The 57,671-nt window shown below is 60.4% G+C and carries 43 protein-coding genes (2 of these 43 running past the window's edge); 12 read left to right on the top strand and 31 right to left on the bottom strand.

Features of this window, described 5'->3' with window-relative positions:
- Positions 1-808 carry the 3' portion of an amidophosphoribosyltransferase gene (locus tag DMP06_RS00475; protein WP_123207786.1) on the top strand. The gene continues 617 nt to the left of window position 1, outside the view, so only the last 808 of its 1,425 coding nucleotides appear in the window; its start codon lies beyond the left edge, outside the window; it ends in the stop codon at positions 806-808.
- A 42-nt stretch (positions 809-850) separates the two neighbouring features.
- On the opposite strand, the gene asnS is transcribed toward DMP06_RS00475, so the two are convergent.
- Positions 851-2,254, bottom strand: coding sequence for an asparagine--tRNA ligase (asnS, locus tag DMP06_RS00480; protein WP_123207787.1), 1,404 nt, complete (start codon positions 2,252-2,254; stop codon positions 851-853).
- A gap of 175 nt (positions 2,255-2,429) precedes the next feature.
- Between asnS and DMP06_RS00485 the strand changes: the two genes are divergently transcribed.
- Positions 2,430-2,909, top strand: coding sequence for a YbaK/EbsC family protein (locus DMP06_RS00485; RefSeq protein ID WP_123207788.1), 480 nt, complete (start codon positions 2,430-2,432; stop codon positions 2,907-2,909).
- Here the strand turns inward: DMP06_RS00485 and DMP06_RS00490 are convergent.
- The 3 genes from DMP06_RS00490 to DMP06_RS00500 all read right to left on the bottom strand — a co-directional run bounded on the left by DMP06_RS00490 (position 2,906) and on the right by DMP06_RS00500 (position 5,820).
- Entirely contained in the window at positions 2,906-3,796 is an 891-nt protein-coding gene (locus DMP06_RS00490; protein ID WP_123207789.1) for a metallophosphoesterase, read from the bottom strand. The two genes, DMP06_RS00485 and DMP06_RS00490, sit on opposite strands and share 4 nt — an antisense overlap.
- Positions 3,797-4,095: 299 nt before the next feature.
- A complete protein-coding gene (locus tag DMP06_RS00495; RefSeq protein ID WP_220092509.1) occupies positions 4,096-4,698 on the bottom strand; it encodes a pyridoxamine 5'-phosphate oxidase family protein in 603 nt (200 codons plus the stop codon).
- Positions 4,699-4,803: 105 nt separating this feature from the next.
- On the bottom strand, positions 4,804-5,820 hold the full coding sequence (locus tag DMP06_RS00500) for a VanZ family protein (protein ID WP_123207790.1): 1,017 nt from the start codon (positions 5,818-5,820) through the stop codon (positions 4,804-4,806).
- A 261-nt stretch (positions 5,821-6,081) separates the two neighbouring features.
- Between DMP06_RS00500 and DMP06_RS00505 the strand changes: the two genes are divergently transcribed.
- Positions 6,082-7,182, top strand: coding sequence for a putative NPN-dependent ornithine cyclodeaminase (locus tag DMP06_RS00505; protein WP_123207791.1), 1,101 nt, complete (start codon positions 6,082-6,084; stop codon positions 7,180-7,182).
- 15 nt (positions 7,183-7,197) lie between these two features.
- Positions 7,198-9,744: a hybrid sensor histidine kinase/response regulator gene (locus DMP06_RS00510; protein ID WP_123207792.1), complete on the top strand. Its 2,547-nt coding sequence runs from the start codon at positions 7,198-7,200 to the stop codon at positions 9,742-9,744.
- Between the two features lie 123 nt (positions 9,745-9,867).
- Here the strand turns inward: DMP06_RS00510 and DMP06_RS11650 are convergent, their stop codons facing one another.
- The 6 genes from DMP06_RS11650 to DMP06_RS00535 all read right to left on the bottom strand — a co-directional run bounded on the left by DMP06_RS11650 (position 9,868) and on the right by DMP06_RS00535 (position 15,206).
- The gene (locus DMP06_RS11650; protein WP_245962303.1) at positions 9,868-10,230 is read right to left on the bottom strand and encodes a hypothetical protein; all 363 of its coding nucleotides are present in this window, start codon (positions 10,228-10,230) and stop codon (positions 9,868-9,870) included.
- Positions 10,203-11,132 carry an ABC transporter permease subunit gene (locus DMP06_RS00515; protein WP_245962304.1) on the bottom strand — a complete coding sequence of 310 codons (930 nt, stop codon included), beginning with the start codon at positions 11,130-11,132 and terminating at the stop codon, positions 10,203-10,205. Before DMP06_RS00515 ends, DMP06_RS11650 begins: the two co-directional genes overlap by 28 nt.
- Positions 11,133-11,139: 7 nt before the next feature.
- On the bottom strand, positions 11,140-12,108 hold the full coding sequence (locus tag DMP06_RS00520) for an ABC transporter ATP-binding protein (RefSeq protein WP_123207793.1): 969 nt from the start codon (positions 12,106-12,108) through the stop codon (positions 11,140-11,142).
- The gene (locus DMP06_RS00525; protein WP_123207794.1) at positions 12,099-13,118 is read right to left on the bottom strand and encodes a hypothetical protein; all 1,020 of its coding nucleotides are present in this window, start codon (positions 13,116-13,118) and stop codon (positions 12,099-12,101) included. The genes DMP06_RS00520 and DMP06_RS00525 overlap by 10 nt, the downstream gene beginning before the upstream one ends.
- On the bottom strand, positions 13,115-13,741 hold the full coding sequence (locus DMP06_RS00530) for an RNA polymerase sigma factor (RefSeq protein WP_245962305.1): 627 nt from the start codon (positions 13,739-13,741) through the stop codon (positions 13,115-13,117). Before DMP06_RS00530 ends, DMP06_RS00525 begins: the two co-directional genes overlap by 4 nt.
- A 502-nt stretch (positions 13,742-14,243) precedes the next feature.
- Positions 14,244-15,206, bottom strand: coding sequence for a hypothetical protein (locus DMP06_RS00535; protein WP_123207796.1), 963 nt, complete (start codon positions 15,204-15,206; stop codon positions 14,244-14,246).
- 103 nt (positions 15,207-15,309) lie between these two features.
- On the opposite strand from DMP06_RS00535, the gene DMP06_RS00540 reads away from it, so the two are divergent.
- Positions 15,310-15,852, top strand: a complete 543-nt coding sequence (locus DMP06_RS00540; RefSeq protein ID WP_123207797.1) for a hypothetical protein — start codon at positions 15,310-15,312, stop codon at positions 15,850-15,852.
- Between the two features lie 268 nt (positions 15,853-16,120).
- Positions 16,121-18,190: an elongator complex protein 3 gene (locus DMP06_RS00545; RefSeq protein ID WP_123207798.1), complete on the top strand. Its 2,070-nt coding sequence runs from the start codon at positions 16,121-16,123 to the stop codon at positions 18,188-18,190.
- Here DMP06_RS00545 and DMP06_RS00550 read toward each other — a convergent pair.
- From DMP06_RS00550 to DMP06_RS00565, 4 genes are all read right to left on the bottom strand, one after another.
- Entirely contained in the window at positions 18,124-18,744 is a 621-nt protein-coding gene (locus DMP06_RS00550; protein ID WP_161957764.1) for a TorD/DmsD family molecular chaperone, read from the bottom strand. The genes DMP06_RS00545 and DMP06_RS00550 overlap by 67 nt on opposite strands.
- 131 nt (positions 18,745-18,875) lie before the next feature.
- Positions 18,876-19,748 carry an NrfD/PsrC family molybdoenzyme membrane anchor subunit gene (gene nrfD / locus DMP06_RS00555; RefSeq protein WP_123207800.1) on the bottom strand — a complete coding sequence of 291 codons (873 nt, stop codon included), beginning with the start codon at positions 19,746-19,748 and terminating at the stop codon, positions 18,876-18,878.
- A 4-nt stretch (positions 19,749-19,752) separates the two neighbouring features.
- The gene (locus DMP06_RS00560; protein ID WP_123207801.1) at positions 19,753-20,385 is read right to left on the bottom strand and encodes a 4Fe-4S dicluster domain-containing protein; all 633 of its coding nucleotides are present in this window, start codon (positions 20,383-20,385) and stop codon (positions 19,753-19,755) included.
- A gap of 11 nt (positions 20,386-20,396) precedes the next feature.
- Positions 20,397-23,495 carry a molybdopterin dinucleotide binding domain-containing protein gene (locus DMP06_RS00565; RefSeq protein ID WP_123207802.1) on the bottom strand — a complete coding sequence of 1,033 codons (3,099 nt, stop codon included), beginning with the start codon at positions 23,493-23,495 and terminating at the stop codon, positions 20,397-20,399.
- Between the two features lie 320 nt (positions 23,496-23,815).
- Here DMP06_RS00565 and DMP06_RS00570 point away from each other — a divergent pair, with 320 nt between their 5' ends.
- Together DMP06_RS00570 and DMP06_RS00575 are read left to right on the top strand one after the other, a co-directional pair.
- Entirely contained in the window at positions 23,816-25,549 is a 1,734-nt protein-coding gene (locus DMP06_RS00570) for a helix-turn-helix transcriptional regulator (protein ID WP_123207803.1), read from the top strand.
- A gap of 5 nt (positions 25,550-25,554) precedes the next feature.
- Positions 25,555-26,529, top strand: a complete 975-nt coding sequence (locus tag DMP06_RS00575; RefSeq protein ID WP_220092510.1) for a spermidine synthase — start codon at positions 25,555-25,557, stop codon at positions 26,527-26,529.
- 116 nt (positions 26,530-26,645) lie between these two features.
- Here DMP06_RS00575 and DMP06_RS00580 read toward each other — a convergent pair whose 3' ends face one another.
- Complete coding sequence (locus DMP06_RS00580) at positions 26,646-27,152, bottom strand: hypothetical protein (RefSeq protein WP_148042467.1); 507 nt, start codon at positions 27,150-27,152, stop codon at positions 26,646-26,648.
- A gap of 838 nt (positions 27,153-27,990) precedes the next feature.
- On the opposite strand from DMP06_RS00580, the gene ettA reads away from it, so the two are divergent.
- Complete coding sequence (ettA, locus tag DMP06_RS00585; protein ID WP_123207805.1) at positions 27,991-29,670, top strand: energy-dependent translational throttle protein EttA; 1,680 nt, start codon at positions 27,991-27,993, stop codon at positions 29,668-29,670.
- Between the two features lie 60 nt (positions 29,671-29,730).
- Here the strand turns inward: ettA and DMP06_RS00590 are convergent, their stop codons facing one another.
- From DMP06_RS00590 to DMP06_RS00610, 5 genes are all read right to left on the bottom strand, one after another.
- The gene (locus DMP06_RS00590; RefSeq protein WP_123207806.1) at positions 29,731-32,322 is read right to left on the bottom strand and encodes a DEAD/DEAH box helicase; all 2,592 of its coding nucleotides are present in this window, start codon (positions 32,320-32,322) and stop codon (positions 29,731-29,733) included.
- Between the two features lie 110 nt (positions 32,323-32,432).
- Complete coding sequence (locus DMP06_RS00595) at positions 32,433-33,842, bottom strand: ATP-binding protein (RefSeq protein WP_220092511.1); 1,410 nt, start codon at positions 33,840-33,842, stop codon at positions 32,433-32,435.
- Positions 33,839-35,410 (bottom strand): TerB N-terminal domain-containing protein, encoded by a 1,572-nt coding sequence (locus DMP06_RS00600; RefSeq protein WP_123207807.1) that lies wholly within the window; start codon positions 35,408-35,410, stop codon positions 33,839-33,841. The genes DMP06_RS00595 and DMP06_RS00600 overlap by 4 nt, the downstream gene beginning before the upstream one ends.
- Before the next feature lie 879 nt (positions 35,411-36,289).
- Complete coding sequence (locus DMP06_RS00605) at positions 36,290-36,958, bottom strand: N-acetyltransferase (RefSeq protein ID WP_123207808.1); 669 nt, start codon at positions 36,956-36,958, stop codon at positions 36,290-36,292.
- A 420-nt stretch (positions 36,959-37,378) separates the two neighbouring features.
- Complete coding sequence (locus DMP06_RS00610) at positions 37,379-41,122, bottom strand: phosphoribosylformylglycinamidine synthase (RefSeq protein ID WP_123207809.1); 3,744 nt, start codon at positions 41,120-41,122, stop codon at positions 37,379-37,381.
- 397 nt (positions 41,123-41,519) lie between these two features.
- Here DMP06_RS00610 and DMP06_RS00615 point away from each other — a divergent pair, with 397 nt between their 5' ends.
- On the top strand, positions 41,520-42,404 hold the full coding sequence (locus DMP06_RS00615) for a TrmH family RNA methyltransferase (RefSeq protein ID WP_123207810.1): 885 nt from the start codon (positions 41,520-41,522) through the stop codon (positions 42,402-42,404).
- Between the two features lie 36 nt (positions 42,405-42,440).
- Complete coding sequence (locus DMP06_RS00620; protein WP_123207811.1) at positions 42,441-42,890, top strand: C-GCAxxG-C-C family protein; 450 nt, start codon at positions 42,441-42,443, stop codon at positions 42,888-42,890.
- A gap of 192 nt (positions 42,891-43,082) precedes the next feature.
- On the opposite strand, the gene DMP06_RS00625 is transcribed toward DMP06_RS00620, so the two are convergent.
- The 9 genes from DMP06_RS00625 to DMP06_RS00670 form a co-directional block, all read right to left on the bottom strand.
- Positions 43,083-43,607: a nitroreductase gene (locus DMP06_RS00625; protein ID WP_123207812.1), complete on the bottom strand. Its 525-nt coding sequence runs from the start codon at positions 43,605-43,607 to the stop codon at positions 43,083-43,085.
- Between the two features lie 496 nt (positions 43,608-44,103).
- Positions 44,104-44,931 (bottom strand): TatD family hydrolase, encoded by an 828-nt coding sequence (locus tag DMP06_RS00635; RefSeq protein ID WP_220092512.1) that lies wholly within the window; start codon positions 44,929-44,931, stop codon positions 44,104-44,106.
- Positions 44,932-45,125: 194 nt separating this feature from the next.
- The gene (locus DMP06_RS00640) at positions 45,126-46,055 is read right to left on the bottom strand and encodes a tRNA threonylcarbamoyladenosine dehydratase (protein ID WP_245962306.1); all 930 of its coding nucleotides are present in this window, start codon (positions 46,053-46,055) and stop codon (positions 45,126-45,128) included.
- Entirely contained in the window at positions 46,039-48,114 is a 2,076-nt protein-coding gene (locus DMP06_RS11500; protein WP_181442998.1) for a lipopolysaccharide biosynthesis protein, read from the bottom strand. Before DMP06_RS11500 ends, DMP06_RS00640 begins: the two co-directional genes overlap by 17 nt.
- A 141-nt stretch (positions 48,115-48,255) precedes the next feature.
- Positions 48,256-49,473 carry a hypothetical protein gene (locus DMP06_RS00650; protein ID WP_148042468.1) on the bottom strand — a complete coding sequence of 406 codons (1,218 nt, stop codon included), beginning with the start codon at positions 49,471-49,473 and terminating at the stop codon, positions 48,256-48,258.
- A 233-nt stretch (positions 49,474-49,706) separates the two neighbouring features.
- On the bottom strand, positions 49,707-50,612 hold the full coding sequence (locus tag DMP06_RS00655; protein WP_123208044.1) for a patatin-like phospholipase family protein: 906 nt from the start codon (positions 50,610-50,612) through the stop codon (positions 49,707-49,709).
- A gap of 139 nt (positions 50,613-50,751) precedes the next feature.
- Positions 50,752-51,693, bottom strand: a complete 942-nt coding sequence (locus DMP06_RS00660) for a serine O-acetyltransferase (RefSeq protein WP_123207816.1) — start codon at positions 51,691-51,693, stop codon at positions 50,752-50,754.
- 173 nt (positions 51,694-51,866) lie between these two features.
- Entirely contained in the window at positions 51,867-52,463 is a 597-nt protein-coding gene (locus tag DMP06_RS00665) for a substrate-binding domain-containing protein (RefSeq protein WP_161957765.1), read from the bottom strand.
- Complete coding sequence (locus DMP06_RS00670) at positions 52,408-52,650, bottom strand: helix-turn-helix domain-containing protein (RefSeq protein ID WP_123207818.1); 243 nt, start codon at positions 52,648-52,650, stop codon at positions 52,408-52,410. The genes DMP06_RS00665 and DMP06_RS00670 overlap by 56 nt, the downstream gene beginning before the upstream one ends.
- Positions 52,651-53,642: 992 nt before the next feature.
- Here DMP06_RS00670 and DMP06_RS00675 point away from each other — a divergent pair.
- A complete protein-coding gene (locus DMP06_RS00675; RefSeq protein ID WP_123207819.1) occupies positions 53,643-54,380 on the top strand; it encodes an acyl-[acyl-carrier-protein] thioesterase in 738 nt (245 codons plus the stop codon).
- Between the two features lie 443 nt (positions 54,381-54,823).
- On the opposite strand, the gene nrdG is transcribed toward DMP06_RS00675, so the two are convergent.
- The gene (nrdG, locus tag DMP06_RS00680) at positions 54,824-55,396 is read right to left on the bottom strand and encodes an anaerobic ribonucleoside-triphosphate reductase activating protein (protein ID WP_123207820.1); all 573 of its coding nucleotides are present in this window, start codon (positions 55,394-55,396) and stop codon (positions 54,824-54,826) included.
- A gap of 252 nt (positions 55,397-55,648) precedes the next feature.
- Positions 55,649-57,671, bottom strand: the 3' portion of a protein-coding gene (gene nrdD / locus DMP06_RS00685; RefSeq protein ID WP_123207821.1) for an anaerobic ribonucleoside-triphosphate reductase. The gene runs 200 nt beyond the window's last position; the window shows 2,023 of its 2,223 coding nt (coding positions 201-2,223); its start codon lies off the right edge, out of view — the gene reads right to left on this strand; it ends in the stop codon at positions 55,649-55,651.

The raw sequence follows: 57,671 nt of genomic DNA on the forward strand, positions 1-57,671 counted from the left end.
ATATGAACTCGGCCCCGCTGAAATTGTGCGCGTAACGCCTGAGGGCCACGAGACCATCGCCCCCGCCGGCGACGATATGAAGATCTGTGCGTTTCTGTGGGTGTATTACGGCTATCCCAACTCCAACTACGAAGGCGTGAACGTTGAGGTCATGCGCTACCGCAACGGCGCCATCATGGCGCGCGACGAGGCCGCCGCAGGCACGCTCCCCCAAGTCGACTACGTTGCCGGCGTGCCCGATTCCGGCCTTCCGCACGGCATAGGCTATGCCACCGAAAGCGGACAGCCCTTCGGCCGCCCGTTCATCAAATACACGCCCACCTGGCCGCGCTCCTTCATGCCCGCTAACCAGGAAGTGCGCAACCGCGTGGCCAAGATGAAGCAGATTCCCGTGCCCGAGCTCATCGACGGAAAGAAGCTGCTGCTGGTCGACGACTCCATCGTACGCGGCACGCAGCTGCGCGAAACGGTGGATTTCCTCTATGACGCCGGCGCCAAAGAGGTGCACATGCGCTCGGCCTGCCCGCCCATCATGTTCAGCTGCAAGTACCTGAGCTTCTCGCGCGGCAAATCGGACATGGACCTCATTGCCCGTCGCGTGATCGATGAGCTTGAAGGCGAAGAAGGCGTGAACCATATCGACGAATACGCCGACAGCTCCACCGAGCGCGGCAAATGCTTGCTCAAAAGCATCTGCGAGCAAATGGGCTTCGATTCGCTTGGCTACCAAAGCCTGCCCGGCCTGCTCGAGGCCATAGGCATCGATCCCACGAAGGTGTGCACCTACTGCTGGGACGGCAGGGAATAAGAGATTCGCAAAAAGAAAGGCCCCTCGGGGCCTTTCTCTCATTTAGAATTCGGCGTTGCCCACCGTACGGGGGTGAGGAATCACGTCGCGAATGTTGCTCACGCCGGTCAGGTACATCACCAAACGCTCGAAGCCCAGACCGAATCCTGCATGCTTGCAGGTGCCGAAACGGCGCAGGTCGCAGTAGTATTTATACTGCTCGGGATCCATCCCCAGCTCAGAGATGCGGCGCTCGAGCACGTCCAAGCGCTCCTCGCGCTGGCTGCCGCCCACAATCTCGCCGATGCCGGGCACCAGGCAGTCGGCCGCAGCCACCGTCTTACCGTCATCGTTCAAGCGCATATAGAATGCCTTGATCTCAACCGGATAGTCGGTCACGAACGTGGGCTTCTTGAAGTATTGCTCGGTCAGGAAGCGCTCGTGCTCGGTCTGCAGGTCGATTCCCCAGCTCACGGGGAACTCGAACTTCTGCCCCTTGGCAACCGCCGCCTCCAGGATCTCGATTGCCTCGGTGTAGGTGACGCGCGCGAAGTCGGAGTTGGCCACATGCGTGAGACGCTCGATCAGGCCTTTGTCCACGAACTTGTTGAGCATGTTCAGCTCGTCGGGGCACTTCTCCATCACGTAGCTGATAACGAATTTGAGCATATCCTCAGCGAGGTTCATGTCGTCCTCAAGGTCGGCGAAGGCGATCTCGGGCTCAATCATCCAGAACTCGGCAGCGTGGCGCGCCGTGTTGGAGTTCTCCGCGCGAAACGTGGGACCGAACGTGTACACGTCGCCGAACGCCATGGCGAAATTCTCGGCGTTGAGCTGGCCCGACACGGTAAGACTCGCCGGCTTGCCGAAGAAATCCTGCGTGTAGTCCACGGTTCCGTCATCGTTCTTGGGCACGTTCGCAAGGTCGAGCGTGGTCACATGGAACATCTCGCCCGCGCCTTCGCAGTCGGACGTGGTAATGATGGGCGTGTTCACATACACGAATCCGCGGTCCTGGAAGAATGTATGAATGGCGTTTGCGGCCACCGAGCGAATGCGGAACACCGCGCGGAAGAGGTTCGTACGCGGGCGCAGGTGCTGCTGCGTGCGCAGGAACTCGGGCGTGGTACGCTTCTTCTGCAACGGATAGTCGCCCGCGGAAGCACCCGCCACCTCGATGGTGGCGGCGGCAAGCTCAAAGGGCTGCGGGGCGTCGGGCGTAAGCTTCACCTCGCCCGCGCAGATGACGGCGGCGCCGGCAACCTGATGCGCGATCTCATCGTAATTGGCCAACGTATCGCGGCTCATAACCACCTGCAGGTCTTTAAAGCAGCTGCCGTCGTTCACGGTGACGAAGCCGAAGTTTTTCATGTCGCGCACCGAACGCACCCAGCCGGCAACGGTGACAGTGGTGCCGCCCAGCGATTCGGCATCGGCAAAAAGCTGTGCGATCCTGGTCCTTTCCACAGAACGCCCCTTTCCTCAGCACGGTTCGAAAGAACCGTCCGCTATCCTCAAATGTGCGCATGTCATGATACAGCATGCACGGCCGTGCGAACTTGGCGAATCCCCGCCGCGTCAGCCGCCGACGCGGCGTATCATACACACCACGCAAACGATGCGACAGAAGGACTTGAGATATATGGCAATCGAAAAAGTGAGGGAATTCTTTCGCTCCCGGGGAATTGAAGACCGTGTTTTAGAGTTCGAGACGTCCAGCGCTACGGTCGAGCTGGCGGCACAGGCCGTTGGATGCGAGCCGGAGCGTATCGCCAAAACGCTCTCGTTCCACGTAGGCGATCGCGTGGCGCTCATCGTGGCAGCCGGCGATGCACGCATTGACAACCCCAAGTTCAAGGTCCAGTTCGCCACAAAGGCGAAGATGCTCAAAGCCGATGAGGCCGAGAAGCTTATCGGGCATGCCGTGGGCGGCGTATGCCCCTTTGCCGTCAACGATTGCTGCGACGTGTATCTGGACGAGAGTCTACGCCGCTTTGACATGGTATATCCCGCATGCGGCAGCGCCAACAGTGCCATCGGCCTTACGCCGGAGGAGCTGGAGCGATACGCCGCGCCTGCGGCATGGATCGACGTGTGCAAGTTGCCTGCAACACAAGCCTAGCGCGTCATGTAGTACACGTAAGCGTCATCGCGCCACGTGCCCTCGCCGAGCGTCGCATAATCCACAGCCTCCACCGCCCCGGCATCATCCACCAGCAGCATGCTGCCGTCGCCGATGGGCGCAAGCATGCTCGTGAGCGAAAACGTGTCGCATGCCCATACGATAGGCGTTACGGAATCGTCGCCCGCGCGCACGCCCTCGCGGCCGTTCGAAGCGTGCCACATGCGCATGCCCGACGAATGCCTCGGCCACAGCTTCAACCGCTCGCACGTGAACACCGGCGTATGCCCCACGATCTGATTGACGCCCGGCAGGAAATCCATCGCGAGCTCGCGTTTATCGGCCCACAAAGGCCCCGCCACCTCGAATCCGCCGCGCGCCGCCCCACATGTATCCAGATCACGCCATCGCGCAGGATCGGCGAACATCTCATTGAGCAAGCGCGCCGCATTGGCGGCAGAGGCGCGCGCCGCGTCCCATGCTGCCAGGTCGAAGTTGTCGTCCGCCCATGAGGAAGTCACACCCGCATGTGTAAGCAGGTAGCCGTTCGCCTCGGCGGCCATGACGATGCCCAAACCGTCCAGAATCTCATGGACCTTCTCCATGATGCCCCATTGCGTACCGGGGCCGTCTTCCTCCATGAGGTAGCGCATATCATGGTTGCCTAGCACTACGTCCACCGCAAGGCCTTGACCGCGACGCTCCGCGACCCAATCGGCAAACGCATGGAGCGATTCCAGCGCGAATGAATCGGACGCTCCCCAATCGTCGCAGTAGTCGCCCAAGAATACGACGCGCTGGGCGTTGTATGCTGCGATAGCCGCATCGACGCGCGGAAGAATCTGCTTCTGCTTAAGATGGGTATCGCCTATGACCAGGGTTTTCATAGCGTATCTCCTCTTTGCTCCCAACGCCCACTCGTCGGGCTCGCCGAAGTCTTTTTCTTGGCTCGCCGAAGTCTTTTTCTTATCACAATACGCTCAAGGGGTTGCCGGCGCACGATTGAGCCCGTTTTGCGCGAAAAGCCGACTCCGTCACGAATCCGTAACGTAGAAAATGAAGGCAATGGATCACGGCGGCAATCGCCTGGGTTAGCGGCTCTGCCGCATCTGCCCCCACAGCGCCGATGTCATCATGCGCGCACATTGGGCCATCGCCATCTTCCCCGCCGAAGCGCGATGGCGCATCATCGAGGGCGGCGCTCCTTTCCCGTGAAGTCGTCCACATCGATGCGAAAAATCGCCACGCGATTCACGGCCTCCTTTGCGAACTTACACGGCGCACCCGGGGCGGCATGCTCCATGATAAGCGCAAGGGCGCGCACCTTCTCCTCCGTATTCTCAACGGGGGAAATGCGGCCTGTGCCCATAACGCTTCGATACGCCCGCGAATACGCGCACGAATAATCGCCCTTGATGGACCCACCGTCGCAGTCCATCTCGATAGCCACATCGCATCCGCGCAGGAATGCCTCGGCCTTGCGGCCTTCCGCGGCAGAGTGAACGTACAGCGTGAGCTTGGGGCGAGCCGCTTTCCCCGTCTCGTGGCCCCAGTCAACCGAGGCGCCCCTCTCCCCCGCGGCTTCCAAAGCGCCACTCGGCTCCAGCTCATCGGCCCCCATGTCGCATCCGCACGAACAATCCTGCCACTCGTAGCCAAAATTTACCGGCACGATGAACATGCCCTCGGAATCCACTGCGCCGATGCGCACCACCTGACATGCCTCGACAATCGCGCGCAAAGCCGCGGCATCCTTCACCTCGCGCTTCGCCAGCCTCATCTGTCGCATACGCCCTCCATTACGAGCAAATATCCGAATATTCCACGCACGTAACCGAGCGTTCCTTAGGTTCGCCGAACGCCCCGGAATCTCGAGTCGAAACCAACACGCACGCTATAGTAAATCATACGGCATGCGACGTTTGACGGCGTAGAAGATGAGCAGGACGGGTGCCGCAAGCGGGAAGAACAGCAGCATGCACCCGAGCACGAACAGGCGCAGCAGGAAAAACGCCACACGACGCCAACCCATGCGTTCACGCGTCTCGCAGGTCATGCGCACGAATGATCCTCCCGGCGTTTGCCCTTTGCGCATGAACGGAATCGCACCTTCCACCGCAACGAACATGACCGCCGGAATCAAAAGCATAGCCGTGCCCCCTGCTGCCGCGAGAGCGTCGTTTTGCACACCCGCCGCCATCACGCCCCACGCCACGAACAGTCCCGCCGCCCACACGATGGTCGAAGCCACGCCCACCAAGGTCATATCCAGCCAGAATGCCACAAAGCGCCGTACGATACCGGGCCGATCGGTCACTTCGCCTTCCTCGGCAAGCGCGCCCGGTGGCAAGATGCGAGCGAGCCGCGAAGCCACGAGCCACCCGACAGCGGCGCCCGAGGCATTCCAAATCAGGTCGTCCACATCGGCCGTGCGATAGGAATAGGGATATACACCGAACAGCCCCGTGCCTTGCGCCGCTTCGATGGCGAACGACACAGCCAGCCCCAGAAGCGTCGATTTCGCAAAGTCCAAGCGCAGAAACCGCCCCGCAATGAACCCCAGCGGCATGAAAAACACTATGTTGAACAGGATTTGCGGCACTGCATGAATGCCGTCTTTGGCGATATCGCCCAAAAACGCGAACGGGTTCAGCTGCCAGGGGATGCCGTACGTGATGCCCAGTCCTTCTTCACCCGACGGCAGCGGATAGAGCGTGAAGCAGCCCAGGCCCAATACGTAGAGCACCGCGAGATACACCGTTACGACCGAAGCGAGCTTGAGACGACCGTCGCGATGATAGAGATACGCAAGAATGGGCAGGGTGAGCGCGAACGAGAAGAACGGCCACGCAGCCACCGCCACGGCAAAATTCTCGCTGTATCCGCCGAGAAACCTCTCGATGATCTCCATGTTCGCTCCTTCTCTACTCGCCAAGAACGTCATTATGGAGCTGGATCATTCAAGGAGGATTCTTATCCGCGAATCGTCACCTCAGAGTGACGCCAATGAAAGGTTCCCGTCAGGTTGGATTCGCGATACGTACAGCAGAGCCCCGCGGCACACATGGCAATGCTATTTGTTAGAATCTCATCCGGTATCCAGCAATGGCAGAATGCGCCCCACGAACCCACCGACATGGCGCGCATGCAGGATGAGATTAGGTGACCGTACATGACATTTAGACTCAAACACTACCACGCGCCAAACTTCAACGAGGCGCGTTTCCAAGCAGCGCCCGAAGCGACGCTCGTCCCGTGCCCCAAAGACGCCGTGGCGCCCGAGGGCTACCACGCCACGAGCATCTTCCCGGAGTATTTCAAAATCGGCGGAACATGGCTGCTCGCCGCGGAAAGCCGCATGGACAGCGTGCCCGTATACGAGGACGGCTCGGTGAGCATCCGCGAATTTCGTCGCCTTAAACAAGGCGATTTGGTGGTATGCGGCCGCACCGAAGACGCAAGCGAAGGCATCTATGTCCACACCAACGGCTTCGACGAGCCCGGTGCGGCGTCCGACGCCGATTCATTCGCCTTTCGCACGGGCCGCTCACGCGAAACGGCATTCTCGCGCGACTACGACGAACTCTACGAGCTTTTGCGGCACGAACGCGAGCACGGCTATGTGGTATGGGTGATGGGCCCCGCCTTCACGTTCAACGGCTTCTCGCGCCGAGCGTTCGCGCGTCTGATCCATAACGGCTACGTAGACGCCGTGCTGGCCGGCAACGCGCTCGCCACGCATGACCTGGAGGGAGCGCTGTTCCACACCGCGCTCGGCCAGGACATCGACACGCAAGAGAACCGCCCCATGGGCCACTATCACCACATGGACACCATCAACAAAGCGCGCTACTACGGAAGCATCAGAAAGCTCATCGAGGCGGAGCATATCGACAACGGCATCATGCATGCGCTGGAAACGAACCATGTGCCCTACGTGCTTGCCGGCTCCATCCGCGACGACGGGCCGCTGCCCGGCGTGTACCGCAACGCCTACGAGGCGCAGGATGCAATGCGCGCCCACGTAAGCCGCGCGACCACGGTGATCTGCATGGCCACTACGCTGCACTCTATCGCCACGGGCAACATGACCCCCTCATTTCGCGTGATGCCCGACGGCACCGTGCGCCAGGTATACTTCTACTGCGTTGACATCGCCGAATTCGCCGTGAACAAACTGGCAGATCGCGGCTCTTTAGCCTCGCGCGGCATCGTGACCAACGTGCAGGATTTTATTGCACATGTGGCTCGCGGTCTTGACCTGGACGTTTAATCAAGGAGACAGCGCATGAACGAAACGGCTCCCAAGCAACGCAGCTTTTTGACCTCGAGCCTCGCCATCAAAATCGGGGCGGTGCTCGCCATCGCCTTGAGCCTGCTCATCGCCTGGAGCATCTACCTCGTGCGCGACAAACTGCTGATGAACGCCGACGACATGGGCAGTTCGCTAGCGGCAAGCTATGCAGCCGAGGAAGAAAACCGCACCTCCATGTACAGCCTGCTCATGAGCATGGTCGCAAGCTCCCTTAACCACGCGCTCGACAACGGCGAGGGAACCCGGGCCTACGCAAGCCTTCTGGAACGTTACGATACCACCATCGAAGACTCACTGGGTGCCAACATCATCGACCCCTATGCCGTAATCGACGGCCACATAATCGCCGCCAATCCCTGGGAAGGCGACGAAAGCTACGATTACGCGTCCACTCCCTGGTACACCGCGGCGCTCGAGGCGGATGGGTGCGTGACGTTTACCGATGCCTACACCGATGCCATCACGGGCAAAGAGCTTGTGACCATGTCAGTCAAGCTCAACGGCGAGGGCAACGTACTCGCCTTCGACATCTTCCTGGAAAACTTCCACGTGCATCGCAACAAGGCCTCGCTGCCGCAGGAAAGCTCGTATTATCTCTTCGACGAATCCGGCGCGCTCATTTACACCACCTCCGATGCCGGGGTCGAAGACGAGCAGACCGTCGCCTGGGCGAACAGCCTGCGCACGGCAGTACTAGACGGCCAGATGGAAGACCACCTCTCCTCTATCACGGACTTCGACGGCGTCGTGAACGGCGTGTACTACTCGCAGATGAGCAACGGATGGCTCTCGGTCATCACCATCCCCGTCAAAGACATCCTCCAAGACGGCTGGGACACGGCGATCGTCACGCTGGCGGTCATCTGCCTTGCGCTGTTCATCCTGGTGATTGCCATCATAATCCGCGGCTACCTGGACAGCCGAAAGATGCAGCACACCGAAGACACGCTCAAGATCCTGGGCGACACGTTCTATGCCATCTATCGCATCGACTACAACACGGGAACGTACGAAACTATCAAATCGTCTCCCGACGTGAGCGAAGGACTCGGAAAATCTGGCACGTACAGTCACATGCTCAGCATGATAGGCAACGTGGTTGAGAAACGCACCTTCGACGCCTTCGAGCAGAGCTTTTCGCTGGAGAACATCCGCAAGCTGGCGGCGGAGGGTGTCGAGGAATTCGGCGGCGACTACCGTAGGCATTTCCCCGACGGGTACAAATGGGTCAGTATTCGTCTCATCTACAACCGAGACCTTGGCCTCAACGAGGTTGTCATGTGTTTCCGCGAAGTAGACGCCGAAAAGCGCCTACAGCTCCAGCAGCAGGCGCTCCTAGAAAGCGCGCTGGACTCGGCGCGGCAGACCGTGGACAAGAAGAGCGCGTTTTTCAGCAACGTGTCCCACGATATGCGCACGCCGCTCAACGCGGTCATCGGCCTGTCGTCGCTCGCGCGCACGAACCTCGACGATCGCGAGAAAACGGGAGACTGCCTGACCAAGATTGAGCAAGCGGGAAGCCAGCTGCTCACGCTGGTGAACGACGTGCTCGACATGTCACGCATCGAGCACGGCAAGGAGACCGAGCTCGCATATGTCCCCACCGACCTCGCTCAATGCGTGAAAGACGGCACGTCGCTGTTCGAGGAGGCGGCGGAGCGCGACGGCAAGACCCTTCGCGTCTATGTCGATGAAGACATGCCCTTCGTCATGTGCGACCCAGCCCGTATCGGCCAAATTCTGAACAACCTGGTATCGAATGCCGTGAAGTACAGCCTACCGGGCGGCACGATCGATGTGGCCCTCGACGTAGTGTCTCGCCGCCCCAAGATGTGCAAATGCCGAATCGTCGTGTCCGACACGGGCATCGGCATGTCGCAGGATTTCCTGGAGCGCATTTTCGAGCCGTTTGCGCGCGAGACCACGTTCTCGCCGTCGAAAGTGTCAGGCACGGGACTGGGCATGCCCATCGTCAAGAGCCTCGTGCAGCAGATGAGCGGCGAGATCAGCGTGAACAGCGAGCTCGGAAAAGGAAGCACGTTCACGGTGGTGCTGCCGCTGCGCATCGCCGAGGAAGAAGAGCTTGCCGACGCGCAAGCCGACGCTCCCGGCCATGCCGCGCCTGACTTTAGCCTAGAGGGTAAACGCCTCCTGGTTGCCGAGGACAACGAGATCAACATGGAAATCATGCAGGAAATACTGGGCGCGATGGGTGCCGAGATTATTCCCGCGATGAACGGGCGCGAGGCGGTGAGCGCGTTCGAGGCAACCGATCCCGGCTACATCGACGCCATCCTCATGGACATGCAGATGCCCGAGATGGACGGCTGCGAGGCCTGTCGCGCCATTCGCGCGCTTGAGCGCCCCGATGCCAAAACGGTGCCCGTGATCGCCGTAACCGCGAACGCCTTCGCCGAAGACATCGCTCGCACCACCGAAGCCGGCATGAACGCCCACGTGTCCAAGCCCATTGATTTCAACGCGCTGCTCAGCGTGCTGGCGAAAGTGTGCGACAAATAGCGGCAGCATTCGGCATACGGTAGACACACCTGAGCTCGCCTCGGCCGCTCACGCGGGCATGCGGCTCTCGCGCCAGAACAACCCAGCCGCTCACTCGAATCGGCGCGGGTCGCCCGCTTACGACTACGCCACCTGATGGCGCCGGAACGATATGACGGCAACGATTGCGCCGATAAGCATGACGACGCCATAGAGCACCCAAAGCATGGTCTGCAGATCGAACACCGCCGTCCCTAGCGGATACGACATGCAGTCGGTGAGAAGCGGCTGCGGCACAAGCGCATTCAGCGGAGCGAGATACATGATATGCATGAGGACTCCGTTTCCCGCCGTAGGCATTATGCCCGTGACCAGGATGAGCGCAGCTGCGGCGGCAAACACCGCGAGCGCCGACTTCGTGCGCGAGGAGAGCGCCAGTGTAAGCCCCGCAAACCCCAGCATCATCGCATACGCTATCCCTACCGAGATGCCTGCAGCCTGCGCCATGGTGAGGCCATACGGAATGGAGGTGGACATAACCTGTACGGGAAGGTTGGCCCCTCCGTACCGAATGCGATCAGGGCAACGCCGCAAATCACGGCAGCATGCAAAGCGAAATACGCCGTAGCAAAAACGAATCCGGCAATCACCTCGGCGACAACCAGGCGCGACCTTCCGAAGCGCGACGCCAATAGCACGGCATCGGTTCGCTCTTGATACTCCGCCGCAAACATCGGCGCCAGCGCCACGCATACCCCCAGCATGGCGAATGTCAAAAACGCCACGCAGTTAAGAATGTCCTCCCAACCGCCCGCATAGCCGTACGCGAGCGGCTCCTCGACCCGCTGCTGCATAGCGGTCCAGTAGGAACGTTCTGCATCCGTATACGTCCACGAGCCGCCCATGCCGTCATCGAGAGTCTCTTGGAACCCCTGCGCCACCGTCTCATAAAACTGCCCCATCTGCTCGTCGGTGAGCTGCGCCGCCGTCTGATAGGGCTCTTGACCGGCAACGCGCCAAGGACTGAGCAGATAACTGTAGTAGCCATCTGTGAGCATCGCCTGCTCTTCGGGCGTGAAGACCTGCTTCATAAGGCTGTATGCAGCCGCATCGCTCATGGTGGAAAGCTCCTGGGCATCCATCTTGGAAAGCGCCAAATCGCGATACGCCGTCAAATCCGCCACGATGCGCTCCGTCGAAAGCTCGCCCGCATGGGCGTTCGCCGCCTCGCGGTTATAGGAGATGGCGTCTAAGCCGGAAAGCACCTCACCTGTATCGGATTCCGTCTTGGTTTGCAGCACGTTGAGCGTCATAATCCCGCAGATGAGCACGAAGAGCACGCTGCAGGTGACAAGCGTGGTACGGCGACTGACGACTTTCTTGAGCTCAAAAGCGACAAGATCGAGCATGATACGCCTACCTTTCCTCCCCGCCGCGACCGACGCCTCTGGCGCGCCCGACAAAGCCCCTAAGCTCAGCCGCATTGCGGCTCGCATGATCGCCCTCATCGGTGATGCCCTTCGCGTCGCGGAACACATACAGATATAAATCCTCGAGCGTAGGCGCTACGGCCCTCGCGCCTGGCGCCGGCTGCGCATCGCTCACCACGCGCACCACGGCCTGACCGTCAGAGGCGTAATGGACGTTGCTCACCGTGAATCGTTCGGCAAGCGCATCGGCCATGGCGGCCGGCACGCTGCATTCCCACACTCTGCCCTCTACCTGAGCGGTTATCGCACCCGGCGCCCCCTGCATCACAAACGCTCCGGCTCGCATCACCAGTATTTCGTCGGCGATGTATTCCACGTCCGACACGATGTGCGTGGACAGAACCACGATCTTGTCCTGCGAAAAGCTCGAGATCAGATTGCGAAAACGCACGCGCTCTTTGGGGTCAAGCCCCGCCGTTGGCTCATCGAGAACCAGCACATCGGGATCGTTGAGCACCGCCTGCGCAATACCCAGCCGTTGCTTCATGCCGCCTGAAAACGTGCGAACTTTCGACCGCGCAGCGCCTCCTAGCCCCACCAGATCCAAAAGCTCCAACGCGGCGGTTTTTGCCCGCTTGCGATCGATCCCCTTAAGCGCCGCCATATACAGCATGAAATCGAGAGCCGAAAAGTCGGGGTAGTAGCCGAAGTCCTGCGGAAGATAGCCCAGGCGGGCGCGGTAGTGATCGCCTAGCGCCTGAATGTCCCGACCATCAAGCAGAATCGATCCCGACGTAGGGCGAAGCACTCCACACACCATGCGCATGAGCGTGGTTTTGCCGGCTCCATTCGCGCCAAGCAACCCGTACACTCCCGGCGTAAGTCGCGCCGATACGCGATCGACGGCGATATGCGACCCGAATTGCCTGCTCAGTCTGTCGATAGTTAGCTCCATGAGACATCACACCCTTTCTCGTTATACGCGAAGCGCCCCAAGCACCCGAATGCGTCAATCCCCTCGGCTGCCGTGCAGAGAAACATATGAGCTTCGCGCGCCAGCCAAACTCCGGCAACAGCCGCGGCAATTGCCCACGCACCCACCGCCGCCGGCCCGTACACCCAAGGAAATACCCGTTGGAGAAGCACGCATACCCCTATAGCGACCAGGGACAACATCACAGAAACCGCCATCGCGGAGAAGCCGCGCGCTCGACGAGAGACGGCAAAGCTTCCCGCGCACACCGCAAAATACGGTACGCATGCATACATGGCGAACGCGAGCGCATACGCATTCGTCAAAGAAGGCACGATGCACGCCGCGGCACCCAGAACCAACACATCCACGCTCCCGATTACGACCATGCGCGCTGCCGCGACCGACCGGCAATTGAAGCGACACGCGCTCTCAAGCTCCGCCATGCGATAGAGCCTGCTCGCCATGACAATGGGCACGCCCAGACCGGCAACGATTGCTCCAAGCGCTGCCGCCACGCAATTGACGAATCCTTCTGCAGGCTCCAACGCGCATACCCAAAGCACGAACGCAATGAGCGCCGCCTGCGCTATCCAGATGCGTGCGGGAATGGCGCGCGCCTGGAACGCCACGAACGAAAAGAACGAAGGCGATGCAGAACGCGTTTTCGCAGAACACGTCCTCGAAAACCCCGACGCGGAACCGAGCGAACCCCCATATCGTCCACGCGAGCTTTCTAGCTCATATCCTGTCGCCTCGTTGGCATGCCGTTCGGATGCAGCACGTTCCGCGCCCGCTCGTCCGACCGACCCGACCGCCTCGCTGCCGACGTCATTGCAAGTCAGCGCGTATTCGACCGCGTCAACACATTCCGCGATAGCCACCGCGCGCTCCGACGGGGATAGTACACCGGCACGCTCGGCCACGTAATGTTCTCGGAGCAACTTCTCCGCACGCACGGCGTTGCGTCTGCCAGAAACCAGTCGTCTCATCGAAACCCCCCCTCTTCAAGCGTCTTACGCACTTCGGCGAGCGCTCGTCTGATGCGTCGTGAAACGGAAAAGCGGGAGATGCCCAGCACCTGTGCTATTTCGCCCACTCCCAGCCCTTGGTCGTAACGCAGTTCAAGCACCTCGCGCTCGCTCGCATCTAGCCTTTCGAGTGCCTGGGTCACGGCTCCTGAAGACTCGGAAGCGGCAGACAATGGAATATCATGCAGCTCTTCCTCAAACGGCACGTGGTCAAACCGCCTTTTGCGCGCGGCATCGATGCACACGTTGCGTGCGATAGTGAGCAGAAGCGCAAGAGGTTTTCCCTCGTCGCGATATCGAGAGGAGGCGCGAAAGAACCGCAGAAACACGTCTTGCGTGAGGTCCTGGGCATCCTGGAGAGATGCGGCGCGGCGGCGGCAATACGCATACACATCCTCGTAATGCGCCTCAATCACGCGATGCGTCGCCCCATGCAGCCCAGCCTTGCAGCGCGCTCCATCCGGCACTTCAATCCCAGAGCATGAATTGCCAAGCGCCTCTGCCTCGTGGTGCGTTACGTCATGCGCATCCGCCGCGCCAGGCGTTCCCAGCATAGTGCGCCCTTTGTCATCTCCGAAAACCATGTTCGCATTCCCACCTCCTCACCCCATATAACGGGCGAAGCAGGAAAGATGAGCGGCCGAACCGTAAATGTTTGAAAAAACGAAAACGCAATGTTGCTGAGACGTCACGAAACACTCGTCTGAAACGCCTCGGCAACACGCCAAAATATCTCGCCGGCACACCCGAAGCGCCTCGGCAACACGTCCGAAGCTCCTCGCCAATTTCCATGCGCTTGTATACTGCTTACTCGATTGGCACCAAACGCCAGAAAAGATGCCGCGAAATGGCCAGCATTCCAAGTTAGCCGACATCTGCGCATCAATTTGACAAAATATTAGTAATGAACAGGCATTTCAATGATTGCCACTGCGAAAACCGTACACGACCGCCGCTCCCGGCGCACAGAACCGTCGACACTCGCTACAAAACCTTGGCCAACCTGCTTTTTATTCAAAAATCGTGCCGCAATCCGGAATTTGCCTCGACTGCATTTACCTCAGAGGCAAATCCAGGGCGCGGTACTTACGCCCATTCCCTGCCGAACACAAGATATTCGTTGAGGTTGCCGGTTTTGCCGTCAGCAGTGAAGCGGTCGATGAGCGTCGCCGCATTACTCACCGAGTCGATGAGACGCGCTATCTCGGCATCATTGAAGCTATGGCAATAGCGAAACGCCGCGACATCGTTCTGCCACCCCAGCAGGTAATCCCCCGCTTCAAACTGAGTGAAATCGATGGCGAATAACGAAGAGCGCGCCATTTCCTCATCGAGGGGCGCACGGCCCGAAACGGCATCCGCTACATACGAACGTACCCGCACGGTGGCCTCATGGGCCTTTTTGGCCAGTCGCTCGTCATCCATGAAACGCCAGAGCGACACCGCGACGATACCTCCGAGACGCACCGTCTCAATCAAAGCTTTGAGGAAAACTATCCGGTTCTCGCCACCGGGGATGTGATGCATGAACCCGAAGGCCACGGTCGCATCGGCGCTCTTTGTGCCAAGCGAAAATGCGAGCCCTTTCGTACCGCTATCGAGTAGCTGCTCTATAACGTCGATGTGCGTATAGCTCACTTCGCTCCGATCGAAATCGCATGTCTTGAGCGCGTCGAGCGCCAAACGATCGCACGAATCGACCGCAAGCGCCAAAAACTCGTGGGGGTATTCCTCATTAAGAAACCGCTCGAATCGCATGTTTCCGCAGGCAACGTCCACCAGGAAAAGGCTATCGTCCGCATCGTTATCGCACTCGGAGCAAGACGACGCCCCAGCAGGATGGGCAGACTCGCACTTTTCATCCGAAACACGCGATGAGAAAAGCGCTCGCGAACTCGAATCCAGCTCCAGTTGCGCCGCCGCAATCGCCCCAAGCACGCGCCGCCATCCGGGCCACGGGACCTCACGCGTCGCAGAGAACGACATGGCTTCCCTCGCATAGAACTCGTCATTGAGCGCACAGAGCGCTCGCGCGGTCGCGTTGTCCATTCTTCTCCTCACGGCATTTGCCTGTACCACGATTGGAACACGTATGAAATCTTTACGTGCTACCATCCCATTATAGAGGTACACCACTTGAGAGAGGGCGCACATGGGCACAGACACTTGCCGTGAATGCAATCTACTTGCCTGGGTTGAATCTGATGAGGATATCCTCGCTTTCGCCGACGGACTCGCGAGCGACATCCTTGAAACCGAAAAAGATTCCAGCGTTGCCGAAAGTGCCCGCTGCCTGCTTATCGCGTGCACCGCGCTCCTGAGAGACTGGTTCCCCCGCAAAGATTTCACGCCGTGCGGCATGATTACCACGCTGGCAATGGCTCTTATGCAGGGTAAATATGACACCTCCGTCAATTTCTCCAGCAGGGAATCGCCGCTTGATCTCATGTTTCTGCAGATTGAACAGGGCGTGAAGTACACCCAGGACCTCGAAGGCCAATGGGGCTGGCGCAAGAGCAAATTCGTACGCAACTTCGATGGCACCCGCCCAGCGGATTCGGGCGGGCTCCCCTTAGGCAAAGACATCGCTTCGGCCTTCTATGCCCGATGGCGCCAGTCGGCAGAGCCTAAAGTACTCGAGAGGTCGATTTACTCCTGCATCAGCAGTGTGGCCCGACTGGGATTGCAGCAATAGCGCAGGGGTCGTTCGTGCCATCCAATACCGTCGTGGGGATGGATTAATCGCTTGTACCATTCGACGCCGCCGTAACGCCGGGCTGATTCCTTGGCATCCGACCCGTCGCAGTGTAAGGGCGACCCCTTGCTATTCCGTCAGCCGTAGCGCGGAGCGAATCGCCATGGCCCCATACGAGAATTAAGCCGCCGAGTCTCGAGAGCGCATCGGATACCCGCTCCCGCTCGATTTCGTCGCACCCCGCATACACCATGGTATCCTTGCACCCATGGAAGAATTGTTTCTCGACATACTCGATGCCTTGCGCCACGGAAGTGCGGGCTCCCATGATAGTGATGCTCCCGCCCATAACGACCCATCGAACACGCCGCTCGCACCCGACGAGCTGGAGCGCATCATTCGCTTCCATAACCGCAGCATTCGCGATAACGCGCAGCACTTCTCTAAGAAGAAGGTGCTCGATTACTATTTCACGGTCAAAGAAAGCGAACCCGAACGCTGGCGCAGCTGGAGCATCGATAATGCCCTTGAGCGGCGGCTGCTTGCGACGCTCCGCGTGAAGCCGCGCCGCACATCATCGGGCGTAGCCACTATCACCGTGATCACGAAACCGCACGCCTGCACGAGCGCATGCCTGTACTGCCCCAACGACGTGCGCATGCCCAAAAGCTACCTGGCCGACGAGCCTGCCTGCCAGCGGGCCGAGCGCACGTGGTTTGACCCATATCTGCAGGTGGCAGCGCGTTTGCGCTCGCTTGCGCGCATGGGGCACGTGACCGACAAAGTGGAGCTCATCGTGCTAGGCGGCACCTGGGACGATTACCCCGAGCAATATCGCATCTGGTTCATCGCCGAGCTGTTCCGCGCGCTCAACGAGGGCGACTCCGCACAGACGCAGGCGTCGATCGACGAGCGACGCGCGTTCTATGAGGAATGCGGCATCTCGAACGATCCCGACACACTGGCGGCAGAGGTCGCGGACGTGCAGGAACGCGTGACAGCAGGCGCACTTGCCTTCAACCGAGCGATGGATGCGCTCTACGAGAACAATGTCGGATGGCAAGCCGCCGCGCACATGCAGACGGCCGACCTCGCGCACGTCAAGGAGCTCCACGCACGCAACGTGACCGCAGCGCACCGTTGCGTCGGCCTGGTCATCGAAACGCGCCCCGACATGGTCACTTGCGCGAGCCTTTTGCTCATGCGTCAGCTTGGCTGCACGAAAATCCAGATGGGCGTGCAAAGCTTGGACGACGAGGTACTGCGCACGAACCGTCGCGGCATCACCGTGGAACGCATCGCGCAGGCGTTCGCCCTCGCCCGCCTGTTCGGATTCAAGACGCACGCGCACTTCATGGCGAACCTCTACCGCGCCACGCCCGAGGGCGACGTGCGCGGCTATGAACGCCTGGTGGGCGACGCACGCTTCATGCCTGACGAGGTGAAGATGTACCCCTGCGCGCTCATCGGCAGCGCCGCGCTCATGGACCGCTATCGCGATGGCAGCTGGCGCCCGTATGACGAGCAAACGTTGGTTGACGTACTGGCGCGCAACGTGATGGCCACGCCAGCCTGGACGCGCATCTCACGCATGATTCGCGATTTCTCGTCGGACGACATCGTGGACGGCAACAAGAAGGTCAATCTGCGCGAAGTCGTGGAAGCAGAGGCGGCTCGACGCGCCTCTGCGGCCGGGTACCCACTTCGCGAGATTCGTCACCGCGAAATCAACGCACGTCGAACCGAGGAACACGAGTTGACGATGGAGGAGCTGCCTTATCGCACTTCCACAGGGCAAGAGGTGTTCCTGCAATGGGTGACCCCTGACGGCTCCATCGCCGGATTCTTGCGTCTGTCGCTGCCCGATGCAGCGGTATGGAACCGCACAAGCAATCACGCGGCACCCGATGCCACCGCGCAACCCGCCACCCATGCGGATGAAACGCAGTGCCCGCCCGTGGATGCCACCATGCCCTTTGCCGACGGGCCTACGCAGCTTCCCGTGGCTCCCGGCGAGGCCATGATTCGCGAGGTCCACGTGTATGGCGCCGTGGCCGGCATCCACCAGGAGGGACAGGCAGCGCAGCATCGCGGCCTGGGCAAACAGCTTGTGGAGCGCGCCTGCGAGATTGCTCGCGACGCCGGATATGAACGCATCAACGTAATCAGCGCCATAGGCACACGCGAGTACTACCGCAAGCTGGGCTTCACGGTAGCGCACGACGGACTGTACCAGCAAAAAACGCTCTCAGTCGCCGCCCGAGTTTGTCACTACGCCGACATCGCCGACACATCCGCCCGAACGAACGACGCGCATAACCGCACGATGAATGCATAGTAGTCATTGCCCGTCTGTTCGCTCATATCCGCTGCGCGACCCACCCACGAAGAAAGATGCTCGCGCAGGAACGCGTCGGCAAACTGCTCGTCACTTTCCGCGGACTGCGAGCAACAGGCAGCTCGGTTCAAAAGATAAGCCATGAACGCACACTCCGCCGCCAAAGAGTCGGGACGCAAGCTGCGCACCACCGGTTCAAACCCCTGGATGCCCTTAAAGCCGAACCCCGCCTTTCGATAGCAGGCAAGCACATGGCTGCTACGCGAACCCGTTACCGGGCCGTACGTCCATGATTCGCCCTTGGTACACTCGGCACGATACACGCACTGTTCGGAAAGCGGGACAAATCGCGCGGAACACGTCACCGAAGTGCGATCGTGAAACACCTGTATCGCATCGCCAACGTCGCTGAAATCACATACGCAACCGTCGCCGCAGACCGCACACGCCAATCGGCGCAGGTCATCCATCATTTCTTTGGTGGGAAGCGTAACCAAAAATGCCGCCAGAGAAGCATACGCCCCTGCTCGAGACACCGCCAATGATTGGTTCATAAAAGGTCCTTTCGCCCAACTGCGCATCTGAAAGCAACCGAAATCCGTTCAATACCTGCCTCACTCCCCTGACTGCGGCTGCGCACGCCGAACCAATCGACGTGCGCAGCACAAACAAGAGAAGGGAGGGACTAGGAAATGGGAAGTGCTGCCATAACCACAAGGTAGCGCAGGATAAAGCCGCCGACAATCACGCCCGCCTCGGCACAGGCGCACATGGCCACGCTCGAATGGCGACCCTCGACCGCAGCCGTTCCGCCCGCACGAGATGCGCGCATCTCCACGAAGGAGACGACCAGGGGGAGCACCAACCCGACTGCCACCAGTCCAATCCAGAACAGCGGAGCCCACGAGCCCGCGACGATTCCCACCACGGTGTCGATGCCCGCCTGCACGCCCTGCGTAGTCAGAAGGAGCAAGGCCACAAGCACAATCTCGATGCAGGGCAGCACCAGGCGCGTCTTGGCGAGCAGCGTCTGCGCATGTACGCGGGCGTTCTTGATTGCGCAGCCGGCAAGAACCACGCTTGCGATTCCAGTCGATGCAGCCGACACCACGAACAGCACCGGCAAAAGCGGCGTGTTCCACAGCGGAAACGTTTTGACTACGCCCAGCAGAACACCGGTATAGGCCGCAGTTCCCAGCGAAAACACTGCGCCCACCTCCTCGAGAGCAAGAGGAATGCGCTTTTTCAGCAAATCGAGCAGCAGCGTGGCGATGCTCACCACCATGAAGACCGCCAAGATGATGACGCCCCAGGCCATGACGGAGGACAGGTTGGACACCAGATAGAAGAACCTCAGCGGGTTATGAAAACCCGCCTCGGCATCGACCATAAGAAGCACTAAGCCGATGGCCACCGTGACCGGCGCAATTATGCGACCTGCACGAGCCATTTCGGGCGATTTCTCGCCGCACCGCGCCGCCACGATAGCACTGACGTATGCACCGGCGCCCAGGCCGGCAAGAAACAAGTAGCACGCGATGGGAAGATCCCAAACCATACAATCACCTCTCGCTTTCCAAATCGCCGCCACGGCACACGCCGGAAGCCTGCGGGGCTTGCCGCGTCGCCGAAAGGCCCACGTAGAACACCGATACTTCGCCGCCCAGTTCGGCATGCAAGCGCTCCGGCTCGACCTCGGCCAAACGACGCGAAATGTCGCTTTCGGGGTCATTCAAATCGCCGAACAGACGCGACTTGGTGATGCAGGTGCTTACGCATTTGGGCTGCATACCCTGGGAAGTACGGTGATAGCAGAACGTGCACTTGCTCACCTCGCCCGTAAGCTCATCCTGCCAGCGCACCTGATAAGGGCAGGCGGCCATGCAGTACTTGCAGCCTATGCAGCGACTGTGGTCCACGAGAACCACGCCCTCATCCGTTGTATAGGTCGCCCCCGTGGGACACACGCTTTGGCACGGTGCGTCGACACAGTGGTTGCACAACTTGGGCAAATTCGCGCGAAACACATTGGGGTATACGCCCGTATCCCACGACTCGATCCAGGTATTGAAGCAGCCGGTAGGCGTTTCGTTTTCAAGCTTGCACGCCGCTACGCACGCATTGCATCCCACGCAGGTGGACAGATCTATGAGCATGCCATAGTGCGGCGAAGCGGAGTCTGAATTATTCGCCATGTCATATCCTCCTATGCCTTCACGATTCGATATACGCCGCCCGAGCGTCCCGGAGTAGCGGCTTCGGGGTCAGAGATGGCCGTAATGCCCTCCACCGTCGGGTCAAGCTGGGTCTGTAGATGAATGCCAGCAGCAATCGCGGGGTTGCCTTTGCGCACATCGCCGTCGATGTCGACATCCTGCGAACCATACGCCACATGTCCGTATCCGTAGGCCACGGCGAAGGTGCCCCTGGCAATACCGCCGCGCACGTACGCCTGCGCATGCATGACATCGCCGGTGGGATTGCTCACATCCACCCAGTCGCCGTTGGCGATTCCCAGGCTCTGGGCGTCGTCGGAGTTCATCTCAATATAGTTCGCAGGGCAAATCTGCTGCATGATGGGGCTGTTGGACAGCATCGAGATGGAGCGGAATTTGGGTTTGTAGTTGGTCGAGGTGAACGGCCAATCCTGCGCAGGATACTTATCGCGCAGGGGCGTGCGGTCGGCCAGCGTCTCGGGGCACCAGTGGAGCACGCCGCTTTCATATTCCCCGGTGTAGCAATTGGTGGCCGTCGCGCGAGCCTCGTGGTAGAAGCACGCCATGAAGCTGGCTAGATACGCAGAGCGTCCCTTGTCGTCGTACGCCTGATCGATGGGCCAGAAACGCCCGCCGCGTGAAATCACGTCGAGGACCTTAGGCCACTCTTCTTGCGTAACCGCCGCCTTCCAGGAGTCGGGCAGTTCGTCCAAACCCTGCATATGCGCCTCTTCGTCAGAGATGTCGGGCACAGGATCGCCCGAGGTGTATGCCAGGTTCGCAATTGCCTTCAGGAAGAAGTCGGACGCGTCGTTGAAGGGGTATTTCACGCCGTCAACGCCCTCGAACGCCTCATCCCCGAAGCCGGGCAGATCAAGCTCGCGCGCAAGATCGCACAAAAACGCTTCGAAGCTGGCATGCCTGCCGTCGTCGAGCTTCATGGTAGCGGGCTCGGTGACCTGCCAGCGCACCGTGTTGCCCATGCCGCTCCAGTATCCCTCCTGGGTGTTGACGCCCCAGCTCTCATATGGCGTGGTGTCCGGGATGAAATAGTCGGCGATGCTTGCCGATTCGCCCATCACCACATCACACACAAGCGAGAGAGGCACCACCGACGGGTCTTTCAGAAGGTCCATGATTTCTGGACGCATAAAGCCGGAGTTGGCCTGAAGCGGGGTCGCCATCCACGTGAACATGATTTTCGCCTGATAGGGATAGGCGTTGGCGACGGAGGCAACGCCCTGCCCGTCTGCTGCCGACGTGATGGGATACCAAGGCAGCTTGGGGAGCGGATGATTTTCGCTCTGCGCGCGGCGCTTGTATTCCGAGGTGTCCTCCCACGCCATGCCGCAGCGCGTAATGGAGATGCCGGCCTTTTCCGGCTTTCCCTCGACGGTGCTCAGCAGGTAGCGCGCGCCGTCGCTGAAGGAATCGCCGCCGTTGCGGCGCGGAACCATGCCGCCGCGCATGTTGCTCGACCCAATCAGAGCATTGAGTACGGGATAGATGATGGATGCGTCGATGCCGTTGACCTGGGCGGATCCACCGAATATGCCGCAGATACACGCTTTGGTCCCGTGCGAGGTGAACTCAGTCGCCATGCGCTCGATCTCTTCCGTAGGCACTCCGCAGATCTCCGAATACTCCTCCAACGAACGCTCGAACGCCGAGTCCTTGAGGTGCAGGAACGCCGAACGTACGTGCACGCCGTTGATTTCGCCCTCGAATTGGAAATCGGCCTGGGAGCATTCCGAGTGCAGCACCGGTTTACCCGATTCGGCATCGATCACCACGAAGTAGTCGGGCGTCTCCTCGGCATCGGGGTCGACAGGAGGAACCGAAAGCCCCGCATCTTCGGCGCGCAGGAACTTTCGATAATTGGGATGACCCTCATCTTCGATGACCAAATAGCTCGCATTGCTATACGAACCGTATCCGGCCGCTACCGCTGCCTCCTGTGAGGGGAAGCCTAGGAACGTCCTGTTGTAGGTCTCGCTTTCGATGATCTTGCGCATCATCGCCAAGCCGAACGCGGCATTGGTGGACGTGGTAATGGGCAGCCAACGCACGTTGTTCGCCGTGGGCGTGGCAACGCCGTTGCCCAACGCGGGGTCGAGGATGTCCATCTTCAGCGTGCCCTTCGCCAGCGCATCGCTTGCGATGTGGGCGATAGCCTGGAAGCTTTTGCCGTTGGCACCCGGAAACACGCCGCAGCAAATGACGTATTCGGACTGAGCGAAGTCGGCGCACAACGATTTATCCTGCTCGGCATACACACCGGCGTTCTCCGAGCCGCCGCAGCTTGCGCCATGCCCGATAGCGTTCACGGTGCCGAACGAATTCACGAACCTGCTCTTCACGTCGGATCGGCCATCGCCTCGACTGCCGAAAAATACGAACTGATTCGCCTTGGGGCCGAATTCGGGATTTTCGGGATCAATGAGCGTCTCATTGTCGCAAATGGCGCGAAAACCCTCGATTTCTTGGTCTTCGCCCAAATCAGCGAACAGCTTACCGCCGTCGAGGAGCTCAGTGAGCAGCTGGTCCCAACCGATGGCTTTCCATTTGCCCTCTCCGCGCTTGCCTGCGCGTTTGAGAGGAACCGTGATGCGGTCGGGCTGCGAATACGCGTCCCACGTACCGTTGCCGCGTCCGCATACCGTGCCGCGGACAGCCTGGCCGCCGTTGACGAAGCTCATCGAGCGGTAAGCATCCAAAAGCGGCGCATCATGATTCAAATACGGATAGGCGCAGTTGGGGTTGTAGGGATTGCCTCCCACATTGAAGATTGCCCCGGTTGTGCGGTCAACATGCACGCGGTTGCCGCAGCTGCTGTAACAGCCCAGGCACGCGCTGTAGCGAACCATTACGTCCTCGTTGACCGTAACGTCACCGGTTTTCGGATCGGCCGAAGCCTCCACGGGCTTGCCCTTGTGATACGTCGGCAAACCGTCTTCGGTACTGCCCGGCTCACCCAAAGAACATCCAGACAGACCCAAGCCCGCCATGGAAGCGGCGCCTATCGCGGCGGTCGCCTGAAGGAATGTCCGGCGGTTAATGGACCACGGCTCGCTGCCTTCTCGTTGCATGGTACCCCCTTCTTCTTTCGATTGCAGAACCTGTGCGCTCCATCGCTGGAAAGCCCTGTGGCATACCGTTGATTTTGCGCCGTGTCCGTCTCGCGCCGGCCATAACGACGCTCCCCGTACGGACACGCCGCATCATCGGGCCTGTGGGCTCCTGGGACAATCGCATGAAAAGGTGAATTCAAAATCGCAGGTAATCGGGGTCACCATGGCATGGTGATTTGACCACACCATATACCTGCGAGGTGCCGTGAAACGTATAATGACAGCGTGCCTGTGCATGACGGGCCTCGCGACGCGGCGACTCATGAAGAGGGGTAACCATGACGCTAAAAAGCTGCGCAAGCATCTGCGGCAGCGTGAAGGATGCAGCCAAGCGCACGCTCATCAACACCTTGAACGAAACGCCATCCGCCTTCAGCTGGCGCGTTGTCGGACTCGGTTTACTCATGGCGTGGTTCTATTGCGCCTATTACTCCTGTGTTCTCGTACAGAACCCCTATACCATCCGCGCATCTGAACAGTACTGGGGGCTCTCCCTTATCGTGGCGGTATGCGTGTCGATAGCGCTTTTCGCGCTCATGCGCAAAGGGGTGCAGCTGGGCGACATTCGCCATTGGGGGTTCGCCGCGTCGGCTTGCGCGGCATCCGCCACGGTGTTTATCTACGCAGCCTATATCCTTGACCCCATAAACGAGCGCCTGACAATCGTGGGGGCGGTTATCGCCGGAGCCGCGCTACCCATTTTGCTGCTGACATGGCTTCAGGAATTGCGGCAATGCAATGCAAGCGCCCTCGAGGCGAGCGTTCCTGCCGCCTTTTTGTGCTCGCTGGCGCTCTATCTTCCTGTGGTGGCCATAAAAAACGTGGTGTCAGTGGCAATCGTGGCCAGCTTCCCTCTGCTGTCCCTCGCGATTTTTTCGAAGCTTCTGGGGATGCGCCTTGCGCAGGGCAAGAGCGATGACGAGAAAGACGCCGCAGGCGCCGCGCATCACGCCGACGCGGCCAAGCTGACGACGGAGGCGAACCTCCAGCTTCTTGGAGCAAGCACGCCCGCTGCGCAAGACCCCCTCTCCCAGGCGCATGGCGTAGGAGCATCCTTCTATCGCAACGCAAAAGGGCTCTGGAAGAACGCACTTCTGTTCTCCCTCCTTTGGTTCAACTTCGCATTCTTCCGCGGGTTCGTTTCGCCCACATACTTCACCGACCGCTTCGACCACTACCTCCTGCCGTTTGTCTGCGCCGGCCTCTTGGCGGCTTTGATTCTGACGATATCGTTCCGCCATGCGCGCACGGTGAGCCTCTTCACCACGTACCGATGGGTCCTCCCCTTCGCATGCGCGGGATACGCCCTAGTATTCATTGGCGAGGCGCCGTGGGTACATTTCGCCTACACCGCAAGCTTCATCGGGCTGGTGGGCATGCAGTTGTGCGCCTTGGCAATCATTGCCAAAAACGTCCAACGTGCCCAGATCCCCACAGGCTACGTGCTGTTTCCGCTGCTGGTGGCCGTAGGCGTGGGCGCCTCGACGGGCGTGACGTGCGGCATAGCCACCATGCAGACGCAGGGAGCTTCCGCCTCGAGCTTTTTCCCTCTTGCCATGGTGGTGCTCGTCGCTTCGGTCATGGCCTGGGGCTGCGATACGGAATCGCTCGTCAAGGCGCCCGAACGCTCGCTTGTGCCCGTCACGCAGCTCGAAAACAACCGTGACGCCGCCACGGAGCCCGCTCATATGTACATGATGAAGGTTCCTAGAGCCGAATTAATCGACCGCGTGGCCGACCTTCAGGCAAATGCGCTCGCCAAACAATTCGGCCTTTCGCCCCGCGAGAAGGAAATCCTTGGCTATCTGCTCGCAGGACGCAGTCGCTCATTCGTTCGCGACGAATTGGTGCTCTCCTTGAATACCGTAAACACGCACGTACGCAAGATTTATGCGAAGACGGGCGTACATTCCCAACAAGAGCTCATCTCCCTCGCACGCAAGGATGAGGGCGGCGACAAGCATCTTGAGGCATCCGAATCGTTTCTTCCGTGTATGCAAAAATCAGGATAGGCAACATGAAGCTTTTCGGACGATATATCTACCGCACCAAATTCGGTCTTGCGCAGATACTTCAAGCGACCGCGCCCGACGGCTCGCCCGTGCGCGTTCTCAAGCTGGGAGGCGTGTTCCAAAGCGCCACGTATACCGATGAGCGGCGATTCGAGCCAGTATTCGAATACTACCGCGCATTCGACACCGTGCTCGAGCGCCCGATCGTTGCCGCACTCGAAGACGATCCACTCGATGGCTTCCCGTCTTGCGACGCATCGGCCTCCTTTGCCGACACCGCACATTCCTCCGCCACTGCCGCCCGCTCCCTCGCCACCGAAACATCCGGCGCACCCGATTGTAAGCGAAGGAATCTCGCCGGTTCACGTCGCGTGCTGGTTTTAGGTGGTGGCGGATACGCGTGGCCCAAGCACGTTTTGGCCACGCACCCCGATGCACGCCTCGATGTGGTTGAAATCGACCCGGCAATCACGCGTATCGCCCGTGAGCATTTCTTTCTCGATGAGGCAATTGAGCGATTCGACCCCGCGCATGAACGGCTGAACTTGATTTGCGCCGACGGACGCGCGCTTCTCGATGACATCGCCGAAGGCCTTGACCGCTCTTACGGCGCACAACCGCATGTGCACTACGACGCTATCGTGAACGATGCGTTCTCGGGCTCGGAGCCCGTGCATTCGCTCGCGACCGTCGAGGCCGCCCAGGCGGCAAAAGCCTGCCTTGCGCCCGACGGCCTCTACGCAGCGAATGTCGTGTCCGATTTCGACAGGTCGAACGTCGCGTTTCTCCGCGATCTTGCTGCCACGCTCTTGGAAGCGTTTGACCACGTTCACGTTATTCCCTGCCCCGATGAAGATTACGGCGGAGAAGACAACTACCTGGTCATCGCCACGGATAGCAACAGGCAGTTCGCAGACGCCGTGCCTTTTGACGAGGATTTCCTGGGAACGCCCCTGCATGATGGGCATCTGCGCGCCTAGGCCTCCTGCGCCACGCCCTTATGATCCCCCTGCGTGCCTCGCGCTTTGGCGCTCCGCGCAGATGAGCATGGCGGGCGCCTCCTTCTCTGCATGCCTCTCGCTTTGCCCATGCCCGCCTATTGCTGTGCATCCTGCGCTTCCTGGGCGTTTTCGGCCGTTTCCTCATCGATTATCGCGGTGATGGCGTTGGCAGCATCGATGTAGGTCTGAGGATCGGCGATACCGCTCTCTTCGATGAGCCGACTCGCTATGTCGATAGCATTTTGCAGCGCAAGACGCACATGCCCCTGCATAGCCTGCCCCGCATCGGAATCGAGCCACGCCTTCGCAGAATCGATGGCGTCCTGCAGCTGAGCCCTGGCGGATGCGACCGTATCGTCTACGTCGATTTCAATCGTGGGCCCATCCGAAGTCGCGCCCGCGCTTGCCCCGCCCGACGCGATCGCCTGGTCGTAAAGCGCCTGCAGCTCATCGCGCTCTTGCTCCAGCTGTTCGATTTGCAAAGTAAGCTCTTCCTCAAGCTGGGCATGCTCTTTTTGGGCGGCCTCGCGTGCCGTATTCGATCCGATAAGCCCCGCTATCGCAGCAACGAGCACCGCCACAACCAGGACGAATGCAATCACCTGCCCTGTTGTATACGTATGCGGAGAGCGCCCCGGGCCGCCTTTCCCGGATGCCGGCTGAGCCATTCCCGGCATCTGCGGATACCCCTGGGAAGGCGACGGTCCCTTGCCTCGCGACGGTGCCGACTCATTCAAAACGTACGGCTGCTCCAACGGGGCTGTCGCACCCGAATTCCAGCTTCCATCTTTCTGACCCTGAGCGTCCGACATTTTTTCGCCCCCATGTTTCATAACAACGTAACGGCCATGACGCAACCCGTCTAATCGAACGCATGCGCCGATACAACCAAAGCGATGCAGCCCGGTCAGCCTGAAGCGCGCGACAAAGCAGCAACGATATTGTCCGATCCGCCTAGCGTACGCGGCAGCGCGGTAATGCGGCATAGTCGCTCGGCACGACACGCAACAACGCAGGCACGACGGCATGGCGCTCAGTTGAATCCGCAAGCAAAGCCCGATTTTGTCTTGCTACATAGTACCAATCTGACGCCCTGCCGAAACATACTGTATGTTTTGCGAAAAACATGCCGGATTTTGGACAACATTTCAAGGTAGCCGCCATTTGAAGAATACTTCTGAAATACCCTCAAAATTCGACCAGGTATTTTAATAATTTCCAAGGCAAACTAGTGCGGTCGAAGCGGCGGGGAGGTTGAATATGCCAGCACAGAAGCTGCATACCCTTCACGATTGCCCGGCTAACTTGAAACGTTGTCCAAAAAATCGAAGCTCATCCGTTTGAGGTCGGGCTTTTCTCGGTATTTTGCCTGCACGGCGTTGCCATATGGAACATTTCTCGATAGAAAGTGAAGGACCATTTCAGAAAGGAAATCTACCTATGGCAGAATTCATTTTCACCATGATGCATGCCCGCAAGGCGCATGGCGACAAGGTTATCTTGGATGACGTGTCGCTCTCGTTCTACCCCGGCGCTAAGATTGGCGTGGTGGGCCCCAACGGCATGGGCAAATCCACGCTCCTCAAGGTCATGGCGGGCCTCGAGGAAGTGTCTAACGGCGAGGCACGCCTGACGCCCGGCTACACCGTGGGCATCCTGCAGCAGGAGCCGCCGCTGGATGAGGATAAGACGGTCATCGAGAACATCCGCATGGCGTTTTCCGACGTGCTGGAAAAAATCGACCGATTCAACCAGATCAGCGCCGAGATGGCCGACCCCGACGCCGACTTCGACGCGCTCATGGCCGAGATGGGCACCTTGCAGGAGGCCATCGATGCCGCAAACGGCTGGGATCTTGACAGTCAGCTCTCGCAGGCCATGGATGCGCTGCAGTGCCCTGACCCCGACATGCCGGTGAACGTGCTCTCTGGCGGCGAACGCCGTCGCGTGGCGCTGTGCCGCCTGCTGCTTGAGGCCCCCGACCTGCTGCTCCTGGACGAGCCCACCAACCATCTCGACGCTGAGAGCGTGCTGTGGCTGGAGCAGTTCCTCAAGCGCTACCCCGGTGCCGTTCTGGCCGTCACGCACGACCGCTACTTCCTGGACAATGTTGCCGAATGGATTTGCGAGGTGGACCGCGGTCAGCTGTTCCCCTACAAGGGCAACTACTCCACCTATCTGGAAACGAAGGCCGCACGCCTCGAGGCTCAAGGGCAGCGCGAGGCAAAGCTCGCCAAGCGCCTGAAAGAAGAGCTCGATTGGGTTCGCAGCTCCCCCAAGGCGCGCCAGGCCAAGAGCAAGGCGCGTTTGGAACGCTACGACCAGATGGTGGCCGAATCGCAGAAGTTCGAAAAGACCGACTTCGCCGACATCCACATCCCCGTGGGCCCGCGCCTGGGCGCAAAGGTCATCGAGGCCAGCCATCTGCGCAAATGCTTCGGCGACCGCGTGCTCATCGATGATCTTTCGTTCACGCTGCCCCGCAATGGCATCGTTGGCGTTATTGGCCCCAATGGTGTAGGAAAAACCACCCTGTTCAAGACCATCGTGGGCCTCGAGGATTTGACCGATGGCACGCTCGAGATCGGCGAAACCGTGAAAATCAGCTACGTCGACCAGAACCGCTCCGGTATCGATGGCTCTAAAACAGTGTGGGAAGTCGTGTCCGACGGCCTGGACTACATGAAGGTCGGCGAGACCGAGGTGCCCAGCCGCGCTTACGTGGCGGCATTCGGCTTCAAAGGCCCTGATCAGCAGAAACCTGCCGGCGTGCTCTCCGGCGGAGAGCGTAATCGCCTGAATCTTGCGCTTACGCTCAAGCAGGGCGGAAACCTCTTGCTTCTGGACGAGCCCACCAACGACCTGGACGTTGAAACGCTCGAAAGCCTGGAGAACGCGCTGCTGGAGTTCCCCGGTTGCGCCGTTGTGGTGAGCCACGACCGCTGGTTCCTCGACCGCATTGCCACGCACATGCTCGCATGGGAGGGCGACGACGAGAACCCGGGTCGCTGGCACTGGTTCGAGGGCAACTTCGAGTCGTACCAAAAAGACCGCGTGGCGCGCCTGGGCGAAGAGGCCGCCAAGCCCCATCGCCTGCACCGCAAACTGACGAGGGACTAAATCTGCGTTTTATTCAACAAACGCATGAAGGCGCTGCCGCATTTCTGGCAGCGCCTTTCTTTATCCAATGCACTTGACGTCGCCGCGCTCCCCCTCGACGCAACCGCATACCGCACCCATGCCACAGGTCATACGTTCGCGCATGCCCTCGACATCCAACACCCCGTAGGCGAAGCCTTTGCGCACCAGGTCATCCGGCACGAATTCGTCGTATTTCTCGAAACGCGGCACCTCGCCGGGATACACCAGCTCAAGAGGGTCCCGCAAAGCTGCGGCCTCCTGGGCGACCACCTTGAAGAACTGCTCTTCGGTCATGCCTTCGTCCATGATGAACGTCATGAAGTACGGCCGCGAGGCATCAAGTCCCTTCAACCCCAGATGCGAAGCGCATTTGATTTTAAGCAGCCGCTCAAGCGCCAGAAACGCATAGCTCCCAAGCCACGGCATGAGGCACCACATGTTACCGCCTAGATTGACGAGCGAAGGACGCACGGAGCTGCAGGGGATCGAACCGGGGACCCCATGCGTCCGAACCGATGCGCGCGATAACCCAGGCGCCATACCCGCAATTCCCGCCGCCTTCGCCACATGGCGCGCCTCCTCCAGACGCACCTGGGCGCGATCCATCACGTAGGGGTACGCGCCGCTTTCCTCCAGCACATGCTTCATACGCTCCAGAATCTTCGTGTTGATGTCGCCCGGACAGTCGCCGAAATATGCCGGCACCCGGCCTTTGACCTGCGTGCAGTACAGAACACGACGCTTGTGGTCCACCTCTTCGACCACCCATACATGCCCCGCGATGGCGATCTTCTCGCCCGGAGGAGGCGGCTTCACGATAGTGCCGATCTCCTGCGAATCGCTGCGCACCGTATATTCCTCGTTCTCTTGGAACACAGCGTAGAACTTGAACGAGTTCACGGCACGCTCACCCGCAATCCCCACGATAAGGCCGCCGGATTCCGTACGCTCTATGTGGTCCAATTCCAGCAGATGCAGCAGGAGGATACGAAAATCGTCCTGGCTCACGCGATGGAAAAACGTAAGACCCAACACCTTGCTCGCCAGGCGTGCCGGCGACATCTCGCCCTCGGAAGCGAGCGTCGCCATGGTCTGATGGCACAGCAGGCTGTACGGTAAGCGGTCAAGGCGCGGCGGCTCAACCCAACGTTCCTCGCGGTACAGCTGCACGAGCGCAATGCCCTGCAAAAGCTTCCACGGCAAAGTTTCGGGTAGGAGGGAACGCGGCTCGGACTTCTCCTCACGCATCACAAACCACATCTCGGGAGGCGTGTCGCGACGACCCGTGCGACCCATGCGTTGCAAAAAGGCCGACACCGTAAACGGCGCATCTATTTGGAACGCGCGCTCCATGCGGCCGATATCGATGCCCAGCTCAAGCGTGGCCGTGGTCACAATTGAGCGAGCCTCGCTCTCATCGCGCATGATTTCCTCCGCGCTCTCGCGAATGCTCGCTGAAAGATTGCCGTGATGGATGAGGAACCTATCGGGCTCATGGCGCGCTTCGCAGTATGCGCGCAGCGAGGTGCATACCCCTTCGGCCTCTTCGCGCGAATTGGCGAACACGAGGCATTTGCGGCCGCGCGTGTGCTCGAAAATGTACCCCAGGCCCGGATCCGCGCCTTTGGGAGCATGGTCGGAGGGAACATCGAAAGGAGCGACCGTTGCGATATCGTCAGAATCCGTCTCCACAATCGTGGGCTTCACCGCCGCAGATGGTTCGCCCGAATGCATGTCCTCGCCTTCGGGCGCCCCCACGCCCGCCGCAGCCGCCGAACCGCATGTTTCCGCATGCTCCGAAGCGAGAGGCGCCGGTATGCTGGACGACGCCGATGCCGCCTGCGCCCTCCCGTCTCTACCGTGCGATGCCACGGCAGCCAGCAGCATGCCAGAGCCGTCGACCGCCGCTTCTTTGGAAGCATCAAGCGGGCCGCCTATGTAGAAATGTTCCATGGATAGCCGCCACACACGGCTAGGCTCTTCCACGCGCGGGATGATGCAGCCCCGACCCGTGCCCGACGAAAGAAACGCCCCCACCGCTTCGGGCAGGCCCAATGTCGCCGAAAGCCCAATGCGACGCGGGTTCACCCCCGCCATGCGCGACAGACGCTCGATCAGGCACAGCGTCTGACCGCCGCGGTCTCCGCGCAAAAGCGAATGCACCTCGTCGATCACGATATACCGCAGATCGCAGAACAGCTTGGAGATGACCGCATGCCGATGCATGAGCAGCGCTTCCAGCGATTCGGGCGTGATCTGCAGAATACCCGAGGGCTTTTTGAGCAGCTTCGCCTTATGCGAGGCCGATACATCGCCGTGCCAATGCCACACGGGAATATCAGCCTCGGCACACAAATCGTTCAAACGATAGAACTGATCGTTGATCAGCGCCTTCAGGGGGCCGATATAGATCGCGCCCACCGAGCGCGGGGGATTTTCCCAGAATTCGGTCAGGATGGGAAAGAACGCCGCCTCGGTTTTACCGGAAGCGGTAGATGCCGTGAGCAGCACGTTCGCATCCGTATCGAAGATGGCCTCACCGGCCGCCACTTGGATACCGCGCAGGCTCTGCCAATCGTGGCTGAAAATGAACTCCTGCACGAACGGAGCGTACCGATCGAACACGCCCATGCGACACCCTCTCCCCCGCAATCGAGCCATCTACTCGAAGCCCCGGCAGCCCGGAACTCCATCGCGTCTCTCCCCGTAATCCGACCATCCACACCGACAAGCAAGGATGCCTAGATGGTGAACTCCGCGTATTTCTCGTCGACAGGCGCATCAACATCGCCCACTGGCGCCTGCGCGAACGTGAACGAATCGGATTTCAGAAGCTCCGACACCCCCACGCTTGGATTCTGATACAGAATGTCCAACAGCTCGATGAAATCGCGGATGATCTCGCGCGGCGTAATGAGCGTCGAGGCGCCCACGCGCCCCAGTTCGATACGCAGGAACTCCGCCAGATCGTCGCCCGTAAGACGCTGGTCGTAGCCGAAATACCCCGCATGAATCGCCGCCAGCTTTTCCACGAGCACGAACAGCTCTTCGGCGGTAAGCGGCTCAAGCCGAATGACCGGCGCCATCATGTCGCGCAGCCCCTCGCGCGCAAACCGCCCCTCCGACAGACGGCTGCGCAGCGCCTCGTAGCTGTAAACGCCGCGGCGCCGATCCTCGATGGACTGCGGCGTACCGCCCATGATGATGCCCAGATGACGCGCCTTGCCCTGCATGGCGTCGTTGTACATGGCCAGAATTTTCTCGTAGTTGTACTGACGCGTAACCGCGTTTGGAATCTTGCATAGGTTCACCAGCTCGTCGATGCACACGATGAGCCCAGCGTATCCCGCGCCCTGCAAAAACGCCGCGAAGAGCTTGAGGTATTCGTACCAGTCGTCATCGGTGATACAGATGTTCACGCCCAGTTCGCCCCGGGCCTCGGTCTTGGTGCGGTACTCGCCCCGGAACCACTTGACCACGCAGGACTTCAGCTCCTCGTCGCCCTGGGCATGCGCGCGGTAATACAGCGCAAGCAGACGTGCGAAATCGAACCCGTGAACCATCTCCTCGAGCGCCTGCACCTGCGCGTAGATGCGCCGCTCCACTTGCTCGGAAAAATCCGGAGCGTCGGGAAACACGCCGTCTTCCACCACCTGGGCGCGCACACCCGACACCCAGCGGTCCAGGATGAGCGTAAGCGCCCCTCCCTCGGGCTTGGTCTTGGTGGCAAGGTTGCGGATGAGCTCGCGATAGGTTGCAAGCCCCTGCCCGCGCGTGCCCTGCAACCGTCGCTCGGGAGAAAGGTCGGCATCGGCCACCACGAACCCGTTGCCCATCGCATGGTTGCGGATGGTTTGCAAAAGAAAACTCTTACCGCTGCCGTATGCGCCCACGATGAAGCGGAACGACGCACCGCCGTCTGATACAAGCTCGAGGTCGCGCAGCAAAGCCGCAATCTCATCCTTGCGGCCCACCGTGATATAGGGAAGCCCGATGCGAGGCACTACGCCGCCTTTAAGCGAGTTGAGCAGAGTGGCAGCTATGCGCTTGGGCACTTTGGGAGCAGCGCCTGGAGAAGGAGCGCCCGCCGCCCCGGCATCACGCGCGATAGCCTTTGCGCGCTGCGTTGTGTTGCCCGCCATATCGTTCATCGAACCAACCCCTCCACGTCTTCGCGGTAATCTTCCACTACAGCATAGCCGTCTGCCGCACATTCCACCGCGGTATCTCCCAGATAATCGAACAGCTTCTCGTTCACGGCATCGGCCATAAGGTCATCCGTAAGGCCGGAAGCGTTCAGCGCCTCACGTGCGCCCGGCGAATCGCCCTCGATCAACGCGATAACCCACCGACGTTCAACCGCATCCAGCGGGCATGCACTCGATGCCTCGTCGCCCGCGGCAAATCCGCCATGCTCCACGCAGGTCGGCGCCCCCAGGTCGACATGCGCCTGAACGTCGCGCTCCTCGTCCACCAGCAACGCCTCGCACGTTTCCGATGCCGCGCTCCTGATGCCCGAAAGCTTAGATGCGTCCAGATTGATCTCGAATGGCTTATGGGCCCTCTCCCAGGCAACCGCAGCACGCGCCTCATCGGCCACAATGCGCGCCATATACTTGGGAAGATCCGGCATTTTGAGCGATGCGCCCATCGCAAGCTCTTCTCGCACGCGCGCGTCCACCGCCTTGACAATCGCCCCGAACTTTGGACCGCGATTCATGGCAATGCGCCTGCGCTGACGCCACCTTCCATTCCTGCACGCCAGGGAACGGCCATCGGGGAGCAAGTACGACGCCTCGGGGTGGCATCCGTCGTTATAGAACACCGCGTTCTGAAACATGACGTAATCATCTTCGCGAAACGTTCCAAACAGCCCTTCGGAAAACGAGGTCTTGCGATGAGCGGCGCAATAGCGCGCCAACGCCGTACATGTGCCGCAAAGCGCCCGACGAAATTCATTCGGATGCTCCTTGACCAGGCATGATGATTGGATGCGATAGGTTGAGAGGTTCACGATGGCGGCATACAGGACATCCCAAAGCGTGCCGTCGCCCTCCGAGGTGCCGCCCTTGAACTCCATCTGCGATGTGTTCAAGCCCACCGCACCTTCAAGAATCGCGATGGCCTCCTCGCGCCCCGAATCCACTAAACCGGCAAGCCGCAAGCGATCCGGCGAAACGCCATACCATGCCGCAAAATCCACCATCCAGCGCTTAAGGTGGCGGCGAATGGCGGGGTCGTGCGCGCCGTACTGGCCGTAAAAAGCCTCCAACAGGCCGAAGCCCTCTTCAGGCGATTCCCAGCCTGCGCCATTCAGCAGCTCATAGATGTACACGAACGCGTACGATGTGGGGCCTTCCGGCGCCTCTCCGCGCCGCAGCTTTGTGCGCCACGAGAAATACCCTCGCAGCTGATCCTCAGACATAGCCATATAGGTGGGGAAATATCGCACGAATTCGCCGCTGTAGGGATAATCGTCCTCGAAGCCCGCCATAAGTTTGGCCTGCTGTGCGAAAATCCAAGTCGACGGCTTGAATCGAGCCTCCGGCGAAGTGGCGATCGCCCGCATCTGCCGATACTCGCGCGGCAGGAACTGCCGCATCTGTGAAGTCGTGATCAAAATAGGCTCATCGCGATAGACCTTCTCCGAAAGGGCGCATTCGGGCTTGCTGCGCGCCTCACGCGTAGCCCACTCGATTATTCGCTGCACCCTGCCCATGACGGGAGCGCCCCTTCCACGTTTTGCTTGCCCAGCTAGCGCATCTCACCGCAAGCGTATAGTACGTCCGTTCGCTTTCGCCATTATATACGAACATTCGTCCGCGTTCAGCAGAAAGCCCCCTTTTGCGCAAAACCGCTCTGCTTATTTAGCATCCGACGAATGAGTGCGATTCCTCTCGCCACAGATGATGCCAGATGATGCCTCAACTGCACACCATCGCTGCACTGCCTTCTGCCCATGAAGCAGCGACGCCTCGAATTCCCAGATTAAAGCGAGTGCTTCACTGCGTCAGAAATGCCTCATTGGCACAGATGTCGCACTTTGACAAACCGCTCTTATAAACGCTCAATTCAGAATTGGGTCAAATATTTTCGATTTTCTACTGTTAGCCATGGGCAACCTCGTCAAAAGAGCCTCATTCTGCGCACATACGCCTTCTAAAGAACCAAAATTGACGCAGAAGACACAGCGGAAGGGTGCTGAACGGTAGAAAAACGAAAATAATTGAGCAGTTTTCCAAATTCCCCTGTATTGACATGGGTGATCGGGCGATTGTCCGAATCGCCAACGTTTGCGTCAACATCGCCGAAGGACACAGCCGAAACACGGCATTTTATTAGACCGCTGAAACCCCGTTTGCCCTGGACCCTGCGCTCATTTCGTCGAGCAAAAGCCGCCGGCGGGCGCAAGTGCCTGGCATTTTCGCATCACCGCAAGCATCGAGAGCGAGCGCGACTCTAGCAGTCTGATTCGAAACCAATATCCGTGTCGGCAGCGTAGCGAACGACACATCGCCTCCGCGCGTACCAAAATCGACACGCTGGACATCAAAGCATACGCGGCTATCGCACTAAACTCACTGAGGACACCAGCGCCCTAGCGTTGCGCCGGTCTCATCATGCATCGTTCGTACACGGGGAAGCCATCGTCGTGCAGCTCACGCACCACGCGGAACCCGAAGTGCTCGTACATGCTCTGAAGACGGTCGGCATAGCATTCCAGGTAGCAGTCAAGGCCGTTTGCGTCGGCGAAGGCGAGGATCGGGGCGAGCAGGCGCGACAGGGCATGGGTTCCGCGGGCGTTCTTGTCCACCGCCCACGACGAGAAGTAGATGTAGTCGTCTCCCTCGCGCGGCCAGGCGCGATGCCAGTCGAAGTCCGAGATGACATACATCGCCTGCTCGCGTTCGTCCAGAAGGCGGCCCTCCTCTTCGGTAAGCAGGGCCTCCATGCGCTCATAGCGCATCGTCTCGAGACGCTCCTGACCGGCCTGCCCCAGCTCGCTCGCCAGATAACCGCCCGTCGCGGCCGTCAGATCCTCAAGGGCGTACACCGCCCCATGCTGGGCGAGCACGCTCAGCTCGTCCAGGAAGTACGCCTGCATGATTGCCAGCTTGCGTTCACGGCCCGCGCCCAGATCATCAAGCGCCGCCAGCCATGTGCCAAACCACATCTCTTCCAAAAAGCTCTCTCCCATCATGTTGGCAAGATGCTCAAGCGTAGCCCCATCGTCGGACGAAACAGTGATAAGACCAGGTAGTTGCATGATTTCCTCCATTAATTCCTAGACGCGCCCCGAAAGCATCCGACGACTGCCCTGAATGCGATTCGTCTTCGCACTATATCGATAACCGCAGCCAATTCTTCGAAGGGTTTTCAATACGTTTACTTCATGCGCGTATTTCTCTGCCCTCGCTAAAACAAAAAAACAAAGGAAGGAAAGCCGATTATCCTTCTCTTATTTCATGTCAAAGGAAGGATGATCGCATTTCCTTCTCTTACGGTAGAGCGAAGTGAAGCCAAACTTATCCTTTATGGCCCACAAGCAAGGACGATATTCAAGTCGCGCATGTTGCTCCGCATAAGCAAGGCCCGGGATTCACGCCTGCGAATCCCGGGCCTTGAAATTCTCTGCAACGCCGCAACGCGTCACATGTTAGACGCATCGGCTAACACGACGAACGCCCTACAGCCTGAAGTAATCCACGCCGCCTTCGAACAGAGGCTGGTACGTATCGCCTGGAACGTTTTTGTACAGGCCGTAGCCCGAACGCTCGGTGTGGCCCATCTTGCCCAGCACGCGGCCGTCAGGGCTGGTGATGCCCTCGATAGCCCACACGCTGCCGTTGGGGTTCACACCCAGGCTCATAGACGGCATGCCCGCAGCATCCACATACTGCGTGGCAATCTGCCCATTCGCCTTCATCTGCGCAAGCGCCTGATCGTTCGCTACGAAACGACCCTCGCCGTGGCTGATGGCGATGGTGTGCACATCGCCCACCTCGCAGCGCGAGAGCCACGGAGACAGGCTCGACGCCACGCGCGTATGCACCAACCCGCTCTGATGACGGCCAATGTTGTTGAACGTCAGCGTGGGGCAATCCGCGTCCATCGGGCGGATGTCGCCGAAGGGCACCAGCCCCAGCTTGATGAGCGCTTGGAAACCATTGCAGATGCCCAACATCAGACCATCGCGGTTTTGCAGCAGGTCGCGCACGGCCTCGGTCACCTCGGGCGCGCGGAAGAACGCCGTGATGAACTTCGCCGACCCATCGGGCTCGTCGCCGCCGGAGAAGCCGCCGGGCAGCATGACGATCTGGCTCTCGCGGATGGCAGCCGCCAACGCCTCGACGCTCTGGTGCACGGCGGCGGGCGTGAGGTTGTTGATCACCAGCACCTGCGCCTGCGCGCCCGCACGCTCGAACGCGGCCGCGGTGTCGTATTCACAGTTGGTGCCCGGGAACACCGGAATAATCACCTTGGGCTTTGCGATGGTGCCCGTGGTGAGCGTGAGCGGCTCGCGATCGGTCCAGGCGACCGGCTCCACGACGGGCTTGCTCGCAGCATCCTCGGCGGTATCCCTATACGGGAACACGCTCTCCAGCGGACGCTCCCACGCCTCCTGCAGCTGGGTCAGGTCAACCTTCTCGCCGCCAACAGTGAGCGCATACTCTTCAGTGGTTGTGCCCATCGTGGCAATGGCAACGCGCTCGCTGCAAGCGGGAAGCTGGGCGCCCTCGCGAAGCTCCACCACAAAGCTGCCGTACCCATTGGCGAACAGCGCATCCATGCCGCATGCGCCCTCAGACAGGTCGCATCCGATGCCGTTGCCCACGCACATCTTGAACAGGGCTTCGGCGGCGCCGCCAAAGCCAAGCGTAGAAACCGCGAGCGCGTCGCCGCGCGAAATCATTCCCTCCACGACCGAGAACGCCTCCGTCAGCGCCTCGGGCACGGGACGAATGCCGTCTTCGCCAGGCTGCGGGATCACGAACACTACGCGATTTCCCGCACCCTTGAACTCAGGCGACACGATGCTATCGACATTGCCCGTAGCAACCGCGAACGAGATGAGCGTGGGAGGCACATCGAGGCTTTCGAAGCTGCCGCTCATGGAGTCCTTGCCGCCGATAGCGCCTACGCCCAAATCGATCTGCGCCATAAGCGCGCCCAGCACGGCAGCAACCGGCTTGCCCCAGCGCTCGGGCTCGTCGCGAAGCTTCTCGAAATACTCCTGGAAGCTCAGATACACCGACTCGTGCGCAAATCCCGTGGCGACGAGCTTTGCCACGCTCTCGACGACCGAAAGATATGCACCCGTGAACTGGTCTTTCTCCATGATATAAGGATTGAAGCCCCATGCCATGCCGCTTACGGTCTTGGTTTCTCCGAACACGGGGAACTTCGCCACCATGGCTTGCGTCGGGGTGAGCTGACGCGCACCGCCAAACGGCATAAGCACGGTTGCCGCTCCGATGGTCGAGTCAAAGCGCTCCCCCAGGCCCTTCTGCGAGCACACGTTGAGGTTGGTCACCAGGGAGTGCATGCGCTCGGCGAGCGTTTCGCCCTTTACCACGGGCTCATACGCCTGCGCCGCGACCACGTGCGCCTTCTGATGCTTGGGCGCGCCGTTGGAGGCGAGAAATTCGCGCGACAGGTCGACGATGGTGCTGCCGCGCCACGTCATGCGCACGCGAGGCTCCTCGGTGACCTGGGCGACTACGGTAGCCTCCAGGTTTTCCTCGCGCGCGTAGCCCAAAAACTCTTCTACATCGGCGGCGGCCAGCGCCACTGCCATACGCTCCTGGCTCTCGGCAATAGCAAGCTCGGTGCCGTCAAGGCCGTCGTATTTCTTGGGCACGGCATCAAGGTTCACCGCCAGGCCGTCGCACAGCTCGCCGATGGCCACGCTCACGCCGCCTGCGCCAAAGTCGTTGCAGCGCTTGATCAGACGGCACGCGTCGCCGCGACGGAACAGACGCTGAAGCTTGCGCTCAACGGGCGCGTTGCCCTTCTGCACCTCGGCGCCGCACTCCTCCACGCTCGACACGTTCTGCGCCTTAGACGATCCAGTGGCACCGCCGATGCCGTCACGACCAGTGCGACCGCCCAGAAGCACCACCACGTCTCCCGGAGCAGGCTCTTCGCGGCGCACATTGGCAGCAGGGGCGGCGCCCAGCACGGCTCCCACCTCCATGCGCTTCGCCGCATAGCCAGGATGATAAATCTCGCTCACCTGGCCGGTCGCCAAGCCGATCTGGTTGCCGTAGCTGGAATAGCCCGCGGCCGCCTCGGTCACGATCTTGCGCTGCGGCAGCTTGCCAGGGATAGTCTCGCTCACGGGCGCCAGAGGGTTGGCCGCACCGGTCACGCGCATGGCCTGATACACATAGCTGCGGCCGCTCAACGGGTCGCGGATGGCGCCGCCTACGCAGGTGGCAGCACCACCGAAGGGCTCGATCTCGGTGGGATGGTTGTGCGTTTCGTTCTTGAACAGGAACAACCAGTCTTCGTCCTGGCCGTTCACATCGACCTTGACCTTCACGGTACAGGCGTTGATCTCGTCGGATTCGTCAAGGTTTTTAAGGATGCCCTTGGACTTCAGGTACTTCGCGCCGATGGTGCCCATGTCCATCAGACACACGGGCTTCTCGTCGCGCCCGAGCTCGTGACGCATCTCCATATACTTGTCGAAAGCGGCCTGCACCACAGCGTCGTCGATTGCGACCTCGTCGAGCACGGTCCCGAAGGTGGTATGGCGGCAGTGGTCGGACCAGTAGGTGTCTACCACCTTCACCTCGGTGATGGTGGGGTTGCGGCTCTCTTCTTGGAAGTATTTTTGGAAGAACGCGATGTCAGCCAGATCCATAGCCAAACCGCGCTCCTCGATGAAACGGGCAAGACCGGCTTCATCGAGGTCGATGAAGCCCTCGATGACCTCCACGGGGGCAGGCTCAGGCGCATCGAGCGCCAGGGTATCGCGCGGATCAAGGGATGCCTCGCGAGCCTCAACGGGGTTGATGACGTAGTGCTTGATGGCGTCAACATCGTCCGCGGAGAGATTCCCGAACAGGGCGTACACCGTTGCGCTGCGCACTGCGGGACGCTCGCCCTGGCTGATCAGCTGCACGCATTCGCTCGCGCTCTCGGCGCGCTGGTCAAACTGACCGGGAAGGTATTCCACCGCGAACACAGAAGCGCCCTCCATCGCGGGCAGCTCGCTTGTGGCGACGTCGGACTGAGGCTCGCTGAACACGGTAGGCACGCAGGCACGGAACAGCTCGTCGTCGATGCCCTCAACGTCATAGCGGTTGAACAGCCTCACGCTGTCAAGGCCGTCGATTTCGAGAATGCCCCGCAACTCTTGCAGCAAGTGCTGAGCCTCCACGTCAAAGCCCGGCTTTTTCTCAACGTAAATGCGAGAAACCATGGAATCCTGCCCTTCTGGTGCGTCGAAGTCCTGCTGGCCCGGCCGAAGTGCAGCCGACAGCCCGAACGCATGAGCGCTGCAGTGACGGGGCGCGAACAAAGATGTCGCGCCTCACACTCGCCCAAGCGCGTTTTGCATAACCTCTTAATGATACGACACCGCAGACGCGCGCGCGAGAAAACGCTTCCCCATTCCCCGATTTCCCCAAGCTAATCCTTTTTCTTTGACTTCCCGCGCCTCTTCTTTGACCTCCTGCACCCGAATATGCGGGCTGCTGTACAGCGGAATTCTTGGTAGGATGCCCTTATCGCAAAATAACGGAGCCCCGCATGCCTGGAATCTCCATTGCGAAATATCCTGCGAGGCCCCCGTTGCACATGCACAGAAAGGTTCTCCCATGCCCGTCATTCGCCTGAACGATACAACCGATTCGCGCCTTCGCGTGTATTCCGGCATGACCGATGCTCAGCTGCGTGACGGAGTTGGCGCGCCCGGACCCGATGCCGATATGAACGGCGGGCTGTTTATCGCCGAGAGCGCCAAAGTAATCGAGCGAGCGATCGATGCGGGCGTGACCTTGCATTCGATTTTCCTGGAGGAGCACTGGCTGGAGGCGACCCTCCCCATTATCGAGCGCATCGAATCCACGGGGTCAAGCGCTCCGGTGCTTGTTGCAACGCACGAGCAGTTTCGCGAGGTCACAGGCTACCAAACCACGCGCGGGGCATTGGCGGCGTTCCGCAGACCTGCCCTGCCCAGCGTGGAAGACGCTCTTGCGAACGCCCGCCGCGTCGCGGTGCTCGAGGACATCACCAACTATACCAATGTGGGCGCGGCGTTTCGATCCGCCGCTGCCTTGGGGATAGATGCGGTGCTGATTACGCCAGCCTGCCACGACCCCCTGTATCGCCGGGCGGCGCGCGTGAGCATGGGCACGGTGTTCCAGGTACCGTGGACGCGCATCGGAGACAGCCGCGATTGGGCCGCAGAAGGCGTTCCCCTGCTTCACAGCCTGGGCTTTAAGACGGCGGCGCTCGCGCTCTCGGACAATTCCATTCCGCTAGACGCACCCGAGCTTGCCGCCTGCGAGAAGCTCGCGATGGTGCTTGGCACCGAAGGCGACGGGTTGTCGCCGCGCACCATAGCCTCCTGCGACTACACGGTGAAAATCCCCATGGAACACGGCGTGGACAGCCTTAACGTGGCCGCCGCCAGCGCCGTGGCCTTCTGGGAGCTAAGGGCGCGCAAACCTGTTATGCTGCATATCGAGAACCCGGCTTAGCACAAGGGCTTTGCCGCCGCCTTAGAAAGGTATGCCATGGTCGAACAACAAGACGCCGTTATCCAGCAACTTATCGAGCGCGCATTGGCGCTCCATGCGCGCAACTTCAACTGCGCCCAGTGCGTGGCATGCACGCTGGCCCCCTTGGTGGAGGCGAGCGAAGATTCGACGTTTCGACTGATGGAGGGTTTTGGCAGCGGAATGGGCTGCAAGACGGAGACGTGCGGAGCGGTAGCCGGCGCGGTTGCCATGTTAGGCGCAGCAAATAGCTTTGGCCCCGCCAACCCCACCAGCAAGCAGGCCACCTATGCGCTTTCGGCCGAATGTGTGCGGCGTTTTCGCAAGGTTCACGGCACCACCGAATGCCGCGCCATCAGGGGCACCGACGCACCCGGCCCGCTCCCCGTGTGCGACGACTGCATCGCCGACTGCGTGCGCATTGGCGCCGAGATAATCTTTGAGCGCCAGGCACAAATAGAACAGTAATGTAAGCGGCCTTCGCCGCGCATCTCGACGAAGACCACTCACACTTGTTGCAAACTGCATTCCGTACGCACGGATGCAATCGCATGACGGCAACGAATAGGCGAAGCTGGATTATTCAGCGTGCTGCAGCCTCTCTGGGTCGTAGCGCGTCAAACCTTCTTTCCGCTTTATTCCACCCAGCGAGACGAGCTCTTATTCAGCCCAATAAACCCAGTTTTCCTTGCGCGGCTTGGCGACCGGTGCAGCATCATCGGTCGCATAGCCCAGAATACAGTGGCCGATGCCCTCGTAATCGCCCTCTATACCCAACTGCTCGAGAATCTGCTTTCCGCGCTCGCTCTCGAACTCCTCCTTCGCACGATGAATCCAGCAGCTCGACAAACCCAGGTCATACGCCGCAAGCATCATGTTCCCCATGACCAAGCTTCCGTCATATACGTGCGTAGGCATGGTCTTATCAGCCAATACGACAAGAACCACAGGTGCACCGTAAAATGGATCGGTGCCGGGTCGGCCGAAGATTTCAGCGTTCATGGCCGAAAGCTCGTCGCGCAAGGCCTTATCGGTGATGGCCACAATTACAGGAGCCTGTTGGCCCATGCCCGTTGGCGCCCATATTCCCGCTTCGATAACCTTCTCGACAAGCTCTTTTGCGGGCATGTCCGGCTTATAGGCTCGTACGCTACGACGTTGCTTGATCGCTTCAAGAGTTTCCATGGCATGTCCCTTTCTCGATCGCTCCGACACTTTGCCATTCATCATTTCCAGCGTTTATCTTTTCCGGTTCATTATCGCATCACCCGCTGCATCGATGCTCGTCAGCCCATTTAGCTCATTATAGGTTTGGCCTCGACTGGAAAAGGTCATTTTTGCTTCGAATGGGCGGCGAAGTCGTTCCGTTTTGGCAACGTGGTCACAATTTACTCGAATGGGCGATTTTGAAGTTCGTTTTTTACCTTGCGCGCCATTGGAACCGCATCATTGCCTTAGATATCGCCCCTGAGGGATCGAAGGCAATGATTACTGGCCTCCAAGCATCACAAAACGCAAGAATCCAACTCCGTTGCCGCCCATTCGAGTAAATAATGACCAACATCTGAAAAATAAACCGATCAATCACCCATTCGAAGCGAAAATGACCACCTATTCGGCTGTCCGCTTGAAGCATCGAGACGCTCAAGCCCCGCGAAGACAAACGTCTCACAAACCGCCCCTACTGAGGCTGCAAAGCTAGAAGTCGCATGCTGGTTTGAGCTATTTCCTTGCCCAGCTCCCCGCCGTCTTCGTTGCGCGCCTCCGCAATGCCAGCCAGCACGGCACGCAAATCACGTTCCCAATTGTCAGCCGCGTAAGGCGCGCCGTCCTCTGCGGGCATGTCCGTTTCAAGCAGCATGCGATTTTGCGGGATAGATCGCACGTACGCGCGGCCGCGCTTCGTAGCAAGCATACGAGGGTTGACCGAGAAGTAGCATCCCATGCGAATCGCACGCGTGAGCTCGTCCGATGTACCCGAAAACCAATGGAGGATACATGCATTTCCTAAGTGCGTGCCCCGCGCTTCAATCATATCGAGCACGGTTGACGCCGAGCGCACCGCATGAACAGAAAGCACCTTGCCACCCGCGGCGCAAGCGCTGAGCGCCGCGTCGAACACCGCGATTTGCTCGTCGCGCGTCTGCACGTGGCGCGGGGCGAAATCAAGCCCCACTTCACCCACAAAAGAGGTCTCTCGAACGAGCGCCGTAAACCGTTCGATGTCGCGCACTTGAAGATCACACGCTCGCGATTGGGGAATCGCGTCAGCGGTAACAAACGGTACACCAGAACCAGTATCATCGCCCGCCACCCACCACGGATGCAGGCCTGCGCCCGCACGAACATTCTCACATGCGCCCAGCAATGCTCGCGCGCGCCTATACCCTGCCGGCGTAACGGTATTAGAAAACGCGCAAATACCTCGGGTTTCCGCTTCACGCGCCAAACTAAGGGCAACATCGTCGGACAAGAAGTCAAGATGACAGTGCATATCAAATAGTCTCATAGTGCCCACGCGCTATTTCTCGTAACGTTCCACAGCCGCTATTCGCCTTCCTCAGCACGCTCGGCTTGTTGCAGCTCGAAGAGGTGCTTCCGCATCTCGATAGGTCCAAGACGGCAGTATGGAAGATCGTGAACTCATTGAGTGCACAATTGGCAACCACGCACCCTGTCTTGGCCAAATCCTTAGATTCCACTCTATTCCAACCCCGCAAGCTCGCGGATTACCTGGCCGGCGATCATCTGACCCATGATGGGCGGCATGAACGACGCCGTGCCCAGGTTGGAGCGCTCGCGCCGCTCGGCTCCCTCGCGCGTGGCCACCTTTACCGGCTGCTCGCACGAGTACAGCACCTTCAAGCGCTTGATGCCACGTTTACGGGCTTCTTTGCGCATGATGCGGCTCAGAGGACAGTTCACGGTATCGAACACATCCGCCACGCGCAGACATTCGGGGCGCAGCTTGTTCGCCGCGCCCATGCTGCTAATCAGGCGCATATTGCGCTCGTCGGCGTACTGAGCTATGGCGAGTTTGGCCGAAACGGTGTCAATGGCGTCAACCACGTAATCCAGCCGCCCGGCAAATTCCTCGAATAGCGCCGGAACATCCTGGGCAAGCACGAAGCGTCGCAGGGCAGTGACCTTTGCCCGCGGATTGACGTCGGCCACCATATCACGCATAACCTCAACCTTGGGCCGCCCCAACGTGCTCATGAACGCGATGGCCTGACGGTTGATGTTGCTCTCCTGCACCACATCGTGGTCGACGATGACAAGATGCCCTACGCCACCTCGCGCGAGCGCCTCGATGCAATTGGAGCCTACGCCGCCAACGCCAAGCACCATGACGGTTGAACCAGCCAGTCGATCAAGCCCCTCGCGTCCCATGATGCGTTCAAGACGCGAGAAGAAGCCATCGACGGAATCTGAGCTTGCGGGGTCGCTGACACCAAGGTTGGGGCTTGCGAAATCGGAGCTTGCAGGATCGAGGCTGGCGGAGTCAGGGCCGGCAAGACCGAAGCCGGCGGGGTCAGAGCTAGCGGAATCGGCAGCCGCGACACCGGAGCAGGCGACGCCAGAGTCAAAGGAGCCCCCTCGCGCGAAACCCGCGTTAGTCGATTCTGCCATGCTTGCCCCTTCGTTGCTGCGCCGACCCATCCTGACCCTGCGAGTCGCGCGGAGCGTTGGTACCCTGCGACGCACGGCGCCCATCCTGACCCCGTGCATGAGCACGCTCCGCGATTGCCGCCCTGCGCGAGGCACGTTCGGCCCTTTTCGCCGCAGCCTCCGCTCGGCGTACTTTTTCCGCATGGGCGGCGCGCGCCTTTTCGCGAGGGCTCAACTCGTCAATCTCAACACCCGCATAGTCGTCGTATGCCGACGGACGCGCATGCGATCCCTCCAGACGGCGCGTGGATCCATGCCCCATCGGCTGCGGAGAAGACCCCTGCCTCAGACGGGCGTCGCGCTGAGCGCCCGCATGGGCACCCCTTTCGGGCGCAGCATTTTGCGCCCGATTTCCACGATGCGAGGGCGTCGGTTGACCCTGGGCATGCGAACGCGAGAAGCCGTCGCGCGCCTCGCGATTTCCCTGTCGAAATGCCGACGGCTCCTCCACCGGCTCGTTCGCCAGCGCGATGCGAATGCGCAGATACTCCCACACCAGGAGCACCAGCAAGAAGCTCATGATAATGAGGTAGCTGAGCACCGCGCCCGGAAGCCCTGTAAAGCCCACCAGCAGCGTAGGGATGAACAGCGAGAACCCAAACGTCACGATGTAGAGCTTGGTGACCGAGCCCTGCTTGCGCAGAAGCGTCACCGCCTGGTATATGAAGTCGATTGCCGCCGATACGCCGCCGGCAACCACCATCACCACGATGAGCCCGCGGTACGGCTCAAAATCAACGCCGTACAAAAAGCCCAGCACGGGAGCCCCCACGGCCCACATCACGGCGCATACGCCGCACGTGATGGCCACGATCACCGCGAGCATCGCCACCACCAGGATATCGAAGCGCTTACGCGTGCGCATATCGGCCCAGATGCCGGCCATGCGCACCAAAAGCGGCTTGTAAATCACCTGCACAAAGATGACCAGCGCGTTCGCCGGGAACCACATGGCGTTGTAGTACAGCTGGTTGTCGTAAGGCAGCATGCCCTCCATCATGAACTTGGGCATGTTCTCGATCAGGTTGTACATGAAAAGCGCCACGAACAGCGGGAAGCACTGTTTCAGAAGGGCAACCACGCTCGCCATGCTGAACCGGCGCGACTTGGGCGTTTCGAACAGCGCGAGCGGAATGGTGAGCACGAATAGCGTGAGCAGCGCCACCACGCCCATCACGACGCACGAAATCGTCAGGCTGCGCGTGATGAGCAGCGTAAGCGAGAAGATGATCAGCACGGTAACCGAGCGGAACGTTTGGGAGATGCCCGCCAAATACAGCTTGTCCATCTGCTGCAGGCGGCCCTCGTACACGTCGGCCCAGCCATCCACCATCTTATACACGTACACGCCCGCGCATATGGTCATCATCTCGGCGCCGTAGCCGCGAATCGCCCCGTAGCCAAAGCCCACCGCCATCATGATGGCGCAGGTGAGAACGCGGTTTATCTGATAGTCGGAAAACGAGTGCTCCTCGTCGAGATCGGACACCTGATAGGTGCGCACGCCGTAATTGGCGACGAACATGAGCAGAAGCGCCACGGTGAACGCCATGGCGAACATGCCGGCCTGCTCGGCCCCCACCAGCTGCGTGACCACGATAGACAGCACGGGAAACACCACGCCCCACGACGCCAGGCCGATGGTGTTCCACACGTAGTCGCGCGTGGTGCGGTGCGACGCGTACTGCTCCTCCTGCTCGGCGAAGCTGCGCTCGGTAACGGCCCCCATCAGGCGGTTCACCCAGCGGTTTACCTGGCGCGTGATCCAGTTGGGCTTGCGCTTTCGAACCTTGCCCGAGCCGCCGCCCATACGGCGCGTATCGGCGGAGGAGACATCCTGGAACGAACCCGTACTGCCGGGATGGGCGGGCGCAAGGCGCTTGCGGGAGGAAGCGCGCGAGGGCGCGGCGCCGTTTTGCGAAGACGATCCCGCACCCGACGGGTTGAACCCTTCGGACGCATCGGGGCTCCCTTCGCCCTTCAGCTTTCGCTTTGCGTTTTCGAACGCTCTGAACGCCATGCTTGCGAATACCCTCTTTCACCCGCCGACCACTGCGGCAAAACGACCATTGGGCAGAATTATAGTGCGCCCGCCCGCAACAACCGCCCCACTTGGCAGCGAATCCACGCGTAAGGCAGAACCCTTCATGCCGCCCGAAAGCTACGAGCCCGGCGCGGCGCCGGAAGCGCCCGATGAAGCATCGCTTTGCCCCGAACCGGCCGACATGTCGTCCGAGGAGCCCGATCCCGATTCGCCGGAGCCGCCCTGCGAGCCAGACGAAGACTGAGAACCCGATCCATCGCCTGTCTGGGAGCCGGACCCCGTAGAGGATTCTCCCGAAGACCCGGAAGACGCATTCTCGTTATCCGACGCACTCGAGTCCGACCCCGATCCCGTATCCGAAGCGCTGCCGCCGGAAGACGAGCCCGAAGATTCGCCTGCGCCGCTCGTCGAGCCCGACCCCGAGCTCGAAGACTCCCCGCTCTCAGAGGAGGAATTCTCGGTCTGCGAGGCATCGTTGTGCGCCCCGTCTTCCTCCTGGCTCGTATTCGAGCCCGCTTCGTCCTGCGATGCAGAGGAATACGAATCGGAGCCTTGCTCATCCTGCACCACCGCGTTTTGACCTGCCGAAACAAAGTGCTGAGGCTTTTCGCCCATGCCCTGGCCGCCCGTGGCGATGCTAATGACCACCGCGCACAGGACCACCGCGGCGATAGCGGATGCCACCGAGACCAGCAGCACGCGCTGCTGCATGCGCGCCTTGCGCTGGCGGGCAGCCTTTGCGCGGATACGCGCCTCATCGGCATAGATGCCCGCATCGTCACGGACGGCACGCCTGCCTTGCGCGCCCAGAGCCGGCGCGTTTTGGGAAGCGGCGCCTTGGACGCCTCCGCCCTCAACGGGCGGGGCGGTCGTTTTCGCACCTCCGTCCACGGCGGGCATGAGCGCCGTTTGGCCGCCAACCGCGGGAAGCGCGACCGTCTCGGCACCCTGGCTTGCAAAGGGCTGCAGCGTAGCCTGGACCCCCTGGGGCGTCCTGCGCGGAGCGGCCGCCTTGACGCCGCCTACCGCAGGCAGAATGGTCGTTTCGGCGCCATCGTCGTCATGACCTCCCACCTCGCGAATCTTGTCGGCAGAAGCCGAGAGGAACTTTTTGTACAGCTGCGAGGCAACCGCCGAGATGACCGAGCCCACGCCAACACCGATGACCGAACCGTATATACCAATCTGCGACGCGAGCAGCATAGACGTAACCGCCGCCAGGGCGCCCGCAAGCACCTGCGCAACGGACAAGTCGTCGAATAGCCCGCGCACGATATCGCGTTTTCTTCGTTTTTGCCGCACGCCGTCCGCGGCATGCGATGCCGTTTCTGCCATACGCAACCCCTTCGCATCGAGCACGCTCAATTCATGCGAAACCATCGACGCGGCGTCTTCCCCGTAAAGAGGAAAAGACTGCATCGCCTCATCTCGCGTATCGAACATACCATCCGCAGAAGACGGGGCAGAATTGTCCACGAACTCGTTACTCGCCGCCCATAAAGCATCCACGGCGAGTCAAAAATGTGCGCAGATAAGCGTAGAGCGCGACGGAAAGCCGCACGCAGCAGCTATCCTCGCAGCCACTTCTCCCAGGCGTCGGCCTCGCGCTGCGCTTGTGCGTAGCCGCGGTTGTATGCGGCCTGGAGCTTGGCCAAATCGGAAGTCTTATTGGTCACATCCATCTTCTCGGGGTAGAACACATACGCCGCGCCGGACGCCTCCAGCGCGTCGATCTCGTCGAGCAGCGCGTTGTAGTGCCGCCACCGCTCGATGGTGCGCTCGGCCACCAGGGGATGCTTTCCGAATACGGCTCTCATGAGCGCCGCCTCGAACGCGCTCACAGGCTTCTTGCGATAACCGCGCTCCTGCGTGCGCACGATGAAGAATCGCTTGAATCCGTCACGCTGCGCAGCGCGCAGGCAAATTCCCCAGCTCTCCCCCATGCCGCCGTCCAGATACGTGCGGCCGCCGAAAGTCACAGGAGGCATGAAGATGGGCATGCTGGATGACGCGCGCACACGCAGCAGCAGGTCGCGCGGCGTTTGCACGTCCTTGCGCGTCCAGGCCACCGTCTCGCCCGTCTCCCAGTCGAACGCCTCGATGTGGAAATCGGCAGGGTTCGCGCAAAACGTCCCCCAATCGTATGCCATGACCTCGTCGGTGCCGGCGTAGTCTTCCACCAGGCCCTCGTAGAGATGCGGCGCGTTGAAGTAGCCCGTTCCGCGCAGGAAACTGCCCACGCCGCCGAAATCCGGATCTTTAACGATGTCCACGAACGCCGCCTTGGTGCGAGCGATATCGCGCGAAAGATAGTTCACCGTATGACTGGAACCTGCCGATATGCCGTACACCTTGCCGAAGTTCATCTCGCGCTCGAGCATAGTGACGATGGCGCCCGCCGTATAGCTGGCACGCATGCCACCGCCTTCGATGATCAGCGCGACGTCGGGAATGTTGATTTCGCAATTCTTCATAATGCACGTGATTATAGTCTTCCGCCATATCCCTGCATCGCGAAAAGAGCCGCACATCGGGCGGCTCTCAACGTTTCGCATATGTACCGTGCGGCTTTTCCGACGACAGGTCGATGGCGCGCCTCGCCCTGCTTGCGTCCTACAGTTCCCAGCTGGCAGCGCTCTTCTTGGGAGCGCGCACGCAAATCTTCTGGCCGCTCACGCTCACGCGCGAATTCGCCGGAACCGATTCGGTCACAAAGGCGCTGCCTGCGATGACGCTGCCCGCGCCCACTACGGTCTCGCCGCCCAAGACGCTCGCATTCGAGTAGATGGTCACGTTGTCCTCGATGGTGGGATGGCGCTTCACGCCCGCAAGCTGCTGGCCCGCTCGCGTGGAGAGCGCACCCAACGTGACGCCCTGGTACACCTTCACGTGCTTGCCGATGGTGGTGGTTTCGCCGATTACCACGCCGGTAGCATGGTCGATGAAGAAGTACTCGTCGATCTGCGCGCCGGGGTTTATGTCAACGCCCGTTCCGCTGTGCGCATACTCGCTCATGATGCGCGGGATAACCGGCACGCCCTGCACGTACAGCTCGTGGGCGATGCGGTACACGAACACCGCGAAGAAGCCGGGGTACGAGAAGATGATGTCCTCTTTGCTCTGGGCGGCCGGGTCGCCGTCGAAGGCCGCCTGCACGTCGGTCAGCAGGATGCGATGCACCTCGGGAAGGCGGTTCATGAACGCGGTGCACACCTCCTCGACACGCGCATCAACGTCCTCGTATGCGATGGGAGCGATCTGGTTCATTTCATCGCCCTTTCCCGCGCGGAACAAGAACGCCTCGCGCAGCTCGCGACGCAGCGAGTCCTCGATGCGAAGGAGCATCTCGCCGATGAAGTACTCCGGCTTGGCGCCCGTAGGGGCCTCATCGCCAAAGTAGCTGGGGAACATCACGCGTCGAAGGCTCTTGAGGATGCCTTCGACGTTCTTCTTGTTGGGAAAGTGGCGATCGGGATCGGTGAAAAAGATCTCGGGCGAAGTACGGTAGTTTTGCGCGATGGATTCGACGATCGCGTCAAGGTTCTCGGTATGCATGGTGCCTCGATTCGTGCGGAAAGCTGAATTGGTCGCGCGAGCGCAGCCGAACAGCCCCGAGCGGGGCGGCCTGCGCACGCGTATTCGCAAATCTTAGCAGTCAACCCCGCCTCGCGAGCGAGCGAATTGGCCAGCTACCAATATTTCCTCCCCAGGAGCACAACGGACGCTGCTCATCGGCGCTCAAGCACCACTTCGCCCATGCATGACGCGTCGTAACCCACGATGCGTCCCGCCTCTTGACGGAAGGGGCGCGTCCTGACCAGGCGGCACACCGCATCGGCAACGCGTTCGCATGCGGGCGATTCAAGCGACAGGGCGATATCGAGCCACTCGTCCTGCAAGGGCAGAAAGTCAATGCCCTCAACTTGGTGGAACACGCGCTCGGAGCCCACACACACGTCGGCCGCCCCGCGCGCCACAAGCGATGCGGCCGAGAGCGCCGAAGGGTGCTCCCTGCCATAGCCCGCCACGCACGTACGGCTCACCCCGCATTCGGCGAGCTTCTCGTCAAGCAGCACGCGCGATCCGCACCCGCGCTCACGGTTAGCGATGCGCACGTCGCTTCGCCCTAGATCGACCCAGGCGCGCAAACCCTTTGGATTGCCCTTTGCCACAATGAGTCCCTGCCTGCGGCGCACCAGGCGAACCAGGCGCACGGGCATGCCAGGCATGATGCGCTCCACAAATGCCGCATTGTATGCGCCCGATCGGTCATACAGATGCGTGAGCGCCGCTTGCGCCCGCCCCCGCTGTGAACCCTTTTGCACCGGCGGCCTTTGCCGACACAGCCGATCGGGCGATGTAGTTTTCCACATCTGCGCGCGAGAAGCGCATCTTGCGACCTACGTAATACGATGCCAGCTCGTCGCGTTTTACCAGGTTGTATACTGTATTCCTGCTCACGCGCAACAATTGCGCGACCTCGTCTGCCGTAAGCGCATCCGACTCTGGCATACCGTCCTCTAACTCCGCTCACCGCCGCCGGCACTCGCCTGCACGCCGATGCGCCCGCGCAAGGTGCCGCGTCAAGCGAACGCAGCGGCGGGCTGGGCCTGTGCGGCGGCGAGCTGTTCTTGAATACATTCATTATACGAGCTCAATAGTATTCTGAATTATAAATATTCTTGCCTAAGAGTATATGAGCCGCGCGCCGAGACAAGCAAGGGGGCGCGCCCCAAAACCCAGTCGCAGCAACACCACCCATGACAGGAGCGGCGATCGACGCATTCGATCGTTCGCGCTTGCGCCCCGTTATCGCGCAGGGGTCCCGTCCGCCCGAAAACAACCGGGCGGCGAACGGGACGCCCGCATCGCAACGCACCGCGCCGCGAACGCCGCCGCCGCGCCGGCCTTCGATGCCACGCGCTTCACGGCTCCTTCACACATGAAAGAGGCCCGTTGTGCGAAACGTGACGAAACGAAACGACCAGGGGCGTGTTTCGTCCGACCCCTTCACAGGGTGACTTTCCGCAGGCATACTGCATCCCGTCAAGCAACGCGGCCACACCGCCCCGCAGCGCGCTCAGCAAAGCAGGCAGCATGGGGCCGCACCAAACGAAGAAAGGACTGTCATGAAAATCTCCGCTCGCAATCAGCTCAAGGGCACCATCTCCTCCGTCGCCGAAGGCGCCGCAGCGCTCGCCATCGTCAAGTCCACCGATGTGATCGTGGGCGTGGAATAGCCAAACTTGCGGCTCTGGCCCAGCGTAAGCCCAACGCAACGGCACAACGCGACGGCCCAAAGCGCAACCCGACACCCTGAATACACGCGAAAAGGCGGCTCTTGCAGTCGCCTTTTTTCATGCGCATCCACCTCCGGGGCGCGTGGCAAGAAAGACGGACACCCGCATCGACAACGAGCCGAAAACGAATCCCCATCTGCCGCTGCGCTTCATACCCTCGCGTTATACTCCCCTAGCAGTACGCAATGCGATCAAGGAGCGAGCATGGATGACATCAGAGAATGCCTTAAAGGCCCCGCGTTCGAATTTGAGGCGCGCGTGCGCTACAGCGAGGTGGACCATCGGGGGCGTCTCACGCTGCCGGCCCTGGTCAATTACTTCCAAGACTGCAGCACGTTCCAATCTGAAGTGCTGGGCGTAGGCATGGCGTGGCTTAAAAGCGAGCAAAAGGCGTGGGTGCTTTCCCACTGGCAAATCGTAGTCGACCGCTACCCCGAACTGTGCGAAGAAATAGCCGTGGGCACCTTCGCCTACAAGTTCCGCGGGCTTATGGCGAACCGAAATTTCTACATGAAGGATGGAGCCGGCCGCATCATAGCGCGCGCGGATTCGAGCTGGGTGTTCATGGACCTTGCCAAGGGAAAGCCGGCGAAACCCGCCCCCGAGCACGTGGAGCGCTACGGCCTGGGCGCGCCGCTTGAGATGCCGCCCGAAGCGCACAGGGTGTCTGTGCCGGAAGGCGCCGAGGAGCACGAGCCCTTCGCGGTGCTCCGCAGCATGATAGACACCAACGAGCACGTGAACAATTGCCAATACATCCAAATGGCCACCGAGCTCTTGCCCCGCGACATAGAGCCGCGCATCGTACGCGTGGATTACCGACGCGCTGCCGTTTTAGGCGATGTGGTGCACCCCTTTGTCGCACAGGAGCCGGATAGGTACGTGGTGGACTTGCGCGATGCCTCGGGCGGACAGTTCGTGGCGGTCGAGCTTATGAGCTAAACGCTGCGCCAGGCCGGCGCAAATTCGAGTTCGATTTACTTAAGGCCCAGTTCAGGTTGCCATTCGCCCGCATACGCGCCATGCCGTATGCGGGCGTTTTTTTATGCGCGTTTTCATGATGCACCGTGACAATTGCGCAACAGAAGCCCTCCGGATAGAAAAAATTCACACCTCGCCTCTATCGTTTTCATTGTCCCCAGCGCGCGATGCGCCCTAAACGCAGACGGAACGAAGGGGCGGAGCGCTCTTTGAAGCGCTGCGTTTGTGATGCAGACAGCCGCGGCGGCCGAGGCATGCCCTCGCGGCAAAGGCACTCTGCGCGTGACCTGCCCCAAGTGCAGCGCGCAGCAAACCCGCAAGTCCTAATACGCGCCATGCGCCCAACACGCGAAAGGCTCCCATGTTCGGATATCTCACGGCAAGCATCGCCGCGAAGCGATCTTCTACATCGAGTGCGTGGAAAACACCGGATCGTCCTGCCACAGGCACACCGCTTCGCTCAAGGGCACGCCCCTCTCGGCAGATGCGGCGCGCGTGGCATTCAGGTCGATGATGCGCTGGTTGGCCGACCCGCGGAAACGCAGCGTGATGTCGTATTGCGCTTGCACGTAAGGCCCATCCACCAGAATGTCCACGCACGCAAGCAGTCGATCAGTCGCCTCAGTATGATGGCGACCGCCCTCTTCGAGTTCCGAGAGCACATCGCCCGTGAAGCACCAGATGCTCTTGCTGGGGAAGCGATCCTTCACGCGCTCCACGAAGCCCACCAGCCCGCGTTGGTTCTCAGGCTCCATAGGCTCGCCGCCAAGCAGCGTGAGTCCGTCCACGTACTCAGGCTCGAGACTCTTCAGAATCACATCCTCAACCGCCGCATCAAAGGGCTTGCCCGCCGCGAAGTTCTGGGCCTCCTCGTTAAAGCAGAACGGGCACTTGCGCCGGCACCCCGAAACAAACAAAGAGGTCCGCACCCCTTCGCCATTGGCAATATCGCAGTATTTGATTTCGGAGTAATTCATAGTCGATTCCTTTGCGTATCCCACCGCGAGGGTGCGGCGCATACCCCCAGACAACACGCGTGCGGTTACCAGTGACCGCTCGACAAGCGAGCAGCCACGCGCCACGCCCTCGCTGCATCTCTTTCGGTGGGCAATGGGACTTTAAGCATCCGGTTTCCCTCATGGACTGGGGCGAGGGATAGAGATAGGGGTTCCAAAGGGGGAAGAGGAAGGGATGTTTCCCTTCCTCTTCCCCCTTTGATAACGCCCCAATTACAGATGGAGGACGCGATCCTTAATCTCTTCAGTCCTGCCCTGATTCCAGAACTGGGTTCCGATATATCCGCACGTACGGCGCGCCACGTTGAGCTTCTCCTGGTCGCGATTGCCGCAATGCGGGCACTCCCACACCAGCTTGCCGTCGTCCTCTACGATCTGAATCTCGCCGTCGTAGCCGCACACCTGGCAGTAGTCGCTCTTGGTATTGAGCTCGGCGTACATGATGTGGTCGTAGATGTACTGCATCACGCGAATAACGGCCTGCAGGTTGTCCTGCATGTTGGGCACTTCGACGTAGCTGATCGCACCGCCGGGAGAAAGCTGCTGGAACTCGCTCTCGAACTTCAGCTTGGTGAAAGCGTCAATCTCCTCGGATACATGCACGTGATAGCTGTTGGTGATGTAGCCTTTATCGGTGATACCCTCGATCACGCCGAAGCGACGCTGCAGGGCCTTCGCGAACTTGTACGTGGTGGACTCAAGCGGCGTGCCGTACAGCGAGAAGTCGATGTTGCTCTCGGCCTTCCACTCGGCGCACTTGTCGTTCATGTGCTGCATGACCTGCATGGCGAACGGCGTGGCCTCCTCATCGGTGTGGCTTTTGCCCGTCATGTACTTCACGCACTCGTACAGGCCGGCGTATCCCAGGCTGATGGTGGAGTAGCCGCCGTAGAGCAGCTTGTCGATGGTCTCGCCCTTCTTGAGGCGGGCCAGCGCACCATACTGCCACAGGATAGGAGCCGCATCAGAAAGCGTGCCCTTCAGGCGCTCGTGACGGCACATGAGCGCACGGTGGCACAGCTCCAGGCGCTCGTCGAAGATCTCCCAGAACTTATTCATGTCGCGACCCGAGGAGCACGCCACATCCACCAGGTTGATGGTGACCACGCCCTGGTTGAAACGACCGTAGTACTTCGGCTTGCCGGGCTCATAGTTGCCGGCGTTTGCCACGTTGTCAAAGCCGTTGCCCGAACGGTCGGGCGTCAGGAAGCTGCGGCAGCCCATGCAGGTGTAGCAATCGCCCTCGCCGGGCTTCTCGCCCTTGGAAAGTTTCAGCTCGCGCATCTTCTTCTCGGAGATGTAGTCGGGCACCATGCGCTTGGCGGTGCACTTAGCGGCCAGCTTGGTGAGGTAGAAGTACGGGCTGTCCTCGTGGATGTTGGCCTCTTCGAGCACGTAGATGAGCTTGGGGAACGCCGGGGTGATCCACACGCCGGCCTCGTTCTTCACGCCCTCGTAGCGCTGGCGCAGCACTTCTTCGATGATCATGGCAAGATCGTGGCGCTCGGCATCGGTGCGCGCCTCGCCCAGGTACATGAATACGGTAACGAAGGGCGCCTGGCCGTTGGTGGTCATGAGCGTGACCACCTGGTACTGGATGGTTTGCACGCCGCGGCGAATCTCATCGCGCAGACGGTTCTCAACCACCTCGGACACCTTGTCGGGCGAAGCCTCGAGTCCAAGCGTATTAATCTCGTCAAGCACCTGACGGCGAATCTTCTGGCGGCTCACGTCAACGAACGGCGCGAGATGCGTAAGGCTAATGGACTGGCCGCCGTACTGGCAGCTGGCCACCTGAGCGATGATCTGCGTTGCAATGTTGCACGCCGTAGAGAAGCTGTGCGGACGCTCAATCATGGTGCCGGAGATGACGGTGCCGTTTTGCAGCATGTCCTCAAGGTTCACCAGGTCGCAGTTGTGCATGTGCTGAGCAAAGTAATCCGAATCATGGAAGTGGATGATGCCCTCTTCATGGGCCTTCACCACGTCCTGAGGCAGCAGCATGCGCATGGTGAGGTCCTTAGACACCTCGCCTGCCATGTAGTCGCGCTGCACGGAGTTAACCGTGGGGTTCTTGTTGGAGTTCTCCTGCTTGACCTCTTCGTTATTGCATTCGATCAGCGACAGGATGCGGTCGTCGGTGGTGTTGGCGGTACGCTTGAGGCTTTGCACATAGCGATAGATGATGTAGCGGCGGGCAACATCGTAGCGGCCCAGGGCCATAATCTGGTTCTCC

The sequence above is a fragment of the Slackia equolifaciens genome, assembly GCF_003725995.1.
Classification (GTDB): domain Bacteria; phylum Actinomycetota; class Coriobacteriia; order Coriobacteriales; family Eggerthellaceae; genus Slackia; species Slackia equolifaciens.

What these genes read in the sequence shown, in the direction of transcription:
- DMP06_RS00615 (WP_123207810.1), top strand. Translation starts at nt 41,520, where the DNA reads ATGCCCGTCATTCGCCTGAACGATACAACCGATTCGCGCCTTCGCGTG.
- DMP06_RS00525 (WP_123207794.1), bottom strand. Translation starts at nt 13,118, where the DNA reads ATGAGACGACTGGTTTCTGGCAGACGCAACGCCGTGCGTGCGGAGAAG.
- nrfD (WP_123207800.1), bottom strand. Translation starts at nt 19,748, where the DNA reads ATGGTTTGGGATCTTCCCATCGCGTGCTACTTGTTTCTTGCCGGCCTG.
- DMP06_RS00640 (WP_245962306.1), bottom strand. Translation starts at nt 46,055, where the DNA reads ATGGCAGAATCGACTAACGCGGGTTTCGCGCGAGGGGGCTCCTTTGAC.
- DMP06_RS00495 (WP_220092509.1), bottom strand. Translation starts at nt 4,698, where the DNA reads ATGCGACAGATGAGGCTGGCGAAGCGCGAGGTGAAGGATGCCGCGGCT.
- DMP06_RS00515 (WP_245962304.1), bottom strand. Translation starts at nt 11,132, where the DNA reads ATGCTCGATCTTGTCGCTTTTGAGCTCAAGAAAGTCGTCAGTCGCCGT.
- DMP06_RS00505 (WP_123207791.1), top strand. Translation starts at nt 6,082, where the DNA reads ATGACATTTAGACTCAAACACTACCACGCGCCAAACTTCAACGAGGCG.
- DMP06_RS00625 (WP_123207812.1), bottom strand. Translation starts at nt 43,607, where the DNA reads ATGGAAACTCTTGAAGCGATCAAGCAACGTCGTAGCGTACGAGCCTAT.
- DMP06_RS00510 (WP_123207792.1), top strand. Translation starts at nt 7,198, where the DNA reads ATGAACGAAACGGCTCCCAAGCAACGCAGCTTTTTGACCTCGAGCCTC.
- DMP06_RS00545 (WP_123207798.1), top strand. Translation starts at nt 16,121, where the DNA reads ATGGAAGAATTGTTTCTCGACATACTCGATGCCTTGCGCCACGGAAGT.
- DMP06_RS00490 (WP_123207789.1), bottom strand. Translation starts at nt 3,796, where the DNA reads ATGAAAACCCTGGTCATAGGCGATACCCATCTTAAGCAGAAGCAGATT.
- DMP06_RS00595 (WP_220092511.1), bottom strand. Translation starts at nt 33,842, where the DNA reads ATGAACGATATGGCGGGCAACACAACGCAGCGCGCAAAGGCTATCGCG.
- DMP06_RS00570 (WP_123207803.1), top strand. Translation starts at nt 23,816, where the DNA reads ATGACGCTAAAAAGCTGCGCAAGCATCTGCGGCAGCGTGAAGGATGCA.
- DMP06_RS00520 (WP_123207793.1), bottom strand. Translation starts at nt 12,108, where the DNA reads ATGGAGCTAACTATCGACAGACTGAGCAGGCAATTCGGGTCGCATATC.
- DMP06_RS00610 (WP_123207809.1), bottom strand. Translation starts at nt 41,122, where the DNA reads ATGGTTTCTCGCATTTACGTTGAGAAAAAGCCGGGCTTTGACGTGGAG.
- DMP06_RS00655 (WP_123208044.1), bottom strand. Translation starts at nt 50,612, where the DNA reads ATGAAGAATTGCGAAATCAACATTCCCGACGTCGCGCTGATCATCGAA.
- DMP06_RS00675 (WP_123207819.1), top strand. Translation starts at nt 53,643, where the DNA reads ATGGATGACATCAGAGAATGCCTTAAAGGCCCCGCGTTCGAATTTGAG.
- DMP06_RS00535 (WP_123207796.1), bottom strand. Translation starts at nt 15,206, where the DNA reads ATGGACAACGCGACCGCGCGAGCGCTCTGTGCGCTCAATGACGAGTTC.
- DMP06_RS00620 (WP_123207811.1), top strand. Translation starts at nt 42,441, where the DNA reads ATGGTCGAACAACAAGACGCCGTTATCCAGCAACTTATCGAGCGCGCA.
- DMP06_RS00590 (WP_123207806.1), bottom strand. Translation starts at nt 32,322, where the DNA reads ATGGGCGTGTTCGATCGGTACGCTCCGTTCGTGCAGGAGTTCATTTTC.
- nrdG (WP_123207820.1), bottom strand. Translation starts at nt 55,396, where the DNA reads ATGAATTACTCCGAAATCAAATACTGCGATATTGCCAATGGCGAAGGG.
- DMP06_RS11650 (WP_245962303.1), bottom strand. Translation starts at nt 10,230, where the DNA reads ATGGCGCAGGCTGCAGGCATCTCGGTAGGGATAGCGTATGCGATGATG.
- ettA (WP_123207805.1), top strand. Translation starts at nt 27,991, where the DNA reads ATGGCAGAATTCATTTTCACCATGATGCATGCCCGCAAGGCGCATGGC.
- DMP06_RS00485 (WP_123207788.1), top strand. Translation starts at nt 2,430, where the DNA reads ATGGCAATCGAAAAAGTGAGGGAATTCTTTCGCTCCCGGGGAATTGAA.
- DMP06_RS00540 (WP_123207797.1), top strand. Translation starts at nt 15,310, where the DNA reads ATGGGCACAGACACTTGCCGTGAATGCAATCTACTTGCCTGGGTTGAA.
- DMP06_RS00650 (WP_148042468.1), bottom strand. Translation starts at nt 49,473, where the DNA reads ATGGCAGAAACGGCATCGCATGCCGCGGACGGCGTGCGGCAAAAACGA.
- DMP06_RS00500 (WP_123207790.1), bottom strand. Translation starts at nt 5,820, where the DNA reads ATGGAGATCATCGAGAGGTTTCTCGGCGGATACAGCGAGAATTTTGCC.
- DMP06_RS00560 (WP_123207801.1), bottom strand. Translation starts at nt 20,385, where the DNA reads ATGGCGAATAATTCAGACTCCGCTTCGCCGCACTATGGCATGCTCATA.
- DMP06_RS00670 (WP_123207818.1), bottom strand. Translation starts at nt 52,650, where the DNA reads ATGCCAGAGTCGGATGCGCTTACGGCAGACGAGGTCGCGCAATTGTTG.
- DMP06_RS00565 (WP_123207802.1), bottom strand. Translation starts at nt 23,495, where the DNA reads ATGCAACGAGAAGGCAGCGAGCCGTGGTCCATTAACCGCCGGACATTC.
- DMP06_RS11500 (WP_181442998.1), bottom strand. Translation starts at nt 48,114, where the DNA reads ATGGCGTTCAGAGCGTTCGAAAACGCAAAGCGAAAGCTGAAGGGCGAA.
- DMP06_RS00530 (WP_245962305.1), bottom strand. Translation starts at nt 13,741, where the DNA reads ATGGTTTTCGGAGATGACAAAGGGCGCACTATGCTGGGAACGCCTGGC.
- DMP06_RS00550 (WP_161957764.1), bottom strand. Translation starts at nt 18,744, where the DNA reads ATGAACCAATCATTGGCGGTGTCTCGAGCAGGGGCGTATGCTTCTCTG.
- DMP06_RS00600 (WP_123207807.1), bottom strand. Translation starts at nt 35,410, where the DNA reads ATGGGCAGGGTGCAGCGAATAATCGAGTGGGCTACGCGTGAGGCGCGC.
- DMP06_RS00635 (WP_220092512.1), bottom strand. Translation starts at nt 44,931, where the DNA reads ATGAGACTATTTGATATGCACTGTCATCTTGACTTCTTGTCCGACGAT.
- DMP06_RS00605 (WP_123207808.1), bottom strand. Translation starts at nt 36,958, where the DNA reads ATGCAACTACCTGGTCTTATCACTGTTTCGTCCGACGATGGGGCTACG.
- DMP06_RS00660 (WP_123207816.1), bottom strand. Translation starts at nt 51,693, where the DNA reads ATGCATACCGAGAACCTTGACGCGATCGTCGAATCCATCGCGCAAAAC.
- DMP06_RS00575 (WP_220092510.1), top strand. Translation starts at nt 25,555, where the DNA reads ATGAAGCTTTTCGGACGATATATCTACCGCACCAAATTCGGTCTTGCG.